The organism is Mycolicibacterium sp. TUM20985 (assembly GCF_030295745.1).
Taxonomy (GTDB): domain Bacteria; phylum Actinomycetota; class Actinomycetes; order Mycobacteriales; family Mycobacteriaceae; genus Mycobacterium.
In genome coordinates, this window is sequence record NZ_AP027291.1 from 1,648,804 (window position 1) to 1,704,360 (window position 55,557).

Below are 55,557 nucleotides of genomic sequence, written 5' to 3' on the forward strand. Positions count from 1 at the left end.
GGCAACTCGATGGGCGCGATCAACCTGTTGACCGACACCACCTCGATCGCGCCCGTGCTACCCGTGCGGAGCTTGACGCTGATCTGCGGCGGCGGGGAGATTCAGCGCAACGAGCACGTCGACGCCCTCTTCGATTACGACGCAACGCCGGAAGCCATGCGCCGGATCGTCGCGGCTCTGTTCTTCGATCCCGGCTATCCGGCGGATGACGCCTACGTGGCGCGGCGTCACGAATCCAGCACTGCCCCCGGCGCGTGGGAGGCCATCGCGGCGGCGCGGTTTCGCAGGCCGGGGGCGAGCCCGCCCGCTGCGGCGTCGACGACGCGCGCCTACGAGCGCATCGCCGTGCCGACGTTGGTCATCGAAGGTGCGGGGGACAAGTTGTTGCCGCCGGGCTGGGCCGCCGACGTCGCTGGCCGCATTCGCCGCGCGCGCCCGGTGGTGGTGGACGCGGCGGGCCACTGTCCGCAGATCGAACGGCCGGACGTCGTCAACGGCGTTCTGCTCGAATTCCTCGAAGAAGGTTGTGCGCCATGAGTAGAGAACTGTCGGGCAAGGTCGCGATCGTCACCGGAGGTGCGTCCGGCATCGGCAGGGGCATCGTGGAGCGGTTCCTCGCGGAGGGAGCCAAGGTGGTGATCGCCGACGTGCAGGACGAACTCGGCGGCGCCCTGGCAGTGGAGTCGGGATCCGACGCGTACTTCCACCACGCCGACGTCGGTGACCAGGCTCAGGTCGGCGAGCTGATCGCCGCCGCAGTCGCCACGTTCGGTGGGCTGCACGTCATGGTCAACAACGCGGGCCGGTCCAGCCCGTTGCAGAAGGGGATCTTCCACGAGGACTTCGCCGAGTTCGACAGCGTCATGCGGGTCAACCTGCTCGGCGTGATGGCGGGAACCCGGGACGCCGCGCGACACATGGCCGAGCACGGCGGCGGGTCGATCATCAACATCTCGTCCATCGGCGGCATCCAGGCGGGCGGCGGCGTGCCCAGCTACCGGGCCTCCAAGGCGGCGGTGATCCACTTCAGCAAGTCGGCCGCGATCGAGTTGGCCCGCTACGAGGTGCGGGTGAATTGCATTGCGCCGGGCAACATTCCCACGGCCATTCTGAAGAAGGCAGCGACCGGCGAGGACCGGGAGCGGCTCGAGGTCTTCGAGACCAGGATCCGGCAGCAGATGCGCGATGACCGGCCCCTCAAGCGCGAGGGCACCCCGGACGACGTCGCCGAGGCCGTCCTCTACTTCGCGGGCGATCGCTCGCGCTACGTCACCGGAACGGTACTGCCGGTCGACGGCGGCACGGTGGCGGGCAAGGTCATACCACCGCGCCGCCAGAATTAAATCAATCGCTTGACTTAATCAGCCCGCGGTTGTTGACTGATCGGGTGACCGCAGCCAGGCCGTTGCGCACCGAACGTGCGAGCACCACGCGTGAGTCGATCCTGACCGCCGCCGAACGGCTCTACGCCGAACACGGTGTGTATGCCGTGTCGAACAGGCAGGTGAGTGAGGCTGCGGGACAGGGCAACAACGCTGCCGTGGGTTACCACTTCGGGACGAAGACCGACCTCGTCCGCGCCATCGAGGAGCGGCACCGCGCGCCGATCGAGGCGCACCGGGAACGCCTGGTCGCGCGGCTCGACGAGGACGACGATCTCCGCGCGTGGGTGTCCTGCCTGGTGCGTCCCCTGACCGACCACCTCGCCGACCTCGGCAACCCGACCTGGTACGCGCGGTTTGCCGCGCAGGCCATGACCGATCCCGCCTATCACGGCTTCGTCGTCAAGGATGCCCTGAGCTCGCCATCGCTCGTCGAAGTCGTCGACGGCATCAACCGGTGCCTCCCGGACCTCCAGCTCGACGTTAGGTCCGACCGAAACGTCATGGCCCGAAACCTGTTGATGCACACCTGCGCCGACCGCGAGCGGGCGCTGGCCAAGGGGGCCGCCGTGGCGACCAGGACCTCGTGGCAGGCCGCTGGGTCGGGGCTCATCGACGCCATCGTCGGCATGTGGCTCGCGCCCGTGACGTCATCGGGCCGTGGTGTCGCGCCGTGAAGGTGAGAACCGACGCGGACAAGTGCGTGTCGTCGGGCATGTGCGTGTCGTACGCCGCCGAGGTGTTCGATCAGAACGACGACGACGGGGTGGTCATCCTGCTCGTCGAAGAACCCGCCGCCGAATTCGTCGACGGCACCCGGAAGGCCGCGGCCGCGTGTCCGGCACTGGCCATCCACCTCGAGGAATGACGGAGTATCCATGTCAGAAGTGCTTGCTGCGCAGTCTGTTTCAGCTGGCGTGCCCGAGTACCCGATGGAGCGTGCGGCCGGGTGCCCGTTCTCCCCACCACTGCAGATGCTCGAGATGGGCGTCGCCGCGCCGCTGTCGCGAGTGCGCATCTGGAATGGCACCACACCGTGGCTGATCACCGGCCACGAAGTGGCGCGGACGCTGTTCGCCGACTCACGCGTCAGCGTCGACGACCGGCGCGAGGGTTTCCCACACTGGAACGAGCACATGCTGTCCACGGTTACCAAGCGGCCACGTTCGGTCTTCACGTCCGATGCCGAGGAACACACCCGCTTCCGCCGCATGTTGTCTAAGCCGTTCACCTTCAAGCGGGTGGAGGCCTTGCGCACGACCATTCAGGCGGTCACCGACGAGTGCATCGACGCGATCCTGGCGGGACCGCAGCCCGCCGACGTCGTATCGGCGCTGGCTCTTCCGGTGCCCACCAAGGTGATCAGCGACATGCTCGGCGTCCCCTACGCCGACCACGAGTTCTTCCAGCACCACGCCAACGTCGGGCTGGCCCGATACGCGTCGGCGGAGGAGGGCCAGAAGGGGGCCATGAGCCTCCACGGGTATCTCATCAACCTCGTCGAGAAGAAGATGGCGGAGCCCGCGGAGGACGCGGTGTCCGACCTCGCCGAACGAGTCACGGCGGGCGAGATCAGCGTCAAGGAGGCCGCACAATTGGGCACCGGCCTGCTGATCGCCGGCCACGAGACCACCGCCAACATGATCGGCATCGGGGTGCTGGCTCTGCTCGAGAATCCCGAACAGGCCGCACTGCTTCGCGATTCCGACGATCCCAAGTTCATCGCGAACGCCGCCGAAGAGCTCATGCGCTACCTGTCGATCATCCAGAACGGCCAACGACGCGTCGCGATCGAGGACATCGAAATCGGTGGTGAGACCATCCGCGCCGGGGAGGGCATCATCATCGACCTCGCGCCCGCGAACTGGGACGCCACTGCCTTCCCCCATCCCGACCGGCTCGAGTTCACCCGCGACGCCAGCCAGGAACTCGGCTTCGGGTATGGCCGGCACCAGTGCGTTGGGCAGCAGCTGGCGCGCGCGGAATTGCAGATCGTGTTCCACACGCTGCTGCGCCGAATCCCGACGCTGAAGCTCGCCATCCCGTTCGACGAGGTGCCCTTCAAGCACGACCGGCTCGCCTACGGCGTCTACGAGCTTCCGGTGACCTGGTAACGGGTCGCGCCCGAGCTTCCCAAAAAACCCGCATCACAGATTGATTGGAGTGCCATCGATGTCAACCCCAACGAAGTCCACCACGCTCTATCCGTCCGAGGGATGGGGTGCGCCCAAGGACCGCCACGGCCATGCCAAAGGCGTCACCGTCGGACTTCCCGCTGGCACCGAGGTGTTCTCGGCGGACAACCACATCTCCGTCGCCGAGGACATCTTCTTCGAACGCTTCCCCGAGGAGCTCAAGGGCCAGGCACCGCGGATCTGGTACGAGGACGGCGCCTACATGGTCGGCGTCAACGGCCGGTCCTTCGTGGCGGGTGACTTCGGCCGCGTGCTCATGCAATACGACGATCTCGCCGGGGCCGCGACCAACGACATCGAGGCCCGAATCCGGCAACTCGCCGAGGATGGCATCCAGAAGGAACTGGCGTTCCCCAATGCCGTGCTAGCACTCTTCCACTACCCGGACAAGGCGCTGCGCGAGAGGGTGTTCCGGATCTACAACGAGCACATCGCAGATCTGCAGGAACGGTCGGGCGGACGCTTCTACGGCGTCGGCCTGATCAACTGGTGGGACCCGAAGGGCACCCGCAGCACGCTCTCGGAGCTGAAATCGCTGGGACTCAAGACGTTCCTGATGCCGCTGAACCCCGGCAAGGACGACGAGGGCAAGATCTACGACTACGGCAGCGCCTCGATGGACGCGGTGTGGGACGAGATCGAAGAGGCCGGACTGCCGGTCACCCACCACATCGGCGAGACGCCGCCGAAGACCCCCTGCGAGAACAACAGCGTCGTGGTCGGCATGATGATCAACGTCGACTCGTTTCGCGAGCAGTTCGCCAAGTACGTGTTCTCCGGCATCCTCGATCGGCACCCCTCGTTGAAGGTCGGCTGGTTCGAGGGCGGGATCGCCTGGGTGCCAACGGCTCTGCAGGATGCCGAGCACATGTTGGCCTCCTATCGGCACATGTTCAATCATCAGCTCGAACATGACGTGCGGTACTACTGGGACAACCACATGAGCGCATCGTTCATGGTGGACCCGCTGGGCCTTCGGCTGATCGATCAGATCGGGGTCGACCGCGTCATGTGGTCGTCTGACTACCCGCACAACGAGAGCACCTACGGGTACTCGGAGAAGTCCCTGGCGGCAGTCGTCGACGCGGTCGGGCCCGAGGACGCGGTGAAGATCGTCAGCACCAACGTCAAGAACTTCTTAGGGATCTCGTGACCACGCTCGCCCCCGCAGGGTCGATGCGGCTCGACATCCCCGAGTTGCCCGACACGGCCAGGATGTACCGAGAGTGCGGTGCGCGGCTGCGGGAGTCCATGCGGGCGAACGGCGTCGACGCGTTGGTGCTGCTTGGCAACGGTAACGTCGTCTATGCCACCGGTGCCAGCTGGCCCCTGCTCGACGCGGGACTGTCACACGTGGAACGCCCCGTGGCCGTCGTCGTCGCCGACGATGAGCACCCCCACCTGTTCATGCCCTTCCGGGAGGGCAGCGCGTTCGACACGGAGCTGCCCGACGATCACGTCCACGGTCCCCTCTATCTCGAATTCGACGAGGGTGTCGAGGCTTTCGCGAAGGTGCTGGCCGACCTGGTGCCGCCGGGCGCGACCGTGGCGGTCGACGAGCTGACCGGAGCAATGCGCCGGGCCGCGAACGTGCTCTTCCCGGCTGGCCCACCGTCGGATGCCGCTGCGGTGGTGGGGCCCGCCAAGTTGGTCAAGACGGTCGATCAGATCTCCTGTGTCCGCAAGGCCTGCCGCATCACCGAGCAGGCGGTCGTCGACGTCCAGAAGTCGCTCGCCCCCGGCGTTCGCCAGATCGACCTCTCGGCCGCATTCGTCCGCCGGGCATTCGAGCTCGGTGCGACGACGAACATGATCGAGGCCATCTGGCAGGTGATGCCAACGACCAGGAACAGCGGCGCGGTGTGGACCACGACCGGCGATCTGGCGCTGCCGCTGTTGCCCACGGAGAAGAAGCTCGCCAAGGGTGACGTGCTGTGGACCGACGTCAGCATCACCTACGACGGCTACTGCTCGGACTTCGGCCGAACCTGGGTGGTGGGGGGGGAGCCGACAGTGCGCCAACGGGCCCAGTTCGAGAAGTGGCGCGCGATCCTCGACGCGGTGCTCGCGGTGACCAGGGCCGGGGCTACGTGTGGTGACTTGGCGCGGGCCGCCATCGCCGCCAACGGCGGTCAGAAGCCGTGGCTGCCCCACTTCTACCTCGGCCATGGCATTGGTACCAACGCCGCCGAGATGCCCATGATCGGAACCGATCTCGGCGAGGAGTTCGACGACAACTTCGTGTTCCCGGCAGGCATGTTGCTGGTGCTCGAGCCCGTCGTGTGGGAGGACGGCACCGGCGGCTACCGAAGCGAGGAGATCGTGGTCATCACCGAAGACGGCCATCAGTCGATCACCGATTACCCCTATGCCCCGTACGGAGTCTCCTGATGGCCGAGGAGATACTGCCCGACGACGTCGCACTGCGCACCGGTCGCCGCGAGCGCGTCCTCGAGCAGATGGAGCTCGAGGACCTCGACATCCTGGTGCTCGGTCGGCAGGCCAACGTCCGGTATGTCACCGGTGCGCCGCAACTCTGGGTCGCGGGTACGCGGCCGTTCGCGCCGATCTGCGTGTTGGTGCGGGCCACCGGTGAGATCCACCTCAATAGCAGTTGGGACGAGGGGATCCCCGAGGAGATCGGGCGCGACCACCTCTACGGCCTGGCGTGGAACCCGATGACCAACATCGAGGTGCTCAAGGGCATCGACGGAGCAGCGCGTGCGAAACGCGTCGGTACCGACGCGATGTCACCGTCGTTCGCCCTGTTGCTGCCGATGGCCTTTCCGCACGCCGAGCTGGTCGATGGTGAGGTGGCGATGAAGGTCGCCCGCCGCATCAAGACCGCCGACGAAATCCGCGTGCTACGTGGCGCATTGGCGGTCGCCGAGCGCGGTCTCGCCGCAGCGGTGTCCGAGCTGGCGGTCGGCGCATGCGAGCAGGCGCTGAACGGCGTCCTGATGGAGGCGATGACCGCGGGCGGCTTCAGCACGTCGGCCACCCAGGACGGGGCGTGGATCACCTCACGCGAACACTCGTGGCGGGTGGGTCGGCGGGACCGCCGGTGCGCCGAGGGCGACCTAGTGGCGTTCGCGGCCGGTGCGCTCGCCGACGGCTATGTCGGCGAGGTCGGGCGGACCTGGCCGGTGGGTGAGGTCAGCGGCGCCGATGCGCTCTATGAGCGCTCGAATGCGCTGTGGGACAGGCTTGTCGAAGCCTGCCAACCGGGCGTGCCGGCCAGCGCCCTGTTGGCCGCATACGAGTCGGCCGGTGAGTCGCTGCCACCGCTGCCGGTCGCCCACGGGCTCGGGCTGGGCTTCGATCCGCCCGTCGTCTCACCTGATCTGCCCCAGACGTCGGCCGCCGAGCACCTCGATCCCGGAACCGTGCTGGCCGTCACGGCATACGTCTGGGAGCGCGGTGTCGGCGCGGTGTTCCAGCGCGACGCCGTGCTGATCACCGACGACGGCCCGGAGATCCTGACGTCGAGCCCCTCGTTTCACGGCAGCACTGCCGTTACCCCCAACTGAGAGTGACCATGTCGAAGACCAAGCGGCCGTCAGCCGAGGAGATCATCCTCTACGAGAAGGACCCGAAGACCAAGATCGCGACCATCACCTTCAACCGGCCCGAGTTCCTCAACGCGCCGACGTCGGACGCGCGACTGCGCTACGCCGATCTGATCCGCGCGTCGAGTGTGGACAACGACGTCAAGGTCGTCGTCATCCGCGGGGTCGGGGACAACCTCGGCAGCGGCGCCGATCTCCCAGAGTTCATGGAGGGCAACGACGATCCCGCACTGCGGCTTCGCGAGCTGAAGGTCGAGGGCATGGGCGTCGAATACCCGCCGCCCGGCACCTTCCGCAACGGAGCGACCATCAGCGGCTGGTACGCCAATGCGCAGGCCGGCAACCGCCCGCTGCAGGAACTCAAGAAGATCAGCATCGTGGAGGCCAAGGGGTACTGCTACGGCTGGCACTTCTACCAGTGCGCCGACGCCGATCTGGTGATCTCGTCCGACGATGCGCTGTTCGGGCACCCGTCCTTCCGGTACTACGGCTGGGGTCCCCGGATGTGGACCTGGGTGCAGATGATGGGACTGCGCAAGTTCCAGGAGATGGTCTTCACCGGACGTCCGTTCACCGCCGAGGACATGGAGAAGTGCAACTTCCTCAACAAGGTGGTGACGCGCGACGAACTCGAGGCCGAGACGCAGAAGTACGCGCTGGCGTGCGCGCGCAACCGGCCCGTCGACACCGTGTACATGCAGAAGCTCTTCTTCGAGGTCTACAAACAGCATCAGGGTGAGTACATGGGCAGCCTGCTGTCGGCGTTCTTCGAGTCGATGGGCAGCGGCGTGCAGAACGACGATGCCCAGGACCTCGACATGCACGAGGCCATCGGAAGCGGTCTCGCCGCCGCGGTCAACGACAACGATGCCAAGTTCCCCCCGGACTTCAGACTCAGCAAGAAGAACCGCAAGAAGAAGGATTAGGCGTGGGGTACCCGCTCGCGGGGTGTCACGTCGTCGACCTGTCATCGGGCATTGCCGGTGCTTACTGCACCAAACTGCTCGCCGACGGTGGCGCCGACGTCGTGAAGGTCGAGGGCCCCGAGGGTGATCCGCTGCGCCGGTGGTCGGCGTCGGGTGCGGTCGTCGAAGCCGGGGCGGACGGTGCCCTGTTCGGCTACCTCGCCTGCTCGAAGCGAAGCGTCGTGGCGGATCCCAAGGCCTCCGACGACGTCGCATTGGTCGAACGTCTCTTGGCCGCAGCCGATGTCGTCGTCTGGTCACGGGGTTCGACCATCGCGGAAGCCGACGGGTTCACGCCGCAGGAAATCAGCCGCCGTTACCCGCACCTGGTCGTCACCGCCATCACGCCGTTCGGACTCGACGGGCCGTGGAGCGACCGGCCCGCCACCGAGTTCACGCTGCAGGCGTGGTCCGGCGGGGCCATCGGCATCGGGCGCGGATCGCAGGACAGGGCGCCGGTGCACGTCGGCGGTCAGGTCGGCGACTGGGTCAGCGGTGCGTACGCCGCGGCGATGACGCTCGCCTTCCGTGGCCGGGCCCTGAGCGACGGGTACGGCGAGCTGATCGACCTCTCGATGCTCGAGGCGCACATCCTCTGTCTCACTTACTATCCGGTGACGTTCTTCGAGATGCTCGGCAGGCCGTGGCGGACCGAGCGAAGGCCCACGGTCCCCGGCGTCGCCCAGGCCGCCGACGGTCTGGTCGCGCTCGGCTGCGGTACGGCACAACAGTGGCACGACCTGTGTGCGATGTCGGGCCATGACGATTGGATCGACGAGGGGACGTCGCTGACCATCACGGAGCAGGCGAATCTCCATGCCGAGGAGTTGTACGCCTGGCTGCGCGAGCAGAACGTCGACGACGTCCGCGATCTGGCATCGGCGTTCCGCATCCCCAATTCGCCGGTGGGCAACGGCGCCAACGTCACCGAGCTGGACCACTACGTCGCCCGCGGCAGCTTCGTGCGCAACCCGCGAGGCGATTTCACGCAGCCCACTCACCCCTACCGTCTCAGCGACACACCACTGCAGGAGTTCGCGTCCGCCCCGCGACTCGGTGAACACACCGACGCCGTTCGCGCGTCCCCACTGTGTCCGCGGCCGACGCCGACGTCCGGGCGGGATCCAAACCGGCTGCCGCTCAGTGGACTACGGGTCTTGGACATGACGACGTTCTGGGCGGGACCGTCGTGCACCCACGCCCTGGCCATGCTCGGCGCCGAGGTGATCCACCTGGAGTCGACACCGCGACCGGATGGCACCCGTCTGATTGCGGGCATCCCGGTGACCGTGGATCGGTGGTGGGAGCGGTCACCCATCTTCTCGGCGCTCAACACCAACAAGAAGGGCCTCACGCTGAACTTTCAGACTGAACGCGGCCGCGAGCTGTTGTATCGGCTGATTGCGCAGTGCGACGTGATCGTGGAAGACTTCACCCCGCGGGTGGTCGACCAGATCGGGCTGGACTTCGCCTCGGTCCTGCGGCTGCGGCCTGACGCGATCATGCTGCGGATGCCGGGGTTCGGCCTCGACGGGCCGTGGCGTGACAATCCGGCGTTCGCCTACATCATCGAGGATGCCACCGGCATGAGTTGGCTCACGGGGTATCCCGACCGCAACCCGTACGAGCCGTACTCCGTGGGAGATCCGAATGCCGGCGTGCACGCGCTCAACGCGCTGCTGTTGGCACTCGAGCACCGGCGGCGGACGGGCGAGGGCGTCCTGGTCGAGGCCGCCATGGTCGATGCCGCCCTGAGCATCGTCGCCGAGCAGGTGATCGAGTACTCGGCCTACGGTGCGCTCTTGCAGCGCAACGGGAACCGCGGGCCCGCTGCGTCGCCGCAGAACATCTACCAGAGCACCGGTATCGACGAGTTCGGCCGCGAGGACTGCTGGGTGGCGATCGCCGTAGCGACCGACGAGCAGTGGGCCGCGCTCGTCGACGCGCTGGGCCGGCCGCAGTGGGCCGTCGACCCAGCCTTGACCGACGCCGCCGGGCGCCGGGCGGCACACGATGTCATCGATGACCACCTGACGACGTGGTGCGGGTCGCGCACCGCCGATGACATCGTCGAAACACTCTGCGCGGCAGGGATTCCCGTCGCGAAGGTACTGCAGCCGCATCGGCAGACCGAGATCGCTCAGCTACGCCATCGGAAGTTCTTCCAGATGGTCGGGCATCCGGTGAATGCGGCCGCACCGCACAGCACCCTGCCGGTGAAGCTGTCCCATGGGCCCGACGACTTCCATCGCACGCCGGCGCCACTGCTCGGGCAGCACAACCACGAACTGCTCCGCGGGCTCGGTGTGACCGACGACGAGATCGCCACTCTCGAGGCGGACGGTGTGATCGGCACTGCGCCCGCCAGTTAAAGCGCGGTCAACAGACGCCCGATGTCGTTGCGCTGCCACAGGTTCAGCACGTTGGTCAGCATCTGCAGGCGGCAGCGCACGCTCTCGACGTCCCGGATGCCCGCATCCATCCGGGTGGACGCGGCGGTGAGCCCCGGCGTTCGAGATCGCACGTAGGCGGGCACGTCCAGCAGCCACGTCATGCCCATGACGGCGGCGTAGAGCACGACGCTCGACTTCAGCACGTCCGCGTCCACGATGCCCCCACCGCAGGCATGGAACTCGGCGGCGAAGTGGTCGAGCAGCCCGTCGAGGCCGTCGTCCCACATGTCGGTCTCGGCGCCACTCATCGCGCCCCAGATCGCCATGGCGGCATGCATCTGACCGGCGCAGCCCCAGTCCATCAAGCCGCACTGCAGGGTGCCCTCGTCGTCGCGCCAGAACCACGCGTTGTCGACGTTGGCATTCCAGTGACACAGCCCAACGAGGTCCGTCTGTGCCCGCATCGATTGCCAGACGTCGCCCTCCGCGTCCGACAACAGGGGTATTTCGCCGCGTAGTCGTGCCAGGAACGCCGGCGAGCGGACGTTCGCCGGCAGCAGACCGGGATGGGCGGAGGCGAATTCGGCGAGACGGTCGACCCGTCGGTCCAGCGTGGCGGCGGACAACGTGGGACGTGCCCCTACGGACAGCGCTTCCATGTCCGCGCGGAGTGCATTCGGCAGCCCGCCTGTGAGATGGGTCCCGGCAAGGCGTCCGAGCGCGCCGAGCAGAGCCTGGTAGTGGCCAACTTGGTCTGGCAGGTCATAGTCCATGCACTTGGCGTACTGAGGCTCGATACCCCCGTACCCAAAGGGAATCCGCCGGGTGATCAACAGACCGGTCCCCGAGGTCGCTTCGAAGTCGGCGAACAGCACGGTGGGCACGGCAACGGGGAAGTCGTCCTGGTTGGAGAGGGCGGCGAACCGAACCTCGGACTCCATCTGCGTTCTGCCGTGGTCACGGTCGGGGTCGTCGAAGTCCCGGGAGAACTTCACGAACAGGTCGCGATGGGGCCCGGGTGTGCCGTACTCCACGGCCAGCAGCATCTTGCGACCGGTGCTGCCGCCGTCGACCTCATCGCATTGCGTGATGCGGGTGACGCAGTTGTCCTGCGCCAGTGCACCGTAACGTCGAAACGCCTCGGTGAGGAACTGAACGTTGCCGTCTCGCAGGCCTCGCGCATCCGCCGGGAAGCTGATGCCGGACCCATCCCCGGTCGCCCAACGGTCGCCCGCCGCGGCGGCTACTTGAGGCAGCTGCCCGCGTCGATCGGCAGGGTGACGCCCGTCAGGTAACGCCCCTCGTCGGACGCGAGGAACAGCACAGCGTTGCTGACGTCGATCGGGTCGACCCACGGGATGGGCAGGGTGTGGAACATCTGGCAGATCGGCGCCATGTCGTCGGCACCCGGGTTCTCCAGATCCGGACGAAACATCTTGAAGGTGCCCTCGTTGTGCAACATCTGCGTGCTCACGTGCGTCGGGTGCACCGAGTTGACCCGAATCATGTGATGGCCCAACTCGACTGCGAAGGTGCGCATGAGGCCGACCACACCGTGCTTGGCCGCGACGTAGTGCCCCGTATGGGGATAGGCCTTCAGTCCTCCGACCGAGCTGGTCAGGATGATCGCTCCGCCGTTCCCGCCCGCGATCACGTGGGGCACGGCGGCTTTGACGGTCTTCCACACGCCGGTGAGGTTGGTGCCGATCATGTCGTCCCAATCCTCTTCGCTGGTGTTCTCCAGCGTCTCACCGCCGTTGCCGATGCCTGCGTTGGCCACGATGATGTCGAGGCGGCCAAGCTGCTCGACACCGCTGTCGACGGCGGCCTTCAGAGCGGCGAAGTCGCGAACGTCGACCTCGGCGGTGACGATGCGGCGGTTGAGATTCTTGACCAGATCGGCGGTTTCGGCCAGATCCTCCGGGGTGGACGGTGGGATGCCGCCCGGCGCGGTCACCGGTTTGCAGACGTCGACGGCGATGATGTCGGCGCCCTCCTCGGCCAGACGCACGGCGTGACTGCGGCCCTGTCCTCGTGCCGCGCCGGTGATGAACGCGACCTTGCCCTCTACCCGCCCTGCCATGTGAGACCTCGACTCCTCGTAATGCGACCAGCGCGGTGCTGTGCATCTGCTCAGCACCTTGTCACCGCATGGTCATTGTGTCAACGTCGGACCGTCGGCGGGCCCGTTGTACCGACCGCTTAGCGCAGGCATGCCGACTCCCACGGGGTGACGAGTAACTCGGGCAAGTTCCATTGGGACAGGCGTCGTCCCGCCGTGCGGTGGCGCTTCGAGGTGGGACCCGTGGCGCGCACCGAATCAGCGCAAGCGCAGTTACCCCGGACGGAGAATGGGATTCTCCTAGTCGGCGGCGAACCCCTGTGCGACGAAGTCCCAGACTTCGTCGGCCGATATCGGCTTGACGGTTTCGTCGTCGGAGCCGCTCGACTGAGCGACGAACATCACGGTCTGCATCGTCATGGCGGCGATGCGCTTGGGATTGATGCCGGCGCGGAGTTCGCCCGCTGCGGCCGCATCCTCCATCAACTCGGTGAGCAGGACGAGAAGCGGTGCGTGCGCGACCTTCACCTCGGAGGGATGCGATACCAGCAGGCGGGGGGCGAAGTCGGTGAATAGAGGACGCCTAGCCGCCGGATCTGGACGGGAGGACTCGAAGAGGAGCTGAATCGCGACCTTCAACCGGTCCAGCGGATCCATCTGACCTGCGGTTGCGGCCCGAATCTGATCGGCGGACCGGCTGAGCGCGTCTTCGAAGAGGGCGAGGAGGAGTTCGTGCTTGCCGTCGAACTGGAGATAGAAGCTCCGCAGCGACTGGCGGGAGCGGTCGACGACCTCTTGCACGGTGAAATCGGTACTGCCCTTCTCGATGATGATCGCCTGGGCGGCATCGAGGAAGCGCTGTACGCGTTGTGCAGCACGCAGTTTGGCGGTCTTGATGGAACGTTCGACCGCCCGCTGCTTCCAGGCCGGTTCTTCGCTAGGACTCGTGGTCACCGGTGCCTCTGACGTGGGCTGATCGGGGAGAACATGGATGAACTGTACCGGAGAACGCCTCTGCGCCATGCCCTAGACCCCCTTGGGAGCAGCGTGTCTGAGATTGAAACTTTCTCATCGTGAGAATACTATTCTCATTTACGCTTCAAGTGAAGCCAGATGGTGAAAGGCGCATTCCAGGAGTGACGTGCAGCTGACGTTCGATGCCGAGGTCGACGACTTCCGGGCCGAGTTCGTGGCCTTTCTCGACCAGCACGCACCCGCCGACGCCGAGGCGCTCGTTCGGCCGCGGTCGTCCTCCCACGTACCAGAGTGGGCCCGCCGATGGCAGCGACTGTTGTTCGATCACGGGTGGCTGGTACCCGGAAATCCGCCGCAGTATGGGGGTCGGAACGCGACGATCCTTCAGCAGTACGTCCACCAGGTCGAATTGGCCCGCCGCAGATACGTCCCCAGTTTCAACTCCCAGGGCGTCGGGATCATCGCCGCGTCGCTCATCACGTTCGGCACGACCGAGCAGCAGCAGAAGTGGGCGATCCCCATTCTGCGCGCCGAGATCACCGCCGCGCTGGGCATGAGCGAGCCGGGAGCCGGCTCCGACCTCGCGTCGCTGCGGACCAGAGCCCTCCGCGACGGTGACGAGTTCGTCGTCAACGGCCAGAAGGTGTGGACGTCCGGAGCGCACGACGCAGACGTGCTCCTCACGTTCGTGCGCACCGACGTCGAGGCCCCCAAGCACCGGGGCATCAGCGTGCTGTTGATTCCCACCGACTCGCCCGGTGTCGTGCGCAGGCCCTTCGCCTCGGTGGCCGACGCGAACGATCTCGACTTCAACGAGGTCTTCTTCACCGATGTGCGGGTTCCCGTGCAGAATCTCGTCGGAAAGCTCAACGACGGCTGGGCGGTGGCCAGCGGATCCCTCGGCCACGAGCGAAACATGTTGTGGCTCAGCTATGCCGACCGGCTGCAAGATCTGATCGACGACTGGCAGCCGTCCACCGTCGTCGAGCGGGATCAGTTCGCCACGTTGGTCATGGACAATCTTGCCCTGCGGCTGATGGGTTCCGCCGCGCTGGCGCGAGCCGCCCATGGTGAGGAGGACGTGCCCGCGCTGTCGGTGTTGAAGCTCTTTGGCGCAGAGACCGTGCAGACGGCCACCGAACACGCGCTCGACTCCCGAGCGGCCGACGGGCTCGACCACCCGCACATGACTGCCCCCTACATACCGCTCAACCTCGACGCGTACGCGGGCAGCTGGGCCGACCGGTACCTCCGGTCGTTCGCGGGCACCATCGCGGGCGGCACGTCGGAGATCCAGCGCAACATCATCGCCCAGCGCGTGCTCGGCCTGCCCCGTCGCTGACCGTTGGCCGGCGCGAGCGTGCGCAGACTCCGATCCGGCGGCGGCGTGTCGGCCTCAGACACGCACGCTCGCGGGAAGGGGAGGGGCTCGCGGGGAGGCGAGGGCTAGAGGTGGGCGAGGCGGGGTGCCGAACCGCGGGCTCGCAGTCCTGCACCGGCCTTCTTCGCGAGTTCGCTTGAGCTGCCGAGCAATCCGTCCAGGACGAGAACGCGTTCCACGTGCCGGTGCAGATCGTGCTCGGCGGTGAAGCCCATCCCGCCGAGCACCTGCTGGCAGTGCTTGGCCGCGGTCAGCGCCGCCTTGCCCGCCGCCGCCTTGGCCAGTAGCGCAGTGAGATCGGGATTGTCCGCCCCGGGCAGCGTCAGGGTCGCCTCGGCGCCCTCGATCGCCACCAGCGTCTCGGCCAACCGATGGCGGACGGCCTGAAAACCCGCGATCGGCCGGCCGAACTGCACCCGGTCGAGCGCGTGCTGGCGAGCCAGGTTCAACATCGCCCGGGAACTGCCGACCAGCCACCAGCCCAGGGCCCGGCGGGCCTCGGCCAGCCGGAGCAGTTCGCCCTCCTCGACGCGGCGCAATGGCAGACCGCCCATCACGTGGAGTTCCGCGGCGCCCGAGCTGTCGCGGTCCCACACCACCTGGGCATTGCCTGCGTACGGCAGGGCCGGAGTCTCGCCGGGCTCGCGCCGGGACGACTGGAGCACGACATCGTTGAGAATCGATGCGTGCGAGCCCGTTTCACCCAGTAAGCGGAACACCAGCGCGATGGCCGGCTCGGGCATCTCGGACAGCATGTCGGCCCAGCCCATGTCGGCCAGTGCGGCGTCCAGCGCGGGACCCGACGCTGCCTGCATGGCCGTGCGCAGATCATCGGAGAGTAGGTCGAGTGACGTCGCATCCAGCTCGGCAACCATGGGTTATTCCTTCCCGAGGTCGAGCAGTCGGCGGGCGATGATGTTGCGCTGCACTTCGGCGGTGCCCCCATAGATGGAGGAGGCCCGCGAGTACAGGTACTCGCTGCGCCACACCGAATCATCCAATTCGATGCTGCCCGGGAGCATGTCGCGAACGGTGTCGTAGAACTGTTGTTCCGCGTTGGACAGGAGCACCTTGTCGATCGAGGTCTCGGGGCCCAACTTCTGGCCACTGGCCAGGCGCAGCTGGGTGGCCCGCGAGCGGCAGCGCAACGTGTGCAACGCCAGGTAGGCCGCGCCCAGATCCGCGTCCGCGGCCGGGCCGAGTTCGCCCTTCACCTGATCGATCAGTGCATCCAGTCGCGAGTAGAGGTAAGCCACCCGCTGCCAGAAGCACGTCGACCGCTCGTACGGCAGCAGGTCCATCGCGAGTTGCCAACCGTCACCGGGGTTTCCGAGGATGCGATCGCCCGCGACGACCACGTCGTCGAGGTACACCTCGCAGAACTCGTCGACGCCGTGCATGGTCCGCAGCGGGCGCACGTCGATGCCCGGGCTATCCATGTCGACGAAGAACGCGGTGATTCCCGCGTGGCCGGGTCCAGTGCGGGTCAGCAGGACGCACCGCTGCGCGTACTGGGCGTAACTGGTCCACACCTTCTGGCCATTGATGACCCACTCGTCGCCACGCTGTTCGGCACGGGTGGTCAGGGACGCCAGGTCACTTCCCGAACCGGGTTCGGAGAAGCCCTGGCACCAGGTTTCGCGACCGGACAGCAGACGGGGCACCATCTGCGCGGCCAGGCCGGGGGGCGCATAGTCGATCAGCGTGGGCATCAACACTTCGAGCATCGAGTACAACCCCGGCTCGACCAAGCGACGGCCCACGACCTCCTCGCCGACGACGGCGCGCAGGATCATCGGGCCGCCAAGGCCGCCAACCGATTCCGACCATCCCCAGCGCATCCAGTCGGCGTCGTAGAGCGCGCCGAGCACTCGCTGGTATTGCCGGTGGTGTGCGTCCAGCGAGTGGTCGGCCGGTGGCGTCAGATCGTGGTCGTCGAGCCACGCCACCAACTGTGACCGGAACTCGGCCGTAGTGGGGATCGTCATCCGGCTTCGGGCCGCCCGATCGCGTGCGCGCGGCCGGAGTCATGGTCGCCGTTGCGCCGAATGAACGTCATGGCGCGCGTCTTCAGCCGCCAGCCGTCATCGGTGCGGACGTAGGTGTCCTTGTAGTACCCGATGCGCATGTCGTGCGTGGAGTGCTCGACGAAGCACAGGGGCTGAGTGCCGGTGGCCGTGTCGGGGTCACCGGTGTCGAGGTCCACGAGCGACGTCCCGGTCATGAACAAGCCGCTGGGCGCCGCGGCGACCAACTCTGGGAATCGGGCCAGGGTGTAGGTCGAGCCGAACGCGCTGTAGGTCCCGTCCGGGGTGAAGACGGTGACGAGCCCTTCGACGTCTCCCTGGGTGATGGTGACGGCGTATTTCGCCAGCAGCTGCTGGATCTCGACGAGGTCGTCAGTTCTGGTGTGCACTGTCATGTCGGAAGACCTTGCCCCCTTTCATTACAAAACTTACTTCCTTTGTAACGCGGATGTCCACCAGCGGGTCGCCGGGCACGGCGATCACGTCCGCGACCTGCCCCTCGGCGAGACGGCCGCGGTCGGTGACGTTGATCAGATCTGCGGCGACGACGGTCGCCGCCCGGAGCACCGCCGCGGGTGGCATGCCCCACTCGACGAGGGTCACCAGCTCGTCGGCGTTCTTGCCGTGCGGAATCGCGGGCGCGTCGGTGCCGACAGCAATCTTGACCCCGGCCTCGTAGGCCGCCTTCAGCGACGTCCGCGCCAAGGGGAACATCACCGCGGCCTTGTCCTGCAACTCCTTCGGCGCCTTGGATACGTCCATGGCCTCCGCGAGTCGCCGGGTGGTCACCAGGAACCGGTCGTGGTCGACGAGCATCTGGATGGCCTCGTCGTCCATGAGGAAGCCGTGCTCGATGCAGTCGATGCCACAGGCCACGGCGTGCTTGACGGCCTCGGCGCCATGGGTGTGGGCTGCGACGCGCAATCCGCGCCGGTGTGCCTCGTCGACGATGGCAAGCAATTCCTCGTCCGAGTAGTGTTGTGCGCCAGCTTCTCCGGTCAGCGACATCACCCCGCCCGAGACGCAGACCTTGATGAGCTGGGCGCCATGCTTGATCTGGTAGCGCACCGCCTTGCGCACCTCGTCGACACCGTTGGCGATGCCCTCCTCGACCGTCAACTCCAGGGCGCCGGGCATGAACGCCGCGAACATGGTGGGGTCGAGATGGCCACCCGTCGGCGTGATCGCATGTCCCGCAGGGACGATGCGCGGGCCTTCGATCCAGCCTGCGTCGATGGCCTTGCCCAGCGCCACGTCGAGCAGGTAACCGCCGGTCTTGACGAACAACCCCAGATTGCGCACGGTCGTGAAACCGGCGCGCAGGGTGCGGCGGGCGTTGCCGACCGCGCGGAGGACCCGGGTCGGGGGATCGTCCTGCACCTGGGACAGGCCGGGGTTCTCCCCGCGACCGCCCATGAGCAGGTTGACCTCCATGTCCATCAACCCCGGCAGCAGGATCGAATCGCCGAGATCGATGACCTCGGAGCCCTCGTCGACCTCGCCACCCACGCCGACGATCCGGTCGCCGTCGATCTTGAGGATTCCGGGCCGGACGATGACACCGGCGTCGACGTCGAGCAGACCCGCGGCCTTGAGGGTCAGCACCTCAGACCACCGGCTCCTTGATCAGCTTGATGTAGGCGGCGCCGCTGTCGAGCACGCGGGGCTGCTTCCACACTTCGATCGGGAAACTCACCATGACGATCGACTGTCCCAGGTGAACCAGCGCCTTGGCGTCATCGGGCATCCCCTCGAGGGGAAAGCGGGCGTCGACGTAGACCATGATGTCCTCGAGTCGCGACAGGCCGGCGTCGTAGAGGTCCTGCATCTCCTCCATCGTCGAGGCGAGGCGCTTGGCGTAGCGCTCCTCCTCGCCTGCCAAGCACCAGTCGGAGAACCGCTCCAGATCGGCGAACTCCTCGGGCAGCTTAGACATGGGCTTCCTTCCGTTCGGAAGTCGCGGCGCTCGCGAGCGATTCCTTGTACCGATCCACGTAATGGTGGGCGGTCTTGTGCAGATGCCGCAGCAGAATCTCCTGATCGCACAACGGGAATTCGGTCACGACCCGGGTGCCGATCTGGGTCTGCGTCGCCTCCAGCGTGTTCGCGTCCTGGAAGGCGTACTCCTTGAACGTCACCGCGGCGAGTTCCTGGGAGAGCCGTTCACGCAGATTCTTCGGCGGCACGAAGTAGAGGTCGGCCTCGAAGATGTGCTTGTCTACGGCGGTCGGCCAGTAGTTGTAGGTGAGGTACCACCCGGGCGCCCAGAACAGCAGTGTGAAGTTCGGGAAGAACTCGAACGAGTCGGTGCCCCAAGTCTTGTGGCGACCGGGGTTGATGGCCGGTGGCAGCTCGTCGGGCAGGATGCCCTCGATGTCCGGGCGATCCCACGGGCCGAACAGGCCGCTGTGCAGGATGCGCTCGATGGGCTTGACCATGCCCAGATCCTTGGGCGGGCTCATACCGCCCCAGGACGAGACCATGGAGTGGTCACCCTTGATGTCGTAGGCGAGCGCCTCGAAACCGAACTTGGCCAGCTTCTCGGCTTCCTCCTTCTCCGCCTGCTTCATGTGCAGGATCGGCGCGTGATAGAACTCCGTGAACGCGTCGATGAACAGCTTCCAGTTGGCGTTGACCTCGGAACGGTAGCCGTAGTGCTCGGTCATCTCGTGGAACGGATAGCCCTCCAGCCCCTTCGCGAAGTCGCCGAGGTACTCGGCGAGTGGGGCCGCGGCGTCGTCGAAGTTGATGAAGACGAACCCCTCCCACACCTCGCAGCGCACGGAGACCAGGCCGTAGTCGTCCTTGTCGAGGTCGAAGAACTCACCTTCCTGCTGGACGAAAGCGAGCTTGCCGTCGAGGCCGTAGCGCCAGGCGTGGTACTTGCACGTGAACTGGCGGCAGACGCCCGACACCTCCTCGCCGGGATAGTCGTTCCACACCAACTTGTTTCCGCGATGGCGGCACAGGTTGTAGAACGCGCGAACCGTATCGGTCTTGCCTGCGGGGCCGTCCGTCACGTCTTTGACGACGATGACCGACGTGCCCGCCCCTGCCGACGGCATCTCGCGGGTGAAGTAGCTGCCCTTCTTCGGAAGTTGCTCTACGCGACCGACTTTGAGCCATGTCTTGCGGAAGATCGCCTGTTGTTCGAGCGCAAAGTGCTCTGGGTCGATGGAGTCCTCGTAGTTGACCGGGGTGGTGCCTAGCTCCGGCCAGTTCTCGGTCCAGCTACCCGATGCGGGTTTGGGGAAGTGAGCCATGGGTGTCAGTTCTCCTTCTTGGTTTCGACGCCGAAAGTGTTGAGGGCCATCGCCAGCATGTGATAGCCGCCGACGGTGAAGACGAAGTCCATGAGCTGACGCGTGTCCAGGCGCTCGCCGAGCGCGGCCCACGTGTCGTCGGACAGCCCGGTGTTCTCGACGAGTTCGTCGACGGCGTGGAGGACCGTGCGGTCGAAGTCGTCGGATGCCTCGCCGCGTTGCAGCGCGTCGATGTCGTCGAGCGTCAGACCGACCTGCTGCCCGATCGTGACGTGCTCATCCCACTCGTACCCGCAGTGCGCCAGGTGGGCGATCCGGAGGACGGCCAGCTCGCGCAGCCGCGGGGGCAGGGTGGAGCGCGTCAGGAGGTAGAAACCGAAGCCGAGGTAGGCCTGAGTCAGCTCGGGGTGGTGGACGAACGTGGCGATCGCGTTGCCGGCGACCACCGGGTTCCGACGCTCCTCGGGCATCGTCCGGAGGGCGCGCGCGACGGCGTCGTCCCAGTCGGCTGCGGGCAGCGGGGCCAGGCGCACGAAGCACTCCTCTCGATCGACGACTCAGCTCTCGGATGTGAGAATCATATTCTCATAACTGCCTAACAGATTTCCACTCTTCGATCGAACCCATGGCGGAACGCTCCTATCGCAGGTCTCGCCCGAGGTGACGTTCAGTAGTAAAAGTGCAGGCAATACGCCGTTTGTGGCGCATAGGCAGGTTGATTCTCACTTCAGGAGAGGCTAGTTTCCTTAAGGAGTGAACCTACAGCGGATGACGGGCCGATGGCTCGATGCGAAGGGAACGGCATGAACAAGGACGACATGATCTTGATTAGCGTCGACGATCACATCATCGAGCCACCGGACATGTTCAAGAACCATCTCTCGGCGAAGTACATCGACGATGCGCCGCGCCTGGTGCACAACCCCGACGGCAGCGACACCTGGCAGTTCCGGGAGACGGTGATCCCGAACGTCGCGCTCAACGCGGTCGCGGGCCGTCCGAAGGAGGAGTACGGCCTCGAGCCCCAGGGGCTCGACGAGATCCGCAAGGGCTGCTTCGACGCCGCCGAGCGCGTAAAGGACATGAACGCCGGCGGGGTGTTGGCGACGATGAACTTCCCGTCGTTCCCGGGCTTCGCCGGGCGGTTGTTCGCCACCGACGACTCGGACTTCTCGCTGGCGCTGGTGCAGGCCTACAACGATTGGCACATCGACGAGTGGTGCGCGGCGCATCCCGGCCGGTTCATCCCGATGGCGTTGCCGGTCATCTGGGACGCCGAGCTGGCCGCCGCCGAGGTGCGGCGGGTGAGCAAGAAGGGTGTGCACTCGCTGACGTTCACCGAGAACCCCGCCGCCCTGGGCTATCCGTCGTTCCACGACGACTACTGGACGCCACTGTGGAAGGCGTTGGTGGACACCGAAACGGTGATGAACGTCCACATCGGCTCCTCGGGCAAGCTGAGCATCCCGGCCCCGGATTCGCCGATGGACGTGATGATCACCCTGCAGCCGATGAACATCGTGCAGGCGGCCGCAGATCTATTGTGGTCCAAGCCGATCAAGGACTACCCCGACCTGAAGATTGCCTTGAGTGAGGGCGGGACGGGGTGGATACCGTACTTCCTGGAGCGCGTGGACCGGACCTACGAGATGCACTCGACGTGGACCCATCAGGACTTCGGCGACAAGCTGCCCTCGGAGGTGTTTCGCGAGCACTTCATGACGTGCTTCATCTCCGATCCGGTCGGGGTGAAGCTACGCCACGAGATCGGGGTGGACAACATCTGCTGGGAGATGGACTACCCCCACAGCGATTCGATGTGGCCGGGAGCCCCTGAGGAACTCGACGCGGTCTTCAAGGCCTATGACGTGGCCGACGACGAGATCGACAAGATGACCCACGAGAACGCGATGAAGCTCTATCACTTCGAACCTTTCGCGCACGTCCCCAAGGATCAGGCCAACGTCGGGGCGTTACGCGCCGCCAGCGCCGGTCACGACGTCAGCATCCAGGCCCTGTCCAAGCACGACAAGGGCACCACTTCGTTCGCCGAGTTCCAGGCCCGGGCGAAGGAAGTCAGCGGCGCACGCAACTGACGACCCGGTTTGTACCGATTCGGCTGGCTTAGAACACCTTTCGACGTAGGAGAGCGTAGTGACCGGCGGGATGAGCTTCGAACTGACCGAGGATCAGCAACTGATTCGCAAGTCCGTCGCAGAGCTGGCGGCCAAGTTCGACGACCATTACTGGATGGAGAAGGACCAGGGCCACGAATTCCCTCGGGAGTTCTACGACGCGATCGCCTCCGGGGGATGGCTCGGCATGACCATCCCCGAGGAATACGGCGGTCACGGTCTCGGCATCACCGAGGCGACGATTCTGGCCGAGGAGGTGGCGCGCTCGGGCGGCGGTATGAACGCGGCCAGCGCCATCCACATGTCCATCTTCGGCATGCAGCCCGTCGTGGTGTTCGGCTCCGACGAGATGAAGGCGGCGACGCTGCCCCGGATCGTCGACGGTGATCTCCACGTGTGCTTCGGCGTCACCGAACCCGGTGCGGGCCTGGATACTTCGCGCATCACCACGTTCGCCAAGCGGGACGGCGACCACTACGTGGTCAACGGCCGAAAGGTATGGATCTCGAAGGCACTCGAGTCCGAGAAGATCCTGCTCCTGACCAGGACGACGCCCTACGACGAGGTCACGAAGAAGACCGACGGCCTCTCGCTGTTCCTCACCGATCTCGACCGCGATCACGTCGACATCCGGCCGATCAAGAAGATGGGTCGCAACGCCGTCAGCTCCAACGAGCTGTTCATCGACGATCTGCGGATCCCCGTCGAGGACCGAATCGGCGACGAGGGCAAGGGTTTCGGCTACATCCTGCATGGGCTCAACCCCGAACGCATGCTCATCGCCGCCGAGGCGCTGGGCATCGGGCGGGTGGCGCTGGACCGCGCGGTGAAGTATGCGAACGAGCGCGTCGTATTCGACCGCCCCATCGGCATGAACCAGGGCATCCAGTTTCCCCTCGCCGACTCGCTTGCCCGGCTCGACGCCGCCGAGCTCATCCTGCGCAAGGCGACGTGGTTGTACGACAATGGCCAGCCGTGCGGGCGCGAGGCCAACATGGCGAAGTACCTCTGTGCCGACGCCGGATTCGACGCCGCCGACCGCGCGCTGCAGACCCACGGCGGCATGGGGTATTCCGAGGAGTACAACATCTCCCGGTACTTCCGCGAGTCACGGCTGATGAAGATTGCCCCGGTCAGTCAGGAGATGATCCTCAACTACCTGGGCTCCCACGTGCTCGGGATGCCGAGGAGCTACTGATGGCCGCGAACCCGCTGTTCGACCTCACCGGCCGCTCGGCACTGGTGACCGGCGCCGCGGGCGGTATCGGTTCGGCCGTCGCCCGCGCGCTGGCGACGGCAGGCGCCGCGGTCCTGGTCACGGATCTCGACAAGGACGCGGCAGCCGTTGTGGCCGAGAGTATTTCGACTGCCGGCGGGTTGGCCCAGAGTGCTGCGCTCGACGTCGCCGATCGAGGATCGGCCGACGCTGCGGCGGCGCAGGCGGCGGCGATGACGGGCGGCGTGCTTCACATCGTCGTCAACAATGCCGGCGTCACCGCGCCCGCGATGTTCGCCGACATCACCGAGGAGAACGTCGAGCGCCTGATCGACATCCACGTGATGGGCGCCTTCCGCGTGACGCAGGCGGCGCTGCCGTTCCTGGCGACCGACGGCACCGGGCGCATCATCAACGTCACCTCGGCCGCCGGCATCACCGGCACGTTGGGTCAGGTCAACTACTCGATGGCCAAGGCGGGCATCATCGGCTTCACGAAGTCGCTGGCCCGCGAGTTGGCTCGCCAGAACATCCTGGTCAATGCGCTGGCGCCGCTGGCAGCCACCCCGATGACCGAGACCATCCGGACCAACGAGAAGTTCTCGGCAAACATGATGCGTCGAATTCCGTTGCAGCGCTGGGCGGATCCCGATGAGATCGCCGGGGCGTTCGTCTTCCTCGCCTCCAACGCCGCCTCCTATGTCACGGGCCAGGTACTGCCCGTCGACGGCGGCATGGTGATGTGACGGGCCCCCTCGCCGGCATCACCATCGTCGCCATGGAGCAGGCGGTGGCCGCCCCGATCTGCAGCCGGGTGCTCGCCGACTTCGGGGCCCGCGTCATCAAGGTCGAGAACCCCGCCGGAGGTGACTTCGCGCGGGACTACGACGATGTCGTCAACGGTCCCGGCGGGCTGGCCGCGCACTTCGTGTGGTGCAACCGCGGCAAGGAATCGGTCACCCTCAACCTGAAGTCGCCGGCCGGCATGGACGTGCTGCACCGGTTGCTCGACGGCGCCGACGCCTTCGTGTCCAATCTGGCGCCCGGAGCGACCGCCCGGCTAGGGGTGGGCCGTGCCGACCTCGCGGTGCGGCACCCGACGGTGATCCCGGTGGAGATCGACGGCTACGGGCCCGGCGGGCCCATCTCGCACAAGCGCGCCTATGACCTTCTGGTGCAAGCGGAATCGGGATCCTGCGCAGTCACTGGCTACCCCGACATGCCCGCCAAGCCGGGGCCCGCGATGGCGGACTTCACCACCGGGCTGTACGCGGCGCTGTCGATCATGGCGCTGCTCGTCGGGCGCGGTGGCCGCACCGACGCCGTGGCACCGGCGGTGGAGTTGAGCCTGTTCGACGTGATGACCGACATCATGGGCTACCAGCTGACCTACACCCAGCACACCGGCGTCGACCAGAAGCCGTTGGGCGTCAGCGCGCCCGCGGTCGCACCGTACGGCGCGTTCCCGACCCGCGACGGTCAGACCGTGGTCCTGGGGACCACCAACGACCGTGAATGGCAACGGCTGGCCCGCGAGATCATCGTGCGGCCCGACCTTGCCGATGATCCGCGGCTGTCGACCAACGCCGACCGCTGCGCCCACCGGGACGAGATCAACGCGGCCATCGAATCGTGGTGTGTCCGGCATGATCTCGTCGAGATTCAGGAGATCGCGGACGCGGCAGGCATCGGCAACTCCCGGTACAACCTGCCGAGCGAGGTGGTGGTGCATCCCCAGTTGACGGCGCGCGACCGGTGGCGGACGGTGGGTTCGCCGAAGGGCGCGATCCCGACGCTGCTCCCGCCGCCGGTGATCAGTGGCTACGACCCGCCGATGGGTGGGGTGCCCGGGCTCGGCGAGCACACCGACGCCGTGCTCGGTGAGCTGGGTCTGACCCCGGAGGAGATCGCCGCGTTGCGGGACGCGGGCGCGATCGGACCGGTGTACCGCCCGTGACCGACGACGACTCGGTGCTGCTGATCGAAGACCGGGGTGGCGTGCGGACCCTGACCCTGAACCGTCCGCACCGGAAGAATGCGATCGACGCGCGGCTGTGGCGGGAACTCGCCGAGGCGCTGCGTGCGGCCGGGCGCGACGACGGCGTGCGCGCCTTGGTGATCACCGGCGCGGGCGGCGCGTTCTGCTCTGGCGCCGACATCGGCACCGGGGAAGACATCCACCCGCGGCGGAAGTTGGACCGGCTCACCGACGTCGCGTTGGCGTTGCACCAGTTGGCCATGCCGACGGTGGCCAAGGTGACCGGCGTGGCCGTGGGCGCCGGCTGGAACCTGGCGCTGGGCTGCGATCTCGTGGTCGCCACGCCTGAATCGCGGTTCTGCCAGATCTTCGCCAACCGCGGCCTTTCCGTGGATCTCGGCGGTTCGTGGCTGTTACCCCAACTCGTCGGGCTGCAGCAGGCCAAGCGGCTCGTCCTGCTGGGGGAGACGATCGACGCGGCCGAGGCGCGATCGCTGGGCCTGGTCACCTGGGTCGTTCCCGTCGACGAGATCGACACCTTCGTCACCGACCTCGGCGGGCGGTTGGCGGCCGGACCGCCCTTCGCGCTGGCCCAGAGCAAGGCGCTGCTCAACGACGGCGCCACCGGCACGCTGCCACAGGCACTGGCCAACGAGGCCCGCGCCCAGCCCGGTAACTTCGCCACCGTGGACGCGGGCGAGGCCTACGCTGCGTTCGCGGCGAAGCGGCAGCCCGAGTTCACCGGGGAGTGGGCGGTCAGGCCGCGAGATGAGGAGCAGAAGTGATGCGCGAGACCGTGATCGTCGGAGCCGTCCGCACACCCGTGGGCAAACGCAATGGCGGGCTGTCGACACAGCATGCCGCCGACCTGTCGGGGACGGTGCTGACCGAACTCGCCGAACGCACCGGTATCGACCCCGCGGTGATCGACGACGTCATCTGGGGTTGCGTGTCGCAGGTCGGCGACCAGTCGAGCAACATCGGCCGGTGGGCGGTGCTGGCCGCGGGCTGGCCCGAGCACATCCCCGGCACGACGGTGAACCGGGCCTGCGGCTCCAGCCAACAAGCCCTGGACTTCGCCGTCCATGCGGTGATGTCGGGTCAGCAGGACGTCGTCGTCGCCGGTGGCGTCGAGGTGATGAGCCGCGTACCGCTGGGATCTGCCCGTGCCACCGGTATGCCGTATGGGCCGAAAGTCCTTGCGCGATATGACGACTTCTCCTTCAACCAGGGACTCTCGGCGGAGATGATCGCCAAGAAGTGGAATCTGTCGCGGGCACGTCTCGACGAGTACTCCGCGCAGTCCCACCAGCGGGCGGCGGCGGCTCAGGACGCCGGCGCGTTCACCGACCAGATCGTGCCCGTCTTCACCGACGGTGACGTGGTGACCGCCGACGAGGGCATTCGGCGCGGCACCACCGTCGAGAAGCTCGCCGGGCTCAAACCCGCCTTCACCGATGACGGTGTCATCCATGCCGGCAACTCGTCGCAGATCTCCGACGGCGCCGCGGCGTTGTTGGTCACCACCGCCGAGAACGCCGTGAACATGGGCCTGACCCCGATCGTGCGCTACCGCGCCGGTGCCGTCATCGGTGCCGATCCGGTGCTGATGCTGACCGGCCCGATCCCCGCCACCGACAAGCTGCTGCGCAAGGCGGGCGTCGGTATCGACGAGGTCGGTGTCTACGAGGTCAACGAGGCCTTTGCGCCAGTGCCGCTGGCATGGTTGGCAGAAACCGGAGCCGACGAGGCCCGGCTCAACCCGCTCGGCGGCGCGATCGCGCTGGGGCATCCCCTTGGCGCGTCGGGCGCCGTCCTGATGACGCGAATGATCCATCACATGCGGGACAACGGCATTCGCTACGGCTTGCAGACCATGTGCGAGGGCGGCGGCACGGCGAACGCCACGCTAGTCGAGCTCATCCTCTAGCGCGATTTCGGCGTGCAAACGTTCGCTCAGCGACCGTTTCCGCGCCGAAATCGCGGGTGACCCTTGTCACTGCGGCCAAACCTACCTACTGTGTGTTCACTAGGTTGGTTTGGACAAGGGAGTTCAGTGGCCGCTACGGAGCAGTCTCCGAGGCCGTATGCGACGTTGCTCGCCAAGGGCGACGACCGCAAGGTGCGCATCCTCGAAGTCGCCGAACGGTTGCTCGCGCGCAACGGCTGGCGCAACACCTCGCTGGCGCAGATCGCGAGGGACGCCGGGGTCAGCCCCGCCGGGCTCCTGCACCACTACGAGTCGAAGGAAGCACTGCTCAACGCCGTCCTCGACGCCCGCGACGACGACGATGACCAGCACGCCGACCGAACGGGCGACCTCGTCACCGAGATCTGCAAGGTCGCCGAGCGATTCGACCGCGCACCCGAGCTGGTGGGGACCTTCACGGTCCTGCTGATCGAGAACATCCACCCCGATGCGCCGCTCCACGACCGGCTGGTCAGGAGGCAGCAGGCGGCGGTCGACATCGTGGCCGAATTGATCGGACGCGCGCAACGCGCCGGTGTCTACCGACCCGACTTCGACCCCGCCATCAAGTCCGTGGAGATCCTCGCCTTCGTCAACGGAATGGAGACCGCATGGTTGCTCGATCCTTCGATACCCCTGGTGGACGTCTTCAAGGGGTACGCCGAGACGCTCGCCCGAGACTTCGAACCGGTGGACAGGAGCAGGACATGAGGTATCGCCTCGACGTGGTTTCCCCGAGTGTTCCCGACGTCGTGAAGTTCGCGGGCGGCTGGCTGGTCGATCGCGTGATGGCGGGCTGGGACGTCACGGTCCTGCTCGACGGGGCGCACGATCTGCGACCATTGGAGATCCTCGGCGTCGAGACCCACGAACTGGAGGACGCGCTCGAGACGTGGGCGGACCGGCCCCATCCGCAGACCGTCGCCGTGGCCTCGGAACTCTTCTCTGCCGATGCGCGCGTGCGCCGGGGCGTCCTCAACGCGCTCGGCCACGGGCTGACCGAGGTCACGCTGTGGGGTGAGCACTGGCCCGAGGAACTCGACGACACTGTCGGATCGGTGCGTCATCAGCTAAGTGCGGCGGCCCGCGCCTTCAAGGCCCAGGCGCTTGCCGCGATCGAACCCGCGGCCGGGATGGTCGGTGACGCCGAGACGTTCCGCTGCGGGGTGATGGCCCGGCCGTCGGTGGCCGCGGACCTCATCCCGGCCAGCTGAGGTCGATCACCACCTTGCCGACGGCCTCGCCGTCGGCCACCCGCCGGAGGGCCCGTGCGGTGTCCCGGAGTGGGTACGACGCCCCGATGTGCGGTCGCACGCGACCCGACGTGAGGAGTGTCATCAGCTCGTCCTCGTTGCGCTCGAATTCGGCAGCGGGCACGTCCTGGAAGTGGAAGCCGACGATATGAATCCCCTTGAGCAGAACCAAGTTCAGGGGGATTCTCGGAATCTCTCCCGAGGCGTATCCGATGGTGACGAAGCGACCGCCACGCTTCAGCGACCGCAGCGCGGGTTCCGACAGTGCACCACCCACGGGGTCGATGACCGCATCGGCACCCTCGGGTAGCAGCTTGCGCAGTCCCGCCCGCAGTTCCCCTTCACGGTGGTTCAGCACGCCGGTAGCGCCGTATCGCGTTGCCATGGCCAGTTTCTCGGACGACGACGCCACGGCGGTGACCCGCGCCCCGAGGGCGACACCGAGTGAGACGGCGGCCAGCCCCACGCCGCCACCCGCGCCGAGCACCAACAGATCGTCGCCGGCGCAGATGCGCGCCACCGATCGCAGCGCGTGATACGCCGTGTGGTGAGCGACGCCGAACGCCGCCGCGGTGGGGGCGTCGATGCCGTCGGGAATCCGGTGCAGCCGGTCGACGGGGACCGCCACCCGCTCGGCGAAGGCGCCGAAGAGACCGGTTCCCGTCACCCGGTCACCCACGGCGAAACCCCCTGCATCATTGGATAATTCGTCGATGACCCCGGCGAACTCGCTTCCTGGCACGAACGGTGGCGGCACGCTGAGCTGATACTGGTTGGCCACGAGCAGCACGTCGGGGAAGTTGACCGCCGCGGCCTGGACGCGCACCAGCGCCTGGCCCGGTTCGAGCGTCGGGTCCCGACGCTCCTCGATCCGCAGCACCTCGGGTGGTCCGTAGGCCGGGCAGACCGCGGCACGCACGGCTGGCTCAGCCCCGGTAGTCGGTGGATGCGGCGAGTTCGGCCGCCGAGGTCATGAGGTCGGTGACCACGGGGCCGAAGGCCAGCAGCTTCTCGTCGTCACCGGCACGCTGAAAGCCCTGCTCCAACACGATCGCCAGCTTCCACTTGGCCAGCACCAGGTAGTAGTCCAGGTCGTCGACCTGACGGCCGGACACATCGGCGTAGTGAGCGACCACCTGGTCGCGCGAGGGCATGCCACTCATGTCGACGTAGCTCATGTCGGCCGCTTCGGGAGCGCTGGTGTCGGCCGGCCAACTCTGCACCATCCACGCCAGGTCGAGCTTCGGGTCGCCGACGGTGCCCATCTCCCAGTCGACCAGGGCTGCCAGCCGGGCCGGTGCGCCGTGGCGGTACATCACGTTCGCGAACTGGTAGTCACCGTGCATCAAGCCGGGAATGAAGTCCAGCGGCGCGTGCGTCCGCAGCCACGCGGTCGCCTCGTCGAGGCCGTGCAATTCGCGCTTCCTGATGCGTTCGAAGAAACCGATCCACCGGCCGACCTGGCGCTCGTGGAAGCCGTCCGGGCGGCCCAGGTCGCTCAGCCCCTTGGCCTTCCAGTCGACTTTCGAGAGCAGCGCAATGCCCTCGGCCAGTTGAAAACTCAGCCCGGCTCGAGCTTCGAGGTCACTGTCGAACGGCGCCGGCCACGTGCCGGGTGTGTCCATCGGGGACCAGCCGTCCACGAAACCCATCAGGTAGAAGGGGCGACCCAGCACGGCGGGGTCCTCGCACACGCCGATCGCCGCGGTGTGTGGCACGTCGGTACCGTCGAGCGCCTCGATGATGCGCCACTCCCGCAGGATGCCCTTGTCCCGGTCCGGCGGGGCGCCGGGGGGAGGCATGCGAATGACGCAGCGCTCATCACCGCGGGTGATCTCGTAGATCACGTTCTGCGTTCCGCCGGAGAGGAACCGGGTACCTAGCGGCTCGCCCTTGCCGGGCAGTGCCGCCTCGTCCATCCACCGGGCGAGCCGGTCGGTGTCGATGTCGATGTTCGTCACTGGTTGCCCACCTCCAGCTCCAGGTACTCGGCGTACTTCGCGCGGGCCGCATCGCGCTTGCGGGGGATCCACTCCGTGGGCCACATGTCGTCGGCGGCGCGGTAGTCCCGCAGGACCTGCTTGGCGACCGTCGTCTTGTGCACCTCGGTGGGGCCGTCGGCCAAGCCCATGACCGCAGCGCCGGTGACCATCCCGAGGAACGGCATCTCATTGGTGACGCCGAGGGCGCCGTGCACTTGCATTGCGCGCCAAGCGATGTCGTGCAGCACCGTCGGCATCACGACCTTGACGGCGGCGATGTCCTTGCGCACCCTCTTGTAGTCGTTGAACTTGTCGATCTCCCAGGCGGTGTATAGCACCATCAACCGGAACTGCTTGAGCTGAGCATAGGAGTCGGCGATGTAGCCCTGGACGGCTTGCTTGTCGGCGAGCAGGCTGCCCGCCGTCTGCCGACTGAGGGCGCGCTCGCACATCATGTCGAGAGCCTTCTGCGCCAAGCCAATCGTGCGCATTGCGTGGTGGATACGGCCGCCGCCGAGGCGCGTCTGGGCGATCACGAAGGCCTGTCCTTCACCGCCCAGCAGTGCCGAATCCGGGACGCGGACGTGGTCGTAGTGGATCAGGGCATGCGAGCCCTGGCCCTCCTGTTCGCCGTACAGCCCCGCATTGCGGACGATGTCGACGCCGGGGGTGTCGGTCGGCAGCAGGAACATCGACATGCCCTGATACGGGCTGACGTCGGGGTTGGTGACGACCATGACGATCAGGAACGCCGCGGTACTTGCGTTGGAGGAGAAGTACTTCCATCCGTTGATCACCCAGTCGTCACCGTCGCGCACCGCGCTGGTCGTGAACTGTGTCGGGTCGGCACCGCCCTGCGGCTCGGTCATCGAGTAACTGGAGAAGAGTTCACCGTCGAGCAACGGGCGGAGGTAGCGCTCCTTCTGCTCGGGGGTGCCATAGTGCGCGATGATCTCGGCGTTGCCGGTGTCGGGGGCCTGGCACCCGAAGACGATGGGTGCCCACTGCGACCGGCCGAGAATCTCGTTCAGCAGCGCGAGCTTGAGCTGGCCGTAGCCCTGACCGCCGTACTCCGGACCGAGATGAGTTGCCCACAAGCCTCTTTGGCGCACCTGCTCCTTGAGCGGATCGACGACCTTGCGCCTTGTCTCGTCCAACGGGGTGAACTGGAGATGCGGCCAGGTCAGGTCGAGTGGTTCGACCTCCGCGCGGACGAACTCATCGGCCCAGTCCAATAGCTCCTGGTACTCGGGGTCAGTCTCGAAATCCCACATGTGGCCTCCTTGCCTCGGTGTGTCCGTCGATGAGTGCGCAGATGTCGGCGGTGACGACGCCGGCGAACGATCGTTCGCCGAACGTGCCCGCTGCCCAGTGGCGGGCGCCCTCGCTGACGAGGGTCTGGGCCACGTAGGCGAGGTGCGCGACGTCGAGCTCCGCGTCGAGCTTGCCGTCGGCCTGGGCGCGGGTGAGCAACTCGCTGAACATGTCGGCGTCCACGTCGGGCGGGGTTCCGTCGGCGAGGATGCGGTGCTCGTGCCGGTAACCCTCGAGGATGGTCTCGATCACCAGTTCACGCGGGTTGCGGGCCATCGACCGTTCGAAGGCATCGAGTGCGGCAGCGATCACGGCGCGGATGTCGTAGTCCTCCCTCAGCAGTCCGTGGATGGTGCGCTGCGCCGACTGCGTCGACATGACGCCCACCTCGAAGAGGACGTCCTCCTTGCGGGGAAAGTAGAAGTAGAACAGCGCCTTGGAGACCCCGGCAGCCGTGCAGATCTCCGCGACGGTGGTGGCGGCGTAACCCTTGGTACGCCACAGCGCCATCGCCGCCTGAACCAGCAGCCTCTTGGTCTCGTGCGACTTGGCCCGCTGGAACGTTGCCCGGCGCTGACCGCGGTCAGCTACAGCGGGCTCGGCGTTTCGTGGCACCAGCGCAGCATAGACCGCCACAAGGAAGCTGACCAGTGTCCAACTAAGTCAATAGGCGACGGGGCCGACGCAGACTGGACCGATGACTGCGCTTCGGGCCGCTGCGTTCGCGTTCGGTCTTCTGGCACTCACCGCAGGGGTGCTGCAGATCTGGGCGTTCGTCGTGACCGATGGCGGGCGCCACTTGATTCTCGGCGTGTTCGCACTTGCGGTGGGGGCCTGTGTCATCGCCGCCGCGGCGGATGCGGTGCGGAAGAACGGCCGTAGGAACCGGCGCTAGGGCAGTCAGGGCGCGGTCACGCCTGCGCGTCGCGTGAGATGGTCGATCTGCAGGTAGATCGCGTAGAGCACGAAGAACGGAAGGATCATGAACGGGACGTTCTCGGCGACGAATTTGAACCACAGGCCGAATGGCCCCTGGCCGATGTCGCCGAAGCCCGCCCGCACCTCCGAGAGGAAGTACACGCCGGTGCTGCTGATCAACATGGCGCATCCCGCGAAGGCCAACCACAGGCAACGAATCCGTGACTCGGTCGGCAGATTGGTGCGCATCAACCGGGTCCAGACCACGAACAACATGGTGCCGGTGAGCACGCCGACGAGTTCCAAGCCAAAGATCCAGTCATTGCCACTGGTATAGCGGGTGTCCGTCAGGCCGTACTGCCACCACAGCCATCCCCAGCCGGGGTCGGTGGTGGGCGTCCACAGCCCGAGTGGATGTCCAATGAGGAAGATTGTCTCGTAACCGAGCTGGCTACCGGCGGTGTACGGCAGATAGATCATCGTCAGCTCGGCCGCGCGCTCCAGCCGGGGGCGGTGCTCGCCGCGGCCGGTCCAGAAGTAGACCAGGGGTAACACGATCACCGGAATGCCGAAGAGCAAGTTGGCGATGACGTCGACGATGAAGGTGGGTGGCAACACCCCGAGGCCGACGCCCACGACGGCTCCTACGAAGGCCACGCTGGTGAACGCGGTCAGCGCGAGATAGGTCCGCCGCCGATGTGGTGCCCAGGGGCGGCTCAGGTTGAATTCTCGATCCGACGGGACCTGCGCAGCGACCTGAGATGTCACGACGATGAGCTCCTACCTCGTGCGGTGTCGAGGCGGACGTTAGCCCTAGTGAAGGCCCCTTGCTGAGCATTCGCACAAACACCTGAGAAGTCAGGGGTTGACAGCGTGCGCCGTTCTGCATAACCGCCGTTGACGTGGTCCCGAACCCTATGGAAATGTGATAGTCATATGTGAGAATTGCGTTCTCGCCCGCGAAGCGAAACAGGAGTGTGGATGACGATCGATCCCGCAGGAATCGACTGGTTCAGAGACCCGCGGCTGACCGCCGACCCGTATCCGTTCTTCAACGCGCTGCGCGACAAGTGCCCGGTCGAGCCCGAGGACCACTATGGCGTCACGATGGTGACCGGCTGGGAAGAGGCGGTCGCGGTCTACAACGACGACAAGACCTTCTCCTCTTGCCTCTCGGTGTCTGGACCGTTCCCCGGCTTCCCCGTCCCGCTCGAGGGTTTGGACGGGGAGACCGTGACCCGTCTGATCGAAGAGCATCGTGACGAACTGCCCTTCAGCGACCAGTTGCCCACCCTCGATCCACCGGTGCACACCAACCATCGATCACTGATGATGCGCCTGATCACCCCCAAGCGCCTCAAGGAGAACGAGGACGCGATGTGGCAGCTGGCCGACGAGTGCCTCGACGACTTCCTGGCGCCCGGCAAGGGTGAGTTCATCAAGGGTTTCGCCAGCCCGTTCACGCTGCTGGTCATCGCCGATCTGCTGGGCATCCCCGCCGAGGACCGAAACGCGTTCGTGGACGGCATCTCCCAGCATTCGGGCGGCGGGGTGGGCAGCACCAGCAAGGAATCGCTGTCGCACTCTCCGTTGGAGTTCCTGTACGGCCAGTTCGAGGCCTACGTCGAGGACCGTCGGCGAAACCCGCGGGAAGACGTGCTGACCGGGATGGCCACCGCGCAGTTCCCCGACGGCACCACCCCCGCGCCCGGCGACGTGGCCCGCGTCGCCACGAACGTCTTCTCGGCCGGACAGGAGACCACAGTGCGGCTCCTGGGTACGGCGCTCAAGGTGCTCGGCGATCGTCCGGACATCCAGAAGCGGGTGCGCGAGGACCGCAGCCTGCTGCCCAACTTCATCGAGGAAGCGTTACGGCACGAAAGCCCCGTCAAGGGTGACTTCCGGCTGTCGCGTACCCCCGTCACCGTCGGTGAGCGCGAGCTCGCCGCGGGCACCACCGTGATGGTCGTCAACGGCGCGGCCAACCGCGATCCGCGCCGCTTCGACGACCCCGACGAGTTCGACCCGGCGCGAAAGAACGCCCGTCAGCATCTCGCCTTCGGGCGCGGCATCCACAGCTGCCCGGGAGCGCCGCTCGCCCGCGCGGAGACGCGCGTCGGCCTCGAACGCCTGCTCGACCGCACGTCCGACATCAGGATCTCCGAGGAGAAGCACGGTCCGGCGGGCCATCGCGACTACCGCTATATCCCGACGTTCATCCTGCGCGGGCTCACCGAACTGCACCTCGAGTTCGACGTCATCGAGTCCCGCGGCGCCTGATGAGGGTGTTCGTCGACGAAGACCGTTGTGCGGGCCACGGCATGTGCCTGACGCTGTGCCCCGAGGTCTTCGAGATGACCGATGACGGCTGGGCGGTCGCCGATCCGGCGGACGTCCCAGAGGGACTCGAGGACTCCGCGAGGGAGGCCGTCGAGAATTGTCCGGAACGGGCGATATCCGAGCTCTAGCCGATCTACTTCACCGACGAGGAGATTCGTTCATGCCCAAGGGATACGTGATCATCACCGAAGACATCAAGGATCCGGCCGGTATGGCCGAGTACGGGAAGCTGGCGATGAAGGCGATGGGCGGCGCCACCATCCTCGCCGTCGATACGAAACCGACTGTCCTGGAAGGTGAGTGGCCTGCCACGCAGACCGTCGTGCTCGAGTTCGAGTCCGTCGAGGCGGCCAGCGAGTGGTATCACTCCGACGCCTATCAGGAGGCCGCGAAGGTCCGGCTGGCCGCGGCCGACTGCAACGGGGTCATCGTCTCCGGGTTCTGAGGCGTCGACCGGTCATTCGGACAGATAGGCGACCAGAGCCTTGGTCAAGGTCTCCCGCGCCACGTCGAGATCGGCGTAGGAACCCAGTTGACGCTCGGAGACCAGACCCCGCATCGCGCCGGGGATGAGGGTGGCCACGCCGTGCACTCGCTCCGGCGCGAGGTCGAGGTCGGCGAACGCCCGCTGGCACGTCTCGAGCCAGCTCTTCTCCCAGGAGGCGAGTTCGGCGGCCGTCCGGGGGTAGAGCCGCTCGAGTTCGTCGGGATCGCAGGGGAGGGCGGCGCGAAGGTTCTCGATCGCTCGCGAATCTGCCGATGACAGACCGTGATACAGCGTGTCGACGATGCGAGCGACCCGCCGGTGCAGAGTCGTGTCCGGCTCCACCGGCGTCGACAGCATGCCGGCCCGGCGTTCGGCGGTGCGATGCAGCACCGCGGCCCAGAAGCCGTCGACGTCGCCGAACTGGTACTTGACCGCACCCCAGGTGGCGCCGATGTCCTTGGCGATGCGGTTCGCCGACACCGAACCGGGATGTCCCGAGGCCAGTGATCGGAGCGCCGCCTCGAGGATGGTCTCTCGGGTGGCCAGGCCGCGGCGATTGGTGCGCCGCCCCACGATTCCCGCCTCGGTCATTCGACGATGATAGATCCCTGTCATTCTTTGATAGAGCCCTTTACTATTCGTGGAGGACGCGGGCACGACGAGGGAGGGAGGGGACCGATGGCGAAGCCGCCGTTGTCGATGAAACCGACCGGATGGTTTCAGGTGGCGTGGTCAGACGAAATCGGGGTCGGCGACGTCCGCACGATGAAGTACTTCGGGCAGGAGCTGATCGCCTGGCGTGCCGAGTCGGGTCGGGTCACGGTGATGAACGCCTACTGCGAACACCTGGGCGCCCACCTCGGTTTCGGGGGCACCGTCGTGGGCGAGGTCGTGCAATGCCCGTTCCACGGCTGGCAGTGGAGCCAGGAGGGACGCAACGTCTGCATCCCCTACGAGGATCGCCCCAACCGCGGTCGACGGATCGCGACCTACCCGGTGACCGAGCGCAACCAGTCCGTCTACGTCTGGCACGACATCGACGGCCGCGCACCGTTCTTCGAGGCCCCCGACGTCTTCGCGAGCTTCGCCGGCGCCGTCGACGTCGACGCGTACTACCCGCAGCAGCGGCTGTTTCGGCCCGGCCTGGAACTCCATCCGCAGTACGTGCTCGAGAACGGCGTCGACTTCGCCCACTTCAAATACGTGCACGACACGCCGATCGTGCCGGTGTTCACCCGTCACGACTTCGCCGAGCCGGTGTCCTACGTCGACTTCACGATCACCTTCGAAGGTGATGACGGTCAGCGGATCGAGGACGTCGACAGCGGTGTGGAGGCCATCAACGGGGGCCTGGGCATCGCCGTCACGAAGAGCTGGGGGATGGTCGACAACCGCACCATCTCGGCCATCACCCCCGTCGACGAGTTCACCTCCGACGTGCGGTTCATGGTCTACATCGGACGCGTCCCCGGGCGCGAGGACCAGCGTGCCGAGGCCAAGGCCCGCGCCTTCGGCGAGGAGGTCATCCGCCAGTTCAGCCAGGACGTGCACATCTGGGCTCACCAGCGCTACTCCGACCCGCCCGCCCTGGCCAGCTCCGAGCAGGAGGGCTTCACCGCCATTCGCACGTGGGCCACACAGTTCTATCCCGACGGCAGGGGCGTCAGTGCCGCCGAGTTGGCTGCCACCCACGAAAGGCGAACGTCATGACCGAGGCCGCGACAGCGCCGATCACGGTATTCCAGGTTGCCACCGGCAACGTGGGCAGCGAGATGATCAGGCGTATCCAGACCCAACCGGATCTCAAGCTGATTGGCGTGCACTGCTATTCGCCGGACAAGATCGGCAAGGACGTCGGCGAGCTGGTGGGAATCGGGCCCGTCGGCGTCACCGCGACCGGCAGCGTCGAGGAGATCATCGCCGCCCGCCCGGACGTGCTCACCTTTCACGGCGTGTTCCCCGACGAGGATCTCTACGTCGAGGTGCTGGAGGCCGGTATCGACGTCGTCACCACCGCCGACTGGATCACCGGCTGGCACCGTGACCGCAACCATCCCCATCCGTCGGGCAAGCCGGTGTCGCAGCTGCTGGCCGAGGCCTGTGAGAAGGGCGGCTCGACGTTCTACGGCACGGGCATGAACCCCGGCGTGAATCAGATTCTGGGCGTGGCCTGTTCAGCCGACGTCGCCGACATCGAGAACGTGACCACCATCGAGTCGGTCGACGTGTCGTGCCACCACTCGAAGGACACCTGGATCGAGGTCGGCTACGGGCTGCCTGTGGAAGACCCGAGCATCCCCGGCAAGTTGGAGAAGTACACCCGCGTCTTCGCCGACAGCGTGCTGATGATGGCCGACTGCTTCGGTCTGGAACTCGACGAGGTGAAGTTCAGCTACGAGCTCGGCGCGTGCACCAAGGACGTCGACCTGGGGTGGTACACCCTCCCCAAGGGCTCACTCGGTGGCAACTACATCAAGTATCAGGGCATGGTCGGCGGCGTGCCGCGGGTCGAGACGCACCTGGAGTGGCAGATGACGCCGCACACCGATCCCAGCTGGGACATCAAGGGCTGCTACATCACTCAGATCAAGGGCGACCCCTGCATCTACAACAAGCACATGATCTTTCCCAAGCCCGGCGTCGACCTGTCGAACCCTTCAGCGTTCGCGTCGATCGGCATGACGGTCACGGGCATGCCCGCCCTGAACGCCATCAAGTCGGTGGTCGCGGCGCCGCCAGGACTGCTCACCAGCGCCGACCTGCCACTGCGTGGCTTCGCCGGCCGGTTCAAGCTCTAGTCGGGGACGAGCGGCCCGACGGGCGCGGTCGTCGTCGCGTGGACCAGGAGCTCGGCGAGCTCGGCGGGCCGGGACTGGAACGGCGAGTGTGATGCGTCGATGGCCGCCCGGCGGTTGGCCAGGGTCGACTCCTCATCGCGGCGGATCTACTGGTCGACGATCGCGATGGCCTGCCGTGGACATTGCCGCACGGATTCTCTGACCAGCTGCTCATTGTCGGGCGTCACGTCGTCGGTGAGCACGTGCAGGTAGTCCTGATCGTCCAGGTCGAACACCTCGGGGATGATGCCCATGCACACCCCGTTGCTCTCACAGAGGCCGAAGTCGACCACGATCTTCTGGCTCACGCGGTCGTCACCGCAGCACCTTGACCGGCACGTGGCTGAAGCCTGCGACATTCTGCATGTTGACCCGTCGCAGACCCTCGAAGTCGACTTCGTAACGCGGCATGAAGTCGAGCAGATGCTCCAGCGCGAACGCCGTCTCCATGCGCGCCAACGCCGCCCCGAGGCAGCTGTGGATGCCGTAGCCCAGCCCGAGATTCTGGGCCTGCAGACGGTCGCGGTCGATGTCGAACGTCTCACCGTCGGTGAAGGCCTCGGGATCGCGGTTGGCCGACGCACCCATGAGGAAGACCGGCTTGCCCGCGGGGATCGTGCCGCTGGGGACGGTCACCTCCTTCAGGCTGTAACGCACGTTGTACTGCACCGGTCCGACGTAACGCAGCAGCTCCTCCACCGCCGCGGGAATCTTGCTGCGATCGTCGAGCAACATCTGCCACTGTTCGGGGTACTGAGCGAACACCACCATGGCGCTGCCGACCAGTTTGGTCACGGTCTCGGCGCCCGCGCCCCCCAAGAGTGTGGTGAACCCGGTGATCTCGATGTCGTCGAGGCTTCGCATCTCGCCGTTCTCGCCGCGGATCTGGGCGGCGATCAGACGACTGATCATGTCGTCCTGCGGGTCCTTCCGTCGTTCCTGGACCAGACCGTAGTAGTACATCCCCGAGTCGATGTTGGCCTGCATGTTGTCGTCGTCAAGGTCGATTTGACCCGGCTTCCGGACCAAGCTCTTGTCGATCCAGTGCCGGACCTGCTGACGGAAGTCCTCCGGCACCCCGGCCATCCGGGTGATGACCTCCACCGGGAAGGGGCCGGAGAAGTCCTGCACGACGTCGAAGTGGTCGGGGTCGGCCTTTCCGAGATAGTGCCGGATCAGCTCGATGACAGTGTCCTTCTGCTCCTGAATCGCACGGGGAGTGAAGGCCTTGTTGACCAAGCTCCGCATGTGGCGGTGGTCGGGCGGGTCCATGAAGATGATCGACTTCTGGGGGACCTCACCGCTGCGCACCATGCTCAGGTCGCAACCGCGCGCCGACGAGAACGACTCGTGGTCCTTGAAGGCCGCCGCCACGTCCGCATGGCGCGTGAGTGCGTAGAAGTCGCACTCTTCGTCGTAGTAGAGGGGAGCCTCCTCACGCATCCGCGCGTACACCTCGTACGGGTTGGCGAAGTACTCCGCCGACACGGGGCTGAACACCAGTTTTGGCTTGGTCACTTCATCCTCCTGGCGCCCGATCGTCAGGGCTGGAAACATTACGGAAGGCCGTCGTACTGTAACGAAGACAGTATGCGCCACATGTGACGCTGACAACAGCGAATCGCCGTTCGTAGACCGACTAATCGCTACGTGGGGTGAGGCGTGCCTGCGTCGACGGCGGCGTCAAGGATCCCGAGGTCGCCGCCGAGGTCCGCGACGGTCCGACGGACGACGGCGACGTCCTTGCCGATGAACTCCCCGACGGCGGCGATGAAGGCCTTGGCCGAACCCGCCCCTGCGATCATGCTGAGCACGCGACTCTGCGAACTGCCGTGTGTCAACGCGTTGAGCAGCGCCGTTTCGTCGATGCCGAGCTCGGTGCCCAGCCGGGTTCCCTCGGCGACGAGGCCGATCTGCGCGGCGAACAACGTGTTGTTGACCAGCTTGACCAGTTGCCCGGCACCGGAGGCGCCGGCGTGCAGGATCGGGTCGCCGTACGCGCTGAGCACCGGCTGGACACGCGCCACCGCATCGTCGTCGCCGCCGACGAACAGGGTGACCCTGCCCGCCGCGATGTCGTGCGGACCGCCGCTGACCGGGGCGTCGACCACGCTGACGTCGCTCGCGGCCGCGGCGAGGTCCCGCGCCGTGTTCGGGCTGCCGGTGGTGTGCAGGATCAACGTCGAGCCCGGAGCCATCGCGGTCAGCAGGCCATCGTCGAGGCACACCCGTCTCACCTGTTCGTCGGTGAACACGCAGACGACGACGGACTCGGCGCCATCGGCGACGGCCGCGAGATCGGGAGCAGCTTGCGCGCCCAGTTCTGCGATCGAGGACCGCTTCTCGTCGGTGCGGCCGAGAACCGTGACCTGGTGGCCTGCTTCGACGAGGCGGCGCACCATCGGAGCTCCCATGCGGCCAGCGCCGACGAATCCGACGCGCATCAGCGGGGGTGGTCCATGCGTTCCAGGGCGGTGTCGGCGACCGTGAAGACGGTGCCCTGCGGGGCGGATGCCGCGTCGGCGAGGTTGGCGGCGTGCCGGACGTCCTTCTGAAGCAACGCACCGGCGATGGGCGCCAGCGACGCCAGGGTGCCGCCGAACATGGAGATGCTGCTGACGGCCTTGCTGGTCGCCGAGCCGCGGGCGAGTACCTCGCACAGCCGATCCCGCGGCACACCTAGCGACTCGCCGAGTTCCAGTGTGCTGATCGCAGCGCCGAGATTCGCGCTGAAGAGCAGGTTGTTCAGGATCTTGGTGACCTGTCCGGCGCCGAGGGGCCCGAGATGCACGACGGGGTCGGCGTAGGTCTCGAAGACTGGCCGGCACTTGGCCACGACGTGGTCCTCGCCGCCGACCATGACGAGCAGCGTGCCCTCGGACGCGGCGGGTGCGCCACCGCTCACGGGGGCGTCGATGATCGAAATACCGCGCGTCGCAGCCGATTCGGCGATCTCACGACAGGTGTCCGGGTGCACGGTGCTGTGAATCGCCACGATGCCTCCCGGGGCCAGGCCGGCGAGCACGCCGGTGTCGCCGTCGAGCACCTGCCGGACGTCGTCGTCCCCGACCACGCAGAGGCAGACCAGATCGCTCGCCGCAGCCAGTTCGGCGGGTGACCCGGCGATCTTCGCCGCAGTGTCGGCAAAGGGTGCAACGGATTCGGGGCGTCGTCCCCACAGCGTCAGGTCATATCCGCCCTCGACGATCCGCCTCGCCATCGGTGCACCCTGGCTACCCAGTCCGATGAATCCGACCCGCATCAGTTCCTCCTCCTCGTCACGTCTTCCTCGGCGAGGCAGCCCTCGACGAACGACAGCACCCGGTCGTGATAGGTCTCGGCAGCCCACCCGACGCTGAGATTGTGGCCGCTGTCGGCCATTTCGTTGAGCGCCACCCGCGGCGATGCGGTGAACAGCGCGGCGATGTCGGCCAGCGACTCCGGGGTGGACTCCCACACGGCTTCGTGTTCGGCAACGCTGACCTGAACCGGAACCGTCACCCGGGCCGCGACCGCGGGGAAGTTCCGGCGCGGCCAGTCTCCGGTGACCTCGGCCTCGTACGCCGCTCCCGGTCCCGAGAGCGTGCCGGTGAGCACCTCCGCGGGGTAGAGCTCGGTGGGCTGCCAGAGCAGATCGCGCAGGCCTGCCGGTCGCAAGGTTGCGGTGGCCTGGCTGATGACCGCCTTCGCCTCGGGGTTGTACCGCAGGCCGGTGCCGGCCACCTCGACGCCGATCACGTCGGCGCGACTCTCGTCGACCGCCATGCGAAGGCCCAGTTCACAACCCGCCGAATGCGCCATCAGGAACATCCCCGCGCCACGGCCGGCGCCGACGATGGCGTCCACTGCTCCGAACGCCAGCTCGACCCGCCGATCGGCATCCGACATCTGGTCCTGGTAGAGCGCCGAGGTGCCGTAACCCGGACGATCGAGGGCGACGGCCGTGTATCCGCGCGATGCGGCCAAGCGCAGCAACGAGAGTCGTGGCCGACCGGGGCAGTCGAAGTAGCGGGCGGACGTCGCACCGCCGTGGACTGCCACGATGACTGCCCGGGGGTCGGGCACCTCGGCGACGAGTGCCGACATCGGCACGCCGCCGACCATGACGACGCGTGGCCGGGGCTCGGTGTCGGTGTCGGGGCTCACGTGTCGGTCCTCAGCAGCAGCACGCCGCTGGGGGTGAGGCCGCCACTGCTGACCACCGCCACCTTGGCGTCCGCGACCTGCCGCTCACCCGCGTCGCCGCGGAGCTGCGAGACCGCTTCGTACATCAAGCCCATTCCATGCGTGCGACCGTGCGACAGCTGGCCGCCGTGGGTATTGAGCGGGATCACGCCGTCGCGGGCGATGTTCCGGCCACCGTCGAGGAAGTCCTTCGCCTCACCGATCCCGCAGAAGCCGAGCGCCTCCAGCCACGACAGACAGTTGAAGGTGAACCCGTCGTAGAGCTCGGCCACGTCGACGTCCTTGGGCCGTAACGAGGTTCGGCTCCACAGATGCGCCGACTGACCGAGCACCTGCGGTTCGTGCGTCATGGTCGTCTGATCCCAGTCCGTCCGTTCGATGATCTGGGTGCCCACCGCCTCGAACAGGATCGGCGGTTTGGGCATGTCCCTGGCGACGTCGACGGCCGACACGATCACGGCCACCGCGCCGTCGCAGGGCACGTCGCAGTCGTACAGTCCGAACGGCGTGGTGATCAGCCGCGCGTTCAGGTAGTCGTCCATGGTCATTGGATCTCGATAGATGGCAGTCGGGTTCAAGGCCGCATTCGCCCGCTGGTTCAACGCAATCCAGCCGAGTGTCTCGCGCGTCGTGCCGTACCGGTGGAAGTGGCGCTGTGCGTTGAGCGCCAACGTATGTGCCGCCGACGTCGCCCCGAAGGGCATCTGCCAGCTCGTGGTGCGCGCGCCTCCCGGCGGGGACATCCGGCCTTCCTTCAGCAGTTGACCAAAGGTCGCCTCCCAGAGGGTGCGGAAGCAGAGCACGTGACGCGCGAGACCGGTGGCGACGGCCGTCATCGCGGCGATCACCGCACCGCCTGGGCCGAAGGTGTCCATCCCTCCGTTGATCCACGTCGGGTGCAAGCCGAGTGCGCCCTCGAGCGCGCTCACTCCGCCCTCGCCCATCCCGGCGATGTCGAGACCCGGATAGGTCGACATGCCGTCGATGTCGTCGAGCGTCAGACCCGCGTCGGCGACCGCGGCCTCGCAGGAATCGATCGTCAGCGACAGCGGCGGCACCATCAACCGGCGGCCGAGCCGTGAGGCGCCGATCCCGGTGATCGCCGAGTGGTCCTCGAACTTCTCCCGGCCGAGCATCGGGCGGACGTGCTTGCCGAAGTCCTGCGGGGCGATCTCGTCGACCGGTTCTGGCAGCGGCGTCTCGTCGGCGGACGGCCGGAACAGCGGCAGCCACACGTCGTCGAGTTGCTGGAACACCACCTCGACGGACTGGCCGATCTCGAGGCCGTCGGGGTCGCACTCGATGATGTTGGTGGTCAACCGAACCCGCGGATCCTCGGCGATGGCGACCTGCGCCACTACGTACGGCGGCGGCAGATCGGGGAAGCCGAAGCGGTGGTTGACGGTGAATGCCGACAACGAAGCCTTGCCCGACACCGCGCGAACGCCCATGTCGTGGCTGCGGCAGTAGCGGCAGATCGGCGCGGGCGGGTGGATCAACGCCTGGCAGGCCTGACACTCCTGGAGCCGGAGCCGGCCGTCGGCCCCCGAGGTCCAGAAGTACCCGTTGTCGAGCGTGAGCTGTGGCAGTGGGCGTCCCGGGACGTCCACCACGTCAGTTGCCCGCCGCGGCGGCGTCGGTGGCCAGTTCGATGATCGCGTGCACCGGACAGTCCAGCAGCGCCCGCTTCACCGCGTCCTCGTCGCCGTCCCGAACGACACCGTTGCCGATCAACGAGGCGTAGCCCCAGTCGTCCAGCGAGAAGTAGTCGGGTGCGTGCTTGGCGCACGCGCCGAAGCCGTCACAGATCGTGCGGTCCAACCGAATCCTGATGGACTTGCTCACCACACCGCCTCCACTTCGTAGGGCCGCAGCACACTGTTCTGGTCGATCTGGCACGCGTCGCACACGCCGTCGAGGTGATGGGCCACTGCCTCGGGGAATTGGAGCAGCAGGCTGGCCGCCACGTTGGTGGCCGCATCGAGCGTCGCGCACGCACCGCGCCCGCGAAGCTGCACCGACCACCGCTCCAACCGGGTCACGTCCTCCGCCGTCGCGACGCCTTGGCAGAGTGCCCTCGTGACGGCCGACATCGCCGCGGTGCCGTTGAAACAGGAGCCGCACTGGCCGGCGTTCTCGCGATCGAAGTACGCCATCACCAACGCCGCGACGGCGACCGGGCAGTTGTCGGTGATGAGCGCAACGGCTCCGCAGCCCAGGCCGCTACCCAGGCCGCGCATGGTCTCGTGGTCCAGCGTGGCGGTCAGGACCGTCCGGTTCAACAAGCCGGCGAAATACCCGCCCATCAAGACGCCGTTGACGTGGTCCGGCGAGACGCCGTGCAGCTCAAGCAGATCGGTGAAGGGCACCCCATGCGGAAGTTCGTAGAGCGCGGCGGGGTGTCCTGCCCCGGTCACGGTGGCCAGGAACGTGCCCGGTGAGGCCGAGGTGCCCTCGGATCGGTAGGCGTCGGCGCCGTGCCGGAGCAGGAACGGCAGGTTGGCCAACGTTTCGACGTTGCTGACCAGCGTCGGGTTGCCGTCGACACCGCACTCGAAGGGCCTTGGCGGCTTGTCGGTCGGTTTGGCCGGTCCACCGTTGATCGCGCGGACCGCCGCGGTCTCCTCGCCGGCCACGTAACCCGGTCGCACGCTGACCACGTCGATGGGGGGAAGAGCGTCACCCGCCTCGGCGATGGCGTCGGTCATGGCCTGTGCCGCCGAGGTGTCCGACACGTAGACGACGGCGCGTGCGGCCGCCACCATCCGCGCAGCCAGCCGCACTCCGTCGAGCACGAGGTGCGGACGGTTCCGCAGCAGCCACTTGTCCTTGATCGAGGCGGGCTCACCCTCTTCGCCGTTGGCGACGACGACGGTGTCGCGGCCCGACCTGCCCGCCTCCCGGACCGCACGCAGCTTCACCGCCATCGGAAAGGCGGCGCCCCCGCGTCCGAGAAGGCCACCGAGATCGACCTCGTCGAGCAGCGCGTCCGGGTCGTCGACGTCCTGGTAACCGCCCGCGCGCACGTAGGTGGCGTGGTCCTCGGTCGTCTCCTCGAGGCGCAGCAGCCGCGGCCGCATGCCCGGCCAGGCGGCGATGGTGAGTTCCGCGGCCAGCCCGTTGGGTGCAGTCATGTCTGTGCCTTCCTGCCCGCGGATAGGCTGGCGGGCATGAGAACTGCGGTGGTCCGTGTCGCCGTCGATCCGGCGGACCGGCTCGTGGGCGCCCAGCTAACCGAGGGCATGTCCGACCTCGTCGTGTTGGCTGCGGGCGCGGGCGTGGGCGTGGTCGACATCGACCTCGCGTCGCTTCCTCCAAGCCGCAGGCAGGTCGAATTGCTGATCGTCGGGGACGACGTCGACGAACTCCGGCGTACGGCAGTCGAGCTGTGCGCCAAGGCCTTCGGGGTGCACGGCGCGCAGCCCACGGTCGGCGTACTGACCTATGTGAGTAGGGGTACCGATGACGATGCGCACGGCGTACTGACGGGGCTTGGGCTGGACGGCGAGATCATGCGCGTGGCCGGCGACGAAGGCTGGGACGTCGTCACGGTCACGCTGCGCAAGGCCGACCTCGAACGCGTGCCCGAGAGCCGTGTGCACACCGCGCTGGAGGCCTCGCTGAACTGCGAGGTCCGCATCGTCGCCGTGTGATGGCCGAATCTGCATCAACGGCCGACGAATTCGAGGATCGCGGGGGCCGCCTGGACCCACGTGTCGAAGAGGCAGAAGTCCTTTCCGCCACTGGCGGTGAACTTCTCTCCCGCGCGCTCCCAGGCGTCCTCCGGCCATGGGGGGTCGATCAGCTCCGAACCCCTGATCAGACAGCTCACCTCGAGTGAGGTCCGCTTCGGGTGGTCCCAGTCGTTCTCGCCGCCGCGGATGATCAACGTCGGCACCTTGATGTCGTCGAACAGGCCGTCCTCGACTCCCGGGATGGTCTGACCGGGTTTCGACACGAAGGCGTTGAGCCAGCGCAGCATCACCTTGAGGAACTCGTCGGCATCCAGTGCGCCGAACCGGTCCGCGTTGGCCGGATTCTCGGCGATGCGTTCCTTCCACTCGCCGACGTGAAGGAGACCTCCGATTCCCGCTCCGCGAACCGCGAGAATGCTGGGCACGATGTAGTGCCCACCGAGAACGAACGATCCGTAGACACCGCCGACGATGTTCCACACCACCAGCTTCGTCGCCAGTTCGGGATAGAGGATCGTGGTCAGGATCGAATCGCGGGCGCCGCCAGAGCCGCCCGCGATGATGCACGGCCCGATCTCCAGCTTGGTGATCAGCTGCATCAACGTCTCGGCGCGCATGTGGGATTCGCTGTACCCGTAGAACTGCACGTCCGATGCCCCGCAGTTGGGGCGGTCCCACAACAGCACGCGGTGACCGCCCGCGACCAGTGCCTCGGCCAGGGGGCGCAACCCCGGGATGTCCTTGCTGAACCGGCCTCCCGGGGTCAGGGCGATGAAATCACCGCTGTCGCCCAGGATCTCGTACACGACGTTGCCGCCGTTGATCATCATCTTCTCGACTGTCAACGTCTCTCCGGTTGGTCAGGCCTGGACCAGGACGTCGTCGCCGACGACCCGAACCGGGTAGGTGCGGATGCTCCACTCCGGCTTGACCGCAGTGGTCCCGGTGGCGAGCTCGAAACCCCATTGGTGCCAAGGGCAGAAGATGAACTCCAGATCACGCACCATGACGGCGTCGCCGGGAACGGTCTCGTCCACCACGTTGCGGCCGCGGGGCCGTCCCGAACACAGCGGGCCGCCCTCGTGCGGGCAATAGTTGGCGATGGCGTAGAACGTCCCGTTGACGTTGTAGACACCGACGCCGTGCCGGCCGATGGGGACCAATTTGTGTGTGCCCGAGGGGATTTCGTCGACGGTGGCGACGACGTGCTCCCGCCCCTGCGCCAGCCGGGGCGTCGTGTCCTTCGCCATGGGTTAGAAGACCCGGACCTGTCCCTCGAGGACTGGCACGGTGTCCGGCAGCTTGTAGAACTCGAGACCGTTGCGGAACATGATCGCCTCGCGCGCGTGCTCGGGCAGATGCTTGACCAACCAGCGCGGGTCGTCGAACGTCCAGTGCGGGTAGTCGGAGGAGTACAGCAGGATCTTCTCGCACTCCATCCATTCGAACGCGCGCGAGAGCTCGGTCTTGTCCTCGGGGTAGTCCAGCGGCTGCGTCGTGAACTTGATGTTGCTCTTGACGTACTCCGATGGTTTGCGCTTGATGGTCATCCGCGACTTGCGCTTGGCGTAGATGGCGTCCATGCGCCACATCAGCGGCAGGATCCAGCTGAAGGCGTGCTCGATGAACACGACCTTCAAGGTGGGGTGGCGGTCGAACGTGCCGTCGAAGATGAGGCTCATGACCTGATTCGCCGCCAGCAGCGAGTAGGTGACCATGAAGTCGTGGTTGTAACTCGGCAGCCCGACCGGCGGAATCGGCAGTGTCTCGTATACGCCACGCGACAGATGGCAGCTGATCGGCATGTCGTATTTGGTGGCGGCCGCCCAGATGGGGTCGTAGATCGGGTCGCCCCACGACGGACGCGGCTCCGCCTTGATCAGGATCTGGGACATGTAGGGGTGTTCGGCCCACTTCTCGATCTCGCGGACCGCGCCCACCGGGTCCTCGATGGCGATGCAGATGGAACCACGCCAGCGTTGGTGCCAGTTGTTGTGGCTGTCGAGCCAGTTGTCGGCGAGCCATGAATTGGTGGCGATGCAGTAGGCCTGCGTCGCCTCGGCCAGCCGGGATTCGCCGTGGGTGGGCTCGAGGATGGCGATGTCCGAGCCGGCCTCCATGATGAGCTGCCGGGTGGCCATGTCCGGGTCACTGCAAGCGAATTCACCGTCGGGCGGGAACGTGTCGAGCCGCATCGCGTAGGAGTGCGCGTAGTCGGGTGCGTCGTAGTAGATCGTGTCGCCCACTGCGTGATTGGTGAAGTACCCGCTGCGCCACGGTTCCGGGATGTACTCCACCAACTCGCCACGGCGCGGCATCGGGTGCACGTCGGAGTCGACGCACCGCACCGCGATGCGCTCGGCGGCGGGCACCCGTGGATTGGTCGTGATCGTCATGTTGGCCTCCTCGCCATCGATCTACTGTGCCCGAAGGGCGGACGGGATGACTGAACTTTCGATGCCGTACAGCTCGGCCGCGTTGCGCCAGCAGAGTTTGTCCCGCTGCTCGTCGCTGTAACTGCTCGGCACCTGAAGCTCGTTGCAGTCCCAGTGCGGGTAGCTCGAGCCGAACATCGTCATGTCGTCCTTGCCCGTGAAACCGAACCACTCACCGGCGAACTCGGTGTCGCCCGGCCCGTCGAGGCCACCCTGGATGAAGTAGACGTGTCCGGGCAGATAGTCGCTCGGCATCTTCGGCGCCCACGGCGTCTGTTCGAGGTGCGGCCGGCCGAAGCAGTCCATCCGCCACATGAATGGCGTCAGGAGGTCCGCCGCACCGTCGGCCCAGACGAACTTCAGACCCGGGGAGCGTTCGAAGACGCCCTCGGCGATCATGTTCATCAGGTGGTAGAGGTAGTTGAGCGACATGAACGACAGGTACTGCTCGTAGGTGCGAGTCTTGCCCGAAGGCGTTGGTGGGAAGGCGATTCCGGCGCCCACCTCGATGTGGACGGCGACCGGCAGGTTCGCCGCCGCGGCGGCGTCCCACAGCGGCCAGAACTGCGGCTTGCCATAGAGTTCGCGGGACTGCAGCGGGACTCCGATCTGCACCACCCGCGGGTGGTCCCGGTACTTCTCGATCTCGCGCACGGCACCGGCGACGTCATCGGGGTCGACGCGCAGCGTGCCGCGGAACCGGTCGCCGAACTCGCCGTCGAGCCAGCGCGTGACCATCATGTCGTTGTGCGCGGACGCGATCGCCGTTCCGAGGTGCCGGTCGGGCATGATTCCGCGGGTCATGGGATGCAGGATGGCGACGTCGACGCCGCGTCGTTCGAACAGCTCCTGGGCCACGAGTTCGGGCACGGAGCCCGGGTACTGACGATTCGGGCCGCGGCTGCCGTTGACGTACTCGCCACCCGGCGCGCCGTACCAGTCCATCTCGTAGTCCGGAAAGCCCCGGCTGCGGTAGGGCTCCCGCATGAACGTCTGACGTAGGTCTTCGTTGGACTGGCAGAAGATGTGCACGCTCGCGTCGATGACGGGGACGTGCGAGGTACCGCCTGTCCCGTCCCGCAGTTCCTTCACCGGATCCATCCTTCACGTCGTCGTCTGGGCGCAGCCGCACCAGACACGACCCCAGTGTAGATCGTTGTTCTTCTTTGGCAAGAATATTGTTCTCCGGCCGATTGCGAGGATCGGCGCTGGTGAGAGTGTGTGCTGGTCAGTCGCACGAGGCAGGCTCGGTGAAATGAGGTAGCAGTATGGGGAGAATGCTTGACTCGCTAATGAGAATGATATTCTCACAGTGAATCGACGACGATGCAGGAGGCGGCGGCATGCTGTTGGAGTTCGACGCTGATCAGCGCCTATGGCAGGGAACGGTCCGCGACGCGGTAGGCAAGCAGTGTCCGGCATCGCTGGTCCGCAGCGTCGCCGAGGACGGTGTGGACGCCGGGCCACTGTGGAAGCTCTACGTCGACGCCGGTTGGACCGAGCTGGCCGACCCCGACAACGCCGTCGAGCTGGCGATCCTGCTGGAGGAGTTGGGGCGCGCCACCGACCCCACGCCGTTCCTGGCCACGCTGACGCAGTTCGCGCCGCTCGTCGGCGACCGGTTCGACCCTCAACAGGCGGGCGCCGCGGTGTACGACGGCGTCACCGCTCACCGTGACGCCGAGGGCTGGGTCCTCAACGGCACGGCGCGCCACGTCCTCGACGGCGACCGCGCCGATCGCCTCGCCGTGGTGACCGCGGCCGGGGTGTTCATCGTCGATGCGCACGCGGTCGACGCGCGGCGCAGTTCGGTGTTCGACCCGGTGCTGCACGTGGCCGAGGTGACCTTCGCCGGCGTGCGCATCGCCGATGCCGACAGGGTTTCCGTCGACACCGAACGTGCGCGACACCTGGCCCTCACCGGCATGGCGATCACCATGGTGGGGGCGTGTCAGCGCATCCTGGACCTCGCCATCGAACACGTGAAGAACCGTCAGCAGTTCGGGGTGGCCATCGGCTCGTTCCAAGCCGTGCAGCACAAGGCGACGGACATGCACGTCGCCATCGAAAGGGCCCGCGCGCTGGCTTATTTCGCCGCCTTGACCATCGCGGCCGACGACCCGCGTCGTCGGCTGGCGGCCGCAATGGCCAAGGCCTCGGCGGGGGAGTGTCAATCGCTGGTGTTCCGCCACGGCCTGCAGCTCTTCGGGGCCATGGGGTTCACGTGGGAGAACGACCTGCAGTTCGCGCTCAAGCGAGCGAAGGCCGGTGAGTTGATGCTGGGCGGCGCCGCCGAACACCGCGCGATGATCGCCGAAGAGTACGGAGCCCTCTGATGCAGTTGACGTTCGATTCCGACGTCGAAGAGTTCCGCGCCGAGTTCGTCGCGTTCCTCACCGAGCATCTGCCCACCGCCGAGCAGACGTCGGAACGCCCACGGTCGGTGTCGCACATGCCGCAGTGGGCCCGTGACTGGCAACGTCTGCTGTTCGACAACGGCTGGCTGCTGCCGGCGCAGCCGCCTGAGTTCGGGGGCCGCAACGCGAGCGTGCTGCAGCAGTACGTGCACCTCGAGGAACTCTGCAACCGTCGGATCTATCACTCGTTCAATCCGCAGGGCGTCAACATCATTGCGGCATCGCTCATTTCATTCGGCTCCGATGAGCAGAAGCACCAGTGGGCGGTACCGGTGCTACGCGGCGAGAAGACCGCGTCGCTTGGCATGAGCGAACCGAGTGCGGGTTCTGACCTGGCGTCACTGCGCACCAGGGCGGTTCTGAATGGGGACAGGTTCGTCGTCAACGGCCAGAAGGTGTGGACGTCGGGCGCCCATGACGCCGACTTCCTGCTGACGTTCGTGCGGACCGATCCGGATGCGCCCAAGCACAAGGGCATCAGCGCGTTGCTCATCCCGACCGACCTGCCGGGAGTGGTGCGTCGTCCGTTCGCCGATCTCTGCGGCGAGGACAACAAGGACTTCAACGAGGTGTTCTTCACCGACGTCGAGGTGCCCGTCGAGAATCTCGTCGGCCCGCTCAACGGGGGGTGGGGCGTCATCAACGGTTCACTCGGTCACGAGCGCACGATGATGTGGCTCGGGTTCGCCGACCGCATCGACAACATGATCGGCGATTTCCGTCCGGCGACCGCGCTGGAGCGCGACCAGTACGCCACGACCGTCATGGACTACCACGCCCTGCGGCTGATGGGCTCGATCTCGCTGGCGAAGGCCGCCCGCGGCGAGGTGGACGTCGCGTCGGTGTCGGTGCTCAAGCTCTTCGGATCCGAGGCGGAGATGAACGCGTCCAACAACATTCTGACTGCCGCCGGCGCCGAGGGACTGATCCATCCGGCGACTACGGGACCGTACGCGCACATGAACCTCGACCACTACTTCGCGAGTTGGTTCGAGCGCTTCGCCCGCAGCTTCTCGGGCACCATCGCCGGTGGCACGTCGGAGATCCAGCGCAACATCATCGCCCAGCAGGTGCTCGGGCTGCCCCGCCCCTAGCCGGCCCATCGTCTTCTTCCCCGCGAGCGTGCGTGTCTGCGGGCCTGTGGTCGGCGTGTCGCCCGAGTTTGCGCACGCTCGCGGCGGGTTCGGGTTCGGGTTCGCCGCCATCGCACTGACGAGCGTGCGCAAAGTTGGATCGGGCTTCGGCGTGTCGGCCGCAGACGCGCACGCTCGCGCAAGAAGGGGAGCAAGAAAGAGGGAGGGGAGGGGACTGGAGGTCACCAGTCGATGACGGCGGCGTCCTTGCGCTCGGTGATCGGCCGGGCCAACTCCTGCTCGTCGCAGATCCGCTGCAGGTTCTCCAGCGTCTCGTCGAGGCCGGGACCCAATCGCCTACCCGGGGTGAACGTGGCGGGCAGATGCTTCATGCCCTGGATCACGCCGATGCTCTCGTAATGCTCGGCGCCTTCGGGATCACACACGTAGTCGGGCATCCGATCGAGCACGGCGGTCAGCATCGACTTGAACACGGTTCGGGCCACGTTGGACCCGACGCAGCGGTGGACACCGATGCCGAAGCTGAAGTGCCGGTTGCCCTTTCGATCCAACATGACCTCGTTCGGTTCGTCGAACACCGACGGGTCGCGGTTGGCCATGGCCCACGACAGCCACAGCCGCTCGCCCTCGTGAAAGCGCTGACCGTCGACCTCGACGTCCTCGGCGAAGGTGCGGCCATCTCCTGGCGCGGGCGTGAAGTAGCGGAGGAACTCCTCGGTGGCCGGGTCCAGCAGGGTGTCGCGCTCGTGACTGAGCCGCTCACGCTGATCCGGGTGCTCCGAAAGCCATTCCAGCGCATGCGCGGTGAGCGCCGTGGTGGTGTCGAACCCACCGCCGATGACTAGCCCGAGGTTGCCGAGGATCTCCAGGTCGGGGGCGGGCTCACCGTCGATGCGCAGGTTCAGTAGCGCATTCACCAGGCCTGGTCGCGGATTCTCCCGGATCTCCATCATCGTGGTGATCATGTCGATGCCCATCTGCCGGTTCATCTCGGCGACCCGCGGGGCATCGGGCGAGTGTTCGGGGGTGGACACCCCGGCATGGGCGGGCTCGCTGTAGATCAACCACTTCTTCAGCTCGATGCCCATCATGGCGAGTGTCAGCACGGCGGGCACGATGTTGGCCAGGTCGTCGACGAAGTCGATGCGACCGGTCTCGATCTTCTCGTCCAGTGCGGCGCGGGTGATCTCGTCGACGAAGGGCACCCACCGTTTGATCGCGGCCGGGGACAGATACGGATTGAGGGCACCGCGGTAGATGCCGTGTTCGGGCTCGTCCATCTCGAGGATCCCGCCGCGCACGACCGTCGCGCGTTGCGCCTTCGGAATGGTGATGCCCTGGTAACCCCTTCGCTCTCCGTGCAGGTCGTGGTCGTTGGAGACGACGGGACAACGCGCGAGCTCGAACACCTCGCTGCTGCCTGCGGCGACCCAGTGCCCGCCGTAGACGTCGGTCCACGCCACCGGGCACTTGGCGTGCATCGCCTCGGTGATCTCCTGGAACTGCTCCCGGTACTCCGGGGTGTGCCGATCGAAGTGGATGCCGTTCTTCTTGCGGTCGTCGTCGGCTTCTCGCGAAAGCGGCTCATCGCAGTCGTCGATGGTCACGGCGGTGTCTCCTAGTGTTCTTGGGCGAACGGTCGGCATCGGTCGAAGTGACGGGGCTGCAACGTCATTCGATGACGATGGCCTGTTCCGGGCACGACTGGGCGGCTTCTGCGACCTGGGCCTCGCGGTCGGCGGGCACCAGCTCGGTCACTGGCGAAGCATGACCGTCGACGTCGTCGAGTTCGAACGAGTCGGGCGCGATCATCGCGCACAGGGTGTGTCCCTGGCAGCGCTGTCCGTCAACTGACACCTTCACGTTCGTACCCTTCTGATGTTGCGAATGTCGTTGTCCGGAGCTGGTCTAGACGTGGTAGTCGTACCACTTGAGGTATCCGCCGCCGTCGACCCGCATCTGCATGCCCGTCACGTACCTGGCCTCCTCGGAGGCGAGGAACAGGATCATGTTGCTGATGTCGATCGGCTCGATGTAAGGGATCTTCATCGCTTGCTGGACCCCGAAGACCGGTTCGGCGTCGGCACGCGTGGGGTTCTCCAGGTCGGGCCGGAAAGACCGGTACATCGGCGCGCTCTGCAACATGTCGGTGTTGCAATTCGTCGGATGGACGACGTTGGCGCGGATTCCGCGCGGCGCCAGGTGCGTGGCGAGGTCGTAGACGTAGCCGGACAGCGCACGCTTGGAGGTCAGGTACGCCACACCGCCCAGGTCGGCGCCGGGATTGTCGACCTTGGCGACGTCCATCAGGGCCGCGGTCGAACCGGTGGCGATGATCGAGGCGCCTTCGCCGAGGTGGGGAAGTGCCACCTGAATGGCATTGATGGTGCCCACCAGGTTGGTGTTGATCACGTCGCACCAGGCGTCGATCTGAGGTTCGCCCTTCATGCCGGCAACGCCCGCCTGGGCCACCACGATGTCGAGCTTGCCCAATTCGCCGATGCCCTGTTCGAGTGCGGCCCGAAGCTGGGCGGCATCGCGCACGTCGGCCTTGGCCGTCACGATGCGCTGCCCGGTCTTCTCGACGTACTGCGCCGTTTCCTCGAGATCCTCGAGGGTGGCCATCGAGTAGCCAATGGACGGGATGTCCTCGCACAGGTCGACGGCGATGATGTCCGCGCCCTCCTCGGCCAATCGGATCGCGTGACTGCGACCCTGCCCGCGCGCGGCGCCGGTGATGAAAGCGACCTTGCCCTCAACGCGTCCCATCGGAAGTCCTCTCCTTCGACTGCACTGCCTGTGTCATCACTGTCTGTGTCATCGCTTAGGTGTTTCGCCCGCCGTTGACGCCGAGGATCTGGCCGGTGATGTAGCTGGCCTCGTCGGAGATGAGGAAGGAGCACGCGGCGGCGATGTCCTCGGGCTTGCCGATCCGCCGAACCGGGGTCTGCTCGATGGTCTTCTCGATGTCGCCGAGGAAGCCGCGGCTCTCGGCCTTGCGCAGCATCGGGGTGTCGATGAAACCGGGCGGAACCGCGTTGACCGTGATGCCATCCGGTCCGTATTCGAGCGCGAGGCTCTTGGTGAGTC

General features: G+C 66.6%; 60 protein-coding genes and 1 pseudogene (2 of these 61 cut by a window edge). 28 read left to right on the forward strand and 33 right to left on the reverse strand.

Annotated elements, in window-relative coordinates; all coding sequences use genetic code 11:
* The 10 genes in view from QUE68_RS08135 to QUE68_RS08180 are tightly spaced (at most 58 nt apart) and all read left to right on the forward strand, a layout consistent with a single transcriptional unit that may run on beyond the window.
* Positions 1-537, forward strand: the 3' portion of a protein-coding gene (locus QUE68_RS08135) for an alpha/beta fold hydrolase (RefSeq protein ID WP_284233490.1). The gene continues 294 nt to the left of window position 1, outside the view; 537 of the gene's 831 nt are visible here — the last part of the coding sequence; its start codon lies beyond the left edge, outside the window; its stop codon occupies positions 535-537.
* Positions 534-1,343 (forward strand): SDR family NAD(P)-dependent oxidoreductase, encoded by an 810-nt coding sequence (locus tag QUE68_RS08140; RefSeq protein WP_284225479.1) that lies wholly within the window; start codon positions 534-536, stop codon positions 1,341-1,343. The genes QUE68_RS08135 and QUE68_RS08140 overlap by 4 nt, the downstream gene beginning before the upstream one ends.
* 32 nt (positions 1,344-1,375) lie before the next feature.
* Complete coding sequence (locus QUE68_RS08145; RefSeq protein ID WP_454786236.1) at positions 1,376-2,059, forward strand: TetR/AcrR family transcriptional regulator; 684 nt, start codon at positions 1,376-1,378, stop codon at positions 2,057-2,059.
* Complete coding sequence (locus tag QUE68_RS08150; RefSeq protein WP_284225481.1) at positions 2,056-2,250, forward strand: ferredoxin; 195 nt, start codon at positions 2,056-2,058, stop codon at positions 2,248-2,250. The genes QUE68_RS08145 and QUE68_RS08150 overlap by 4 nt, the downstream gene beginning before the upstream one ends.
* Positions 2,251-2,260: 10 nt before the next feature.
* Positions 2,261-3,496 carry a cytochrome P450 gene (locus tag QUE68_RS08155; RefSeq protein WP_284233491.1) on the forward strand — a complete coding sequence of 412 codons (1,236 nt, stop codon included), beginning with the start codon at positions 2,261-2,263 and terminating at the stop codon, positions 3,494-3,496.
* Between the two features lie 58 nt (positions 3,497-3,554).
* Positions 3,555-4,730, forward strand: coding sequence for an amidohydrolase family protein (locus QUE68_RS08160; RefSeq protein ID WP_284233492.1), 1,176 nt, complete (start codon positions 3,555-3,557; stop codon positions 4,728-4,730).
* A 23-nt stretch (positions 4,731-4,753) separates the two neighbouring features.
* Positions 4,754-5,968 carry a M24 family metallopeptidase gene (locus QUE68_RS08165; protein ID WP_284234699.1) on the forward strand — a complete coding sequence of 405 codons (1,215 nt, stop codon included), beginning with the start codon at positions 4,754-4,756 and terminating at the stop codon, positions 5,966-5,968.
* Complete coding sequence (locus QUE68_RS08170) at positions 5,968-7,107, forward strand: M24 family metallopeptidase (protein ID WP_284233493.1); 1,140 nt, start codon at positions 5,968-5,970, stop codon at positions 7,105-7,107. The genes QUE68_RS08165 and QUE68_RS08170 overlap by 1 nt, the downstream gene beginning before the upstream one ends.
* An 8-nt stretch (positions 7,108-7,115) precedes the next feature.
* Positions 7,116-8,072: an enoyl-CoA hydratase/isomerase family protein gene (locus QUE68_RS08175; RefSeq protein ID WP_284225485.1), complete on the forward strand. Its 957-nt coding sequence runs from the start codon at positions 7,116-7,118 to the stop codon at positions 8,070-8,072.
* 2 nt (positions 8,073-8,074) lie between these two features.
* Entirely contained in the window at positions 8,075-10,483 is a 2,409-nt protein-coding gene (locus QUE68_RS08180) for a CaiB/BaiF CoA transferase family protein (protein ID WP_284233494.1), read from the forward strand.
* Here the strand turns inward: QUE68_RS08180 and QUE68_RS08185 are convergent.
* From QUE68_RS08185 to QUE68_RS08195, 3 genes are all read right to left on the reverse strand, one after another.
* Positions 10,480-11,550 (reverse strand): hypothetical protein, encoded by a 1,071-nt coding sequence (locus QUE68_RS08185; protein WP_284225487.1) that lies wholly within the window; start codon positions 11,548-11,550, stop codon positions 10,480-10,482. The two genes, QUE68_RS08180 and QUE68_RS08185, sit on opposite strands and share 4 nt — an antisense overlap.
* Positions 11,551-11,747: 197 nt before the next feature.
* Positions 11,748-12,587: a mycofactocin-coupled SDR family oxidoreductase gene (locus QUE68_RS08190; RefSeq protein WP_284225488.1), complete on the reverse strand. Its 840-nt coding sequence runs from the start codon at positions 12,585-12,587 to the stop codon at positions 11,748-11,750.
* A gap of 279 nt (positions 12,588-12,866) precedes the next feature.
* Positions 12,867-13,589, reverse strand: a complete 723-nt coding sequence (locus QUE68_RS08195) for a TetR/AcrR family transcriptional regulator (protein ID WP_284225489.1) — start codon at positions 13,587-13,589, stop codon at positions 12,867-12,869.
* Positions 13,590-13,707: 118 nt separating this feature from the next.
* Between QUE68_RS08195 and QUE68_RS08200 the strand changes: the two genes are divergently transcribed.
* Positions 13,708-14,883 carry an acyl-CoA dehydrogenase family protein gene (locus QUE68_RS08200; protein WP_284233495.1) on the forward strand — a complete coding sequence of 392 codons (1,176 nt, stop codon included), beginning with the start codon at positions 13,708-13,710 and terminating at the stop codon, positions 14,881-14,883.
* A gap of 104 nt (positions 14,884-14,987) precedes the next feature.
* Here the strand turns inward: QUE68_RS08200 and QUE68_RS08205 are convergent, their stop codons facing one another.
* Genes QUE68_RS08205 through QUE68_RS08235 form a run of 7 tightly spaced genes read right to left on the reverse strand, consistent with a single transcriptional unit; the run spans position 14,988 to position 20,745 of the window.
* Entirely contained in the window at positions 14,988-15,797 is an 810-nt protein-coding gene (locus QUE68_RS08205; RefSeq protein ID WP_284233496.1) for an acyl-CoA dehydrogenase family protein, read from the reverse strand.
* A 3-nt stretch (positions 15,798-15,800) separates the two neighbouring features.
* Positions 15,801-16,910 (reverse strand): acyl-CoA dehydrogenase family protein, encoded by a 1,110-nt coding sequence (locus QUE68_RS08210; protein ID WP_284233498.1) that lies wholly within the window; start codon positions 16,908-16,910, stop codon positions 15,801-15,803.
* Entirely contained in the window at positions 16,907-17,344 is a 438-nt protein-coding gene (locus QUE68_RS08215; protein ID WP_284233500.1) for a nuclear transport factor 2 family protein, read from the reverse strand. Before QUE68_RS08215 ends, QUE68_RS08210 begins: the two co-directional genes overlap by 4 nt.
* A complete protein-coding gene (locus tag QUE68_RS08220) occupies positions 17,322-18,554 on the reverse strand; it encodes a metal-dependent hydrolase family protein (protein WP_284225493.1) in 1,233 nt (410 codons plus the stop codon). Before QUE68_RS08220 ends, QUE68_RS08215 begins: the two co-directional genes overlap by 23 nt.
* Before the next feature lies 1 nt (position 18,555).
* On the reverse strand, positions 18,556-18,885 hold the full coding sequence (locus tag QUE68_RS08225) for a hypothetical protein (protein ID WP_284233502.1): 330 nt from the start codon (positions 18,883-18,885) through the stop codon (positions 18,556-18,558).
* A complete protein-coding gene (locus QUE68_RS08230) occupies positions 18,878-20,212 on the reverse strand; it encodes an aromatic ring-hydroxylating oxygenase subunit alpha (RefSeq protein ID WP_284233504.1) in 1,335 nt (444 codons plus the stop codon). Before QUE68_RS08230 ends, QUE68_RS08225 begins: the two co-directional genes overlap by 8 nt.
* A gap of 5 nt (positions 20,213-20,217) precedes the next feature.
* A complete protein-coding gene (locus tag QUE68_RS08235; RefSeq protein ID WP_284225496.1) occupies positions 20,218-20,745 on the reverse strand; it encodes a carboxymuconolactone decarboxylase family protein in 528 nt (175 codons plus the stop codon).
* Between the two features lie 270 nt (positions 20,746-21,015).
* On the opposite strand from QUE68_RS08235, the gene QUE68_RS08240 reads away from it, so the two are divergent.
* From QUE68_RS08240 to QUE68_RS08275, 8 genes are all read left to right on the forward strand, one after another.
* Positions 21,016-22,308 (forward strand): amidohydrolase family protein, encoded by a 1,293-nt coding sequence (locus QUE68_RS08240; protein WP_284225497.1) that lies wholly within the window; start codon positions 21,016-21,018, stop codon positions 22,306-22,308.
* A 70-nt stretch (positions 22,309-22,378) separates the two neighbouring features.
* On the forward strand, positions 22,379-23,545 hold the full coding sequence (locus QUE68_RS08245) for an acyl-CoA dehydrogenase family protein (protein WP_284234700.1): 1,167 nt from the start codon (positions 22,379-22,381) through the stop codon (positions 23,543-23,545).
* The gene (locus QUE68_RS08250; protein WP_284225498.1) at positions 23,545-24,309 is read left to right on the forward strand and encodes an SDR family NAD(P)-dependent oxidoreductase; all 765 of its coding nucleotides are present in this window, start codon (positions 23,545-23,547) and stop codon (positions 24,307-24,309) included. The genes QUE68_RS08245 and QUE68_RS08250 overlap by 1 nt, the downstream gene beginning before the upstream one ends.
* 32 nt (positions 24,310-24,341) lie before the next feature.
* The gene (locus QUE68_RS08255; protein ID WP_286275768.1) at positions 24,342-25,520 is read left to right on the forward strand and encodes a CaiB/BaiF CoA transferase family protein; all 1,179 of its coding nucleotides are present in this window, start codon (positions 24,342-24,344) and stop codon (positions 25,518-25,520) included.
* The gene (locus QUE68_RS08260; protein WP_454786432.1) at positions 25,517-26,326 is read left to right on the forward strand and encodes an enoyl-CoA hydratase/isomerase family protein; all 810 of its coding nucleotides are present in this window, start codon (positions 25,517-25,519) and stop codon (positions 26,324-26,326) included. Before QUE68_RS08255 ends, QUE68_RS08260 begins: the two co-directional genes overlap by 4 nt.
* Positions 26,326-27,471: a thiolase family protein gene (locus QUE68_RS08265; protein ID WP_284233508.1), complete on the forward strand. Its 1,146-nt coding sequence runs from the start codon at positions 26,326-26,328 to the stop codon at positions 27,469-27,471. The genes QUE68_RS08260 and QUE68_RS08265 overlap by 1 nt, the downstream gene beginning before the upstream one ends.
* A gap of 126 nt (positions 27,472-27,597) precedes the next feature.
* Positions 27,598-28,221 (forward strand): TetR/AcrR family transcriptional regulator, encoded by a 624-nt coding sequence (locus QUE68_RS08270; RefSeq protein WP_286275408.1) that lies wholly within the window; start codon positions 27,598-27,600, stop codon positions 28,219-28,221.
* Entirely contained in the window at positions 28,218-28,724 is a 507-nt protein-coding gene (locus tag QUE68_RS08275) for a hypothetical protein (RefSeq protein WP_284225503.1), read from the forward strand. Before QUE68_RS08270 ends, QUE68_RS08275 begins: the two co-directional genes overlap by 4 nt.
* Here the strand turns inward: QUE68_RS08275 and QUE68_RS08280 are convergent.
* Genes QUE68_RS08280 through QUE68_RS08295 form a run of 4 tightly spaced genes read right to left on the reverse strand, consistent with a single transcriptional unit; the run spans position 28,708 to position 32,674 of the window.
* A complete protein-coding gene (locus QUE68_RS08280) occupies positions 28,708-29,682 on the reverse strand; it encodes an NADPH:quinone oxidoreductase family protein (RefSeq protein ID WP_286275409.1) in 975 nt (324 codons plus the stop codon). The two genes, QUE68_RS08275 and QUE68_RS08280, sit on opposite strands and share 17 nt — an antisense overlap.
* Before the next feature lie 7 nt (positions 29,683-29,689).
* Positions 29,690-30,682 carry a phosphotransferase family protein gene (locus tag QUE68_RS08285; protein WP_286275769.1) on the reverse strand — a complete coding sequence of 331 codons (993 nt, stop codon included), beginning with the start codon at positions 30,680-30,682 and terminating at the stop codon, positions 29,690-29,692.
* 38 nt (positions 30,683-30,720) lie between these two features.
* Positions 30,721-32,019, reverse strand: coding sequence for an acyl-CoA dehydrogenase family protein (locus QUE68_RS08290; RefSeq protein WP_284233514.1), 1,299 nt, complete (start codon positions 32,017-32,019; stop codon positions 30,721-30,723).
* Entirely contained in the window at positions 32,000-32,674 is a 675-nt protein-coding gene (locus QUE68_RS08295; protein ID WP_284233515.1) for a TetR/AcrR family transcriptional regulator, read from the reverse strand. The genes QUE68_RS08290 and QUE68_RS08295 overlap by 20 nt, the downstream gene beginning before the upstream one ends.
* 82 nt (positions 32,675-32,756) lie before the next feature.
* On the opposite strand from QUE68_RS08295, the gene QUE68_RS08300 reads away from it, so the two are divergent.
* Positions 32,757-32,954, forward strand: coding sequence for a hypothetical protein (locus tag QUE68_RS08300; protein WP_284225507.1), 198 nt, complete (start codon positions 32,757-32,759; stop codon positions 32,952-32,954).
* Positions 32,955-32,959: 5 nt separating this feature from the next.
* Here QUE68_RS08300 and QUE68_RS08305 read toward each other — a convergent pair whose 3' ends face one another.
* A complete protein-coding gene (locus QUE68_RS08305; protein ID WP_284233517.1) occupies positions 32,960-33,745 on the reverse strand; it encodes an emopamil-binding protein in 786 nt (261 codons plus the stop codon).
* 213 nt (positions 33,746-33,958) lie between these two features.
* Between QUE68_RS08305 and QUE68_RS08310 the strand changes: the two genes are divergently transcribed.
* The 3 genes from QUE68_RS08310 to QUE68_RS08320 are packed head-to-tail and all read left to right on the forward strand — an operon-like array spanning position 33,959 to position 35,762.
* Complete coding sequence (locus tag QUE68_RS08310; protein WP_284233519.1) at positions 33,959-35,257, forward strand: cytochrome P450; 1,299 nt, start codon at positions 33,959-33,961, stop codon at positions 35,255-35,257.
* A complete protein-coding gene (locus QUE68_RS08315) occupies positions 35,257-35,445 on the forward strand; it encodes a ferredoxin (RefSeq protein ID WP_284225510.1) in 189 nt (62 codons plus the stop codon). The genes QUE68_RS08310 and QUE68_RS08315 overlap by 1 nt, the downstream gene beginning before the upstream one ends.
* A 32-nt stretch (positions 35,446-35,477) precedes the next feature.
* On the forward strand, positions 35,478-35,762 hold the full coding sequence (locus QUE68_RS08320; protein WP_284233521.1) for a DUF1330 domain-containing protein: 285 nt from the start codon (positions 35,478-35,480) through the stop codon (positions 35,760-35,762).
* Positions 35,763-35,774: 12 nt separating this feature from the next.
* Here QUE68_RS08320 and QUE68_RS08325 read toward each other — a convergent pair whose 3' ends face one another.
* Positions 35,775-36,395 (reverse strand): TetR/AcrR family transcriptional regulator, encoded by a 621-nt coding sequence (locus QUE68_RS08325; protein WP_284233523.1) that lies wholly within the window; start codon positions 36,393-36,395, stop codon positions 35,775-35,777.
* An 87-nt stretch (positions 36,396-36,482) separates the two neighbouring features.
* Between QUE68_RS08325 and QUE68_RS08330 the strand changes: the two genes are divergently transcribed.
* Both QUE68_RS08330 and QUE68_RS08335 read left to right on the forward strand, forming a co-directional pair.
* Entirely contained in the window at positions 36,483-37,514 is a 1,032-nt protein-coding gene (locus QUE68_RS08330; protein ID WP_284233525.1) for a Rieske 2Fe-2S domain-containing protein, read from the forward strand.
* Positions 37,511-38,602: an NAD(P)H-dependent amine dehydrogenase family protein gene (locus QUE68_RS08335; RefSeq protein ID WP_284233527.1), complete on the forward strand. Its 1,092-nt coding sequence runs from the start codon at positions 37,511-37,513 to the stop codon at positions 38,600-38,602. Before QUE68_RS08330 ends, QUE68_RS08335 begins: the two co-directional genes overlap by 4 nt.
* Here the strand turns inward: QUE68_RS08335 and QUE68_RS08340 are convergent.
* The 9 genes and pseudogenes from QUE68_RS08340 to QUE68_RS08380 form a co-directional block, all read right to left on the reverse strand.
* Positions 38,599-38,706, reverse strand: a pseudogene (locus tag QUE68_RS08340) (alpha/beta fold hydrolase); the annotation flags it as partial. The gene QUE68_RS08335 and the pseudogene QUE68_RS08340 overlap by 4 nt on opposite strands.
* A gap of 42 nt (positions 38,707-38,748) precedes the next feature.
* Complete coding sequence (locus QUE68_RS08345) at positions 38,749-38,949, reverse strand: ferredoxin (RefSeq protein WP_284225516.1); 201 nt, start codon at positions 38,947-38,949, stop codon at positions 38,749-38,751.
* A gap of 7 nt (positions 38,950-38,956) precedes the next feature.
* Positions 38,957-40,159 carry a cytochrome P450 gene (locus QUE68_RS08350; protein ID WP_284233529.1) on the reverse strand — a complete coding sequence of 401 codons (1,203 nt, stop codon included), beginning with the start codon at positions 40,157-40,159 and terminating at the stop codon, positions 38,957-38,959.
* 128 nt (positions 40,160-40,287) lie between these two features.
* Positions 40,288-41,085, reverse strand: a complete 798-nt coding sequence (locus tag QUE68_RS08355) for an NAD(P)-dependent oxidoreductase (RefSeq protein WP_284225518.1) — start codon at positions 41,083-41,085, stop codon at positions 40,288-40,290.
* A complete protein-coding gene (locus QUE68_RS08360; RefSeq protein ID WP_284225519.1) occupies positions 41,085-41,903 on the reverse strand; it encodes an NAD(P)-dependent oxidoreductase in 819 nt (272 codons plus the stop codon). The genes QUE68_RS08355 and QUE68_RS08360 overlap by 1 nt, the downstream gene beginning before the upstream one ends.
* Positions 41,903-42,745 carry an alpha/beta hydrolase gene (locus QUE68_RS08365; protein WP_284230778.1) on the reverse strand — a complete coding sequence of 281 codons (843 nt, stop codon included), beginning with the start codon at positions 42,743-42,745 and terminating at the stop codon, positions 41,903-41,905. The genes QUE68_RS08360 and QUE68_RS08365 overlap by 1 nt, the downstream gene beginning before the upstream one ends.
* Positions 42,746-42,783: 38 nt before the next feature.
* Positions 42,784-44,439, reverse strand: a complete 1,656-nt coding sequence (locus tag QUE68_RS08370) for a thiolase C-terminal domain-containing protein (RefSeq protein WP_284225520.1) — start codon at positions 44,437-44,439, stop codon at positions 42,784-42,786.
* A gap of 1 nt (position 44,440) precedes the next feature.
* Positions 44,441-44,659, reverse strand: a complete 219-nt coding sequence (locus tag QUE68_RS08375) for a ferredoxin (protein ID WP_284230780.1) — start codon at positions 44,657-44,659, stop codon at positions 44,441-44,443.
* Between the two features lie 8 nt (positions 44,660-44,667).
* A complete protein-coding gene (locus QUE68_RS08380; protein WP_284225521.1) occupies positions 44,668-45,960 on the reverse strand; it encodes an NADH-ubiquinone oxidoreductase-F iron-sulfur binding region domain-containing protein in 1,293 nt (430 codons plus the stop codon).
* A gap of 36 nt (positions 45,961-45,996) precedes the next feature.
* Here QUE68_RS08380 and QUE68_RS08385 point away from each other — a divergent pair, with 36 nt between their 5' ends.
* Positions 45,997-46,479 (forward strand): hypothetical protein, encoded by a 483-nt coding sequence (locus QUE68_RS08385; RefSeq protein WP_284225522.1) that lies wholly within the window; start codon positions 45,997-45,999, stop codon positions 46,477-46,479.
* Positions 46,480-46,493: 14 nt separating this feature from the next.
* Here QUE68_RS08385 and QUE68_RS08390 read toward each other — a convergent pair whose 3' ends face one another.
* The 4 genes from QUE68_RS08390 to QUE68_RS08405 are packed head-to-tail and all read right to left on the reverse strand — an operon-like array spanning position 46,494 to position 50,048.
* Positions 46,494-47,351, reverse strand: a complete 858-nt coding sequence (locus QUE68_RS08390) for an alpha/beta fold hydrolase (RefSeq protein WP_284230782.1) — start codon at positions 47,349-47,351, stop codon at positions 46,494-46,496.
* A gap of 30 nt (positions 47,352-47,381) precedes the next feature.
* A complete protein-coding gene (locus tag QUE68_RS08395; RefSeq protein WP_284225523.1) occupies positions 47,382-47,771 on the reverse strand; it encodes a Rieske (2Fe-2S) protein in 390 nt (129 codons plus the stop codon).
* A 3-nt stretch (positions 47,772-47,774) separates the two neighbouring features.
* Positions 47,775-48,917 (reverse strand): amidohydrolase family protein, encoded by a 1,143-nt coding sequence (locus QUE68_RS08400; protein ID WP_284225524.1) that lies wholly within the window; start codon positions 48,915-48,917, stop codon positions 47,775-47,777.
* Between the two features lie 21 nt (positions 48,918-48,938).
* Positions 48,939-50,048 (reverse strand): amidohydrolase family protein, encoded by a 1,110-nt coding sequence (locus QUE68_RS08405; protein ID WP_284225525.1) that lies wholly within the window; start codon positions 50,046-50,048, stop codon positions 48,939-48,941.
* A gap of 251 nt (positions 50,049-50,299) precedes the next feature.
* Here QUE68_RS08405 and QUE68_RS08410 point away from each other — a divergent pair, with 251 nt between their 5' ends.
* A complete protein-coding gene (locus QUE68_RS08410; protein WP_286275411.1) occupies positions 50,300-51,292 on the forward strand; it encodes an acyl-CoA dehydrogenase family protein in 993 nt (330 codons plus the stop codon).
* The gene (locus tag QUE68_RS08415; protein ID WP_286275412.1) at positions 51,292-52,467 is read left to right on the forward strand and encodes an acyl-CoA dehydrogenase family protein; all 1,176 of its coding nucleotides are present in this window, start codon (positions 51,292-51,294) and stop codon (positions 52,465-52,467) included. Before QUE68_RS08410 ends, QUE68_RS08415 begins: the two co-directional genes overlap by 1 nt.
* Positions 52,468-52,688: 221 nt before the next feature.
* Here the strand turns inward: QUE68_RS08415 and QUE68_RS08420 are convergent, their stop codons facing one another.
* The 4 genes from QUE68_RS08420 to QUE68_RS08435 all read right to left on the reverse strand — a co-directional run.
* Positions 52,689-54,074, reverse strand: coding sequence for a cytochrome P450 (locus QUE68_RS08420; RefSeq protein ID WP_284225528.1), 1,386 nt, complete (start codon positions 54,072-54,074; stop codon positions 52,689-52,691).
* Positions 54,075-54,138: 64 nt separating this feature from the next.
* Positions 54,139-54,330: a ferredoxin gene (locus tag QUE68_RS08425; protein ID WP_284225529.1), complete on the reverse strand. Its 192-nt coding sequence runs from the start codon at positions 54,328-54,330 to the stop codon at positions 54,139-54,141.
* Positions 54,331-54,375: 45 nt separating this feature from the next.
* Positions 54,376-55,236 carry a mycofactocin-coupled SDR family oxidoreductase gene (locus QUE68_RS08430; RefSeq protein ID WP_284225530.1) on the reverse strand — a complete coding sequence of 287 codons (861 nt, stop codon included), beginning with the start codon at positions 55,234-55,236 and terminating at the stop codon, positions 54,376-54,378.
* A 55-nt stretch (positions 55,237-55,291) separates the two neighbouring features.
* Positions 55,292-55,557, reverse strand: the 3' end of a protein-coding gene (locus QUE68_RS08435; RefSeq protein WP_284225531.1) for an SDR family NAD(P)-dependent oxidoreductase. 436 nt of this gene lie beyond the right edge of the window; 266 of the gene's 702 nt are visible here — the last part of the coding sequence; the start codon falls outside the window, past its right edge; the stop codon is at positions 55,292-55,294.

Bases quoted from the DNA above. Each gene is read 5' to 3' on its own strand.
- QUE68_RS08140 (WP_284225479.1), top strand. From the start codon at position 534: ATGAGTAGAGAACTGTCGGGCAAGGTCGCGATCGTCACCGGAGGTGCG.
- QUE68_RS08155 (WP_284233491.1), top strand. From the start codon at position 2,261: ATGTCAGAAGTGCTTGCTGCGCAGTCTGTTTCAGCTGGCGTGCCCGAG.
- QUE68_RS08160 (WP_284233492.1), top strand. From the start codon at position 3,555: ATGTCAACCCCAACGAAGTCCACCACGCTCTATCCGTCCGAGGGATGG.
- QUE68_RS08165 (WP_284234699.1), top strand. From the start codon at position 4,754: ATGCGGCTCGACATCCCCGAGTTGCCCGACACGGCCAGGATGTACCGA.
- QUE68_RS08170 (WP_284233493.1), top strand. From the start codon at position 5,968: ATGGCCGAGGAGATACTGCCCGACGACGTCGCACTGCGCACCGGTCGC.
- QUE68_RS08175 (WP_284225485.1), top strand. From the start codon at position 7,116: ATGTCGAAGACCAAGCGGCCGTCAGCCGAGGAGATCATCCTCTACGAG.
- QUE68_RS08185 (WP_284225487.1), bottom strand. From the start codon at position 11,550: ATGCTGCTGGCCGTGGAGTACGGCACACCCGGGCCCCATCGCGACCTG.
- QUE68_RS08190 (WP_284225488.1), bottom strand. From the start codon at position 12,587: ATGGCAGGGCGGGTAGAGGGCAAGGTCGCGTTCATCACCGGCGCGGCA.
- QUE68_RS08195 (WP_284225489.1), bottom strand. From the start codon at position 13,589: ATGGCGCAGAGGCGTTCTCCGGTACAGTTCATCCATGTTCTCCCCGAT.
- QUE68_RS08205 (WP_284233496.1), bottom strand. From the start codon at position 15,797: ATGGTTGCCGAGCTGGATGCGACGTCACTCGACCTACTCTCCGATGAT.
- QUE68_RS08210 (WP_284233498.1), bottom strand. From the start codon at position 16,910: ATGACGATCCCCACTACGGCCGAGTTCCGGTCACAGTTGGTGGCGTGG.
- QUE68_RS08215 (WP_284233500.1), bottom strand. From the start codon at position 17,344: ATGACAGTGCACACCAGAACTGACGACCTCGTCGAGATCCAGCAGCTG.
- QUE68_RS08225 (WP_284233502.1), bottom strand. From the start codon at position 18,885: ATGTCTAAGCTGCCCGAGGAGTTCGCCGATCTGGAGCGGTTCTCCGAC.
- QUE68_RS08230 (WP_284233504.1), bottom strand. From the start codon at position 20,212: ATGGCTCACTTCCCCAAACCCGCATCGGGTAGCTGGACCGAGAACTGG.
- QUE68_RS08240 (WP_284225497.1), top strand. From the start codon at position 21,016: ATGAACAAGGACGACATGATCTTGATTAGCGTCGACGATCACATCATC.
- QUE68_RS08245 (WP_284234700.1), top strand. From the start codon at position 22,379: ATGAGCTTCGAACTGACCGAGGATCAGCAACTGATTCGCAAGTCCGTC.
- QUE68_RS08250 (WP_284225498.1), top strand. From the start codon at position 23,545: ATGGCCGCGAACCCGCTGTTCGACCTCACCGGCCGCTCGGCACTGGTG.
- QUE68_RS08255 (WP_286275768.1), top strand. From the start codon at position 24,342: ATGGAGCAGGCGGTGGCCGCCCCGATCTGCAGCCGGGTGCTCGCCGAC.
- QUE68_RS08265 (WP_284233508.1), top strand. From the start codon at position 26,326: ATGCGCGAGACCGTGATCGTCGGAGCCGTCCGCACACCCGTGGGCAAA.
- QUE68_RS08275 (WP_284225503.1), top strand. From the start codon at position 28,218: ATGAGGTATCGCCTCGACGTGGTTTCCCCGAGTGTTCCCGACGTCGTG.
- QUE68_RS08285 (WP_286275769.1), bottom strand. From the start codon at position 30,682: ATGGACGAGGCGGCACTGCCCGGCAAGGGCGAGCCGCTAGGTACCCGG.
- QUE68_RS08290 (WP_284233514.1), bottom strand. From the start codon at position 32,019: ATGTGGGATTTCGAGACTGACCCCGAGTACCAGGAGCTATTGGACTGG.
- QUE68_RS08300 (WP_284225507.1), top strand. From the start codon at position 32,757: ATGACTGCGCTTCGGGCCGCTGCGTTCGCGTTCGGTCTTCTGGCACTC.
- QUE68_RS08310 (WP_284233519.1), top strand. From the start codon at position 33,959: ATGACGATCGATCCCGCAGGAATCGACTGGTTCAGAGACCCGCGGCTG.
- QUE68_RS08315 (WP_284225510.1), top strand. From the start codon at position 35,257: ATGAGGGTGTTCGTCGACGAAGACCGTTGTGCGGGCCACGGCATGTGC.
- QUE68_RS08320 (WP_284233521.1), top strand. From the start codon at position 35,478: ATGCCCAAGGGATACGTGATCATCACCGAAGACATCAAGGATCCGGCC.
- QUE68_RS08325 (WP_284233523.1), bottom strand. From the start codon at position 36,395: ATGACCGAGGCGGGAATCGTGGGGCGGCGCACCAATCGCCGCGGCCTG.
- QUE68_RS08330 (WP_284233525.1), top strand. From the start codon at position 36,483: ATGGCGAAGCCGCCGTTGTCGATGAAACCGACCGGATGGTTTCAGGTG.
- QUE68_RS08335 (WP_284233527.1), top strand. From the start codon at position 37,511: ATGACCGAGGCCGCGACAGCGCCGATCACGGTATTCCAGGTTGCCACC.
- QUE68_RS08355 (WP_284225518.1), bottom strand. From the start codon at position 41,085: ATGCGCGTCGGATTCGTCGGCGCTGGCCGCATGGGAGCTCCGATGGTG.
- QUE68_RS08360 (WP_284225519.1), bottom strand. From the start codon at position 41,903: ATGCGGGTCGGATTCATCGGACTGGGTAGCCAGGGTGCACCGATGGCG.
- QUE68_RS08365 (WP_284230778.1), bottom strand. From the start codon at position 42,745: ATGGTCGGCGGCGTGCCGATGTCGGCACTCGTCGCCGAGGTGCCCGAC.
- QUE68_RS08380 (WP_284225521.1), bottom strand. From the start codon at position 45,960: ATGACTGCACCCAACGGGCTGGCCGCGGAACTCACCATCGCCGCCTGG.
- QUE68_RS08385 (WP_284225522.1), top strand. From the start codon at position 45,997: ATGAGAACTGCGGTGGTCCGTGTCGCCGTCGATCCGGCGGACCGGCTC.
- QUE68_RS08390 (WP_284230782.1), bottom strand. From the start codon at position 47,351: ATGATGATCAACGGCGGCAACGTCGTGTACGAGATCCTGGGCGACAGC.
- QUE68_RS08395 (WP_284225523.1), bottom strand. From the start codon at position 47,771: ATGGCGAAGGACACGACGCCCCGGCTGGCGCAGGGGCGGGAGCACGTC.
- QUE68_RS08400 (WP_284225524.1), bottom strand. From the start codon at position 48,917: ATGACGATCACGACCAATCCACGGGTGCCCGCCGCCGAGCGCATCGCG.
- QUE68_RS08410 (WP_286275411.1), top strand. From the start codon at position 50,300: ATGCTGTTGGAGTTCGACGCTGATCAGCGCCTATGGCAGGGAACGGTC.
- QUE68_RS08415 (WP_286275412.1), top strand. From the start codon at position 51,292: ATGCAGTTGACGTTCGATTCCGACGTCGAAGAGTTCCGCGCCGAGTTC.
- QUE68_RS08430 (WP_284225530.1), bottom strand. From the start codon at position 55,236: ATGGGACGCGTTGAGGGCAAGGTCGCTTTCATCACCGGCGCCGCGCGC.